Here is a 55517-nt window from a genome sequence, read left to right as displayed (position 1 = left end):
TGGAAGAGCTTGGCGTTCGGTGCCCCGGAACAACCTTCGGACAACCTTTTATAGAAGTCGATGGCGCCTTTCTCCAGGTGAATGGCATATGCCAGCGCCTCACGACCGTCGGAATCCGGACTCAACTCCTTTTTCGGCAGCACGTAGTCGAGGTTCATGGTCGGCACCGGTTGGGCCATCTCCTCGCCGCTTCCCATCTGCCCCAGAAGCAGGGCTTTTTCCAATTCCTGTTTATGGTTCAGTTCGTCCAGGGCCGAGTCCCGGAGGATCTCCTTCGCGCCCTTGTTTTTCAATATCCGAATGGAATTAAGGTAGTTTCTGAACCCCTCTTCTTCCATCTGTATCGCCATCTCGATTGCGGCTTCAAAGGTATAGCATACCTGATCGCTCATTAATTGCTCCTCCTGCCGGTAAAATTTAGAATTTTTTAGCACAATTGCCCCTGAAGCACAAGCATGATTGTATACATTGGCGCTTCGACTCGGGCGCAGGCTGGTCATAAAGGCAGGGTGCGATAAAATAACAGAATAGGAGTCAATCAAGGACGCGGGAGTCGATAATGAAGATATTCGTCGCCGGTGGGACAGGGTTCGTCGGTACGGTTCTGTGCGAAACTTTGCGCGAATCCGGCCATAGTGTAAGGCTGCTCGTACATCGGCGCCGTGACCATGGTCCGGACGGCATGGAGCAGGTGGAGGGGGATGCGGCCGATCTCGACAGCTTTTGCGGCAGCGTTGCGGGCTGCGACGCGGTGATCAACCTGATCGGCATTATCCGGGAGTTTGCCGGCCGCGGGGTAACGTTCGAGAAGCTGCATGTCGAAGCGACGCGGAACATGGTTGCCGCTGCCGAAAAGGTCGGCATAAGGCGTTATCTGCAGATGTCGGCGCTCGGGTCGCGGCCGAACGCGGTGTCGCAGTACCACCGGACCAAGTGGCGGGCCGAGGAACTGGTGCGCGGCTCCGGCCTGGAATGGACGATCTTCCGGCCTTCTCTGATCTTCGGCCCTGGCGATGCGTTCGTCAACATGGTTGCGGACCAGATCAGGAAGCTCCCGGTTGTGCCGGTCATCGGCGACGGTAAATACCGGTTGCAGCCGATATTTGTCAAGGATGTGGCCCGTTGTTTTGTCAAGGCCCTGGCAATGCCCGAAACCGTGGGGAATGCCTACGAATTGTGCGGGCCGGATCGGCTGACCTATCTTGAGCTGATCGACACGATCGCCACTGCTGTGGGGAGAAGCAGACCGGTAAAGATGAAAAACCCGTTGCTGTTGATGAAGCTGGCCACAGCGCTGCTGGAGCAGTTCCCGATCTATCCTGTAACCCTGGATCAGATCCAGATGCTCATCGAAGAGAGCATTTGCGACGGTTCCTGGCAGGAGACGTTCGGCTTTACGCCGACAAGGTTTGGGGAGGGTATCGCCTCATATCTGCAGGCGAATTGAGGCCTCTGCAGTTAATGCTTGTGGTGGTGGCTGTGATGATGGTCATGGGGGTGGTCGTGATGGTGGTGATGATCCGAGTCATCGGGCGTGAAGACCGGAACCCGGCCGGAACAGACGGGGCATCCCTGCATCGAGAGCGGTTTTTCCAGCCGGCATTCGGCCAGCAGTTCGTGATCTCCGAAAATGTCGCGTGACAGCCCGTCCGCCCTCACCTCGCCATCCTTCAGGACAATGACCCTGCTGCATAGCTCCACCACCATGTCGAGATCATGACTGGTGATGATCCTCGTATGCTGGAACTCCCGCATAAGTCCCATCAGCTGCCGCCGCGCAAACGGGTCCAGCCCGTTGGTCGGCTCGTCCATGACCAGGATGTCGGGTGACATCGACAGCACGGTGGCGATGGCGACCCGCTTCTTTTCCCCACCGGAGAGATGATACGGCGGCTTGTCCTTCAGGTGGGTCGCATCTACCCGTGCCAGCGCCGCCATCACGCACTGTTCGGCATCGCCGGCGGTGAAGCCGAGGTTGAGCGGGCCAAAGGCGACATCTTCGAATACCGTCGGCATGAACAGCTGATCGTCCGGGTCCTGAAACACCATCCCCACGGTCCGGCGGATTTCCGGGAGGGTCCCCTTGGTCAGCGGGAAGTCGCCGATTCTTATCGTGCCAGATGTCGGCGTCAGATAGCCGTTGAGATGGAGCAGCAGCGTGGATTTGCCGGCGCCGTTGGCGCCGATGATCCCGACCGATTCGCCGTGGGTGATACGGAAGGAGATGTCTTTTAGGGCAACGGTGCCGTCGGGGTAGGTGTGGCGGAGGTTTTTCACCTCAACGATATGATGGCTCATGAAAGAATCCCGGTAATTAAACCTCCGAGCAGTTGCGGGAGGTTGTAGAGTCTGAAGGTGACAAACAGGACACCCCAGCCGATCAGAAAGACGGCTTCAGCCATGCCGAAGCGGGCGAGCTGCCTGGTGTGAAACTCGCCGTCGAAACCGCGGGCAATCATCGCCATATGGACCCGCTCTGCCCGTTGCCAGGTCCTGAGCAGCAGGTGGCCGATCATCGAGCCGTAACTGGCAATGCCCAGCCCTTTTTTGCCGCAGGCCCGGAGCTGACGGGCACGGGACGTCCGTCCCGCCTCCTCGGTAAGCACGAAGATGTAACGGTAGAGAAACATCAGCTGGATGACGAACGCCTGCGGTGTTCCCATCTGTTCGAGCGCCCGGCAGATTGCGGGGAAGCCGGTGATCGCCACCAGGATGAGCGCAGCGGTGACGGTGAGCATCGCCTTTGCCATGATTGCGATCCAGGACACGATGCCGCCGGAGATGACCATTGTGCCGACCGTGACCAGCGGCGCCCGGTCCAGGACCGGATTGAACAACCCGACGACAAAGGCAAAGGGGAGCACCAGGATCGCCTTGCGGAGAATGAAACCGGCCGGCAGGTTTGCAATCCCGATCAGGACCGCAGGGAAGATGAAGAAGGAGAGCAGAGCGGATAGTTCGTATTTGCCGAACGACACCACCGAGATGATGAAAATCAAAGTTGCCAGAACCTTGGCGCGGGGATCAAGGCGGTGCAGGCTGCTGTCGCCGTTTGCCAGCAGGTCGAGCTGTTTGAAATCGAGGATGGCGCCGTCGATGGAGAGCATAAGCCTCTTAACTGAACAAGGGAGAGGTTTGAGCCTCTCCCCTTCCATTTCCGAAGTTGTCAGGTGTTGAGATCTTTACACGATATCCGGGCCTGGTTCAAGTCAGAACGTGACCTGGGACCTGATGCCGAGTACTGCGACATTGTCAGCTCCCCTGCTGCCGGCCGGCTGCATGATATACTGGAAAATCGGCACCATGTTGATCTTTTCGTGGAGCTTGATGCTGTAGTACGTTTCTACCAGTTTTTCCTGCGCGGACAGGAATCCGCCCGACCCGGCAATCTGGCCATAGGCGACGGCAAAAATGTCGTCACTGCGCCCCGGGATCGGTCCGGCATACTGAACCCCGGCGCTCCAGCTTCTGGAAGCCGTGTAGACATTCTTTTCCCGCTGCGCAAACCGTCCGAAAACAATGAGCTTTTCGGTCAGCTGCTGATCAATGCTGATGCCGGCGTTGTAGGCATTCCGGTTCTGCAATTTTAGGGTGTTGTCCGGTTTTGCCCCGTCCACTGCGCCGTAGACCCGGTAATTGCCCTGCAGTTCGCCGACTTTGATCTTGGCGTCAAGCTCGGCAATACCAAAACCGTTCGAGGTAATGTTGTCGCCAGTGGCGCTGCTGCTTGTGTAGCCGATTCCGAAGGTCAGGGTGTCTCCCAGCTTGGCGTGGATGCGGGCACCCGGGCCGTTATACGGGAAAGAGACAGCCGGGGCATTGATGAAAGGAGTGGCAAGGAACTGGCTGGTTTCGTCATTGGCGGCCGTGTTGTTGTCAAAGTAGTCGGTGATGGAAATCTTGCCGATGGTGGCGATCAGCCGGTCGTCAAACAGGGACTGCTCGACGAACGCCTTGTAGAACCGGACATTGTCGCCGTCAGCCGTGGCAATGCCGTTCAGTCCGCCAAGGTTGGCGATCCGTGAGTCGATCCCTTTGCCACCTTCGGCCCGGATGTTGATCACGGCAATAGTGCTGTCAGTGATCCTGAAATTGAATACCAGGTCCCCGCGGCCGACCGCGTCGCCGCCGTCCTTCTGCTGCCGGTTGCCGATCGTATTCTGGAATGCCCCCACCATAGAGCCGCTTATGGAGATATTTTTTGTCAACGGATAGAGTGCTGTGCCGAGCCCCTCGTTCCTGGCCTGGAAAGTGCGCGTACGCACCATCAGCATCTCGGTCCGAAGCTCGTCCTCGATCTCGGCCAAACTGGAGAGGTCGTCCCGGGAGACCGATTCGGCCCCTTCCTTCACAACCTTTTCAGCCAGTTTCTCCTCCATGAGATGCAGGGATGCCGCCAGATCCATCCGGACCAGGCAGAGTTTTCCCTCCTCGAACTCTTTTGAAAAGACCCCTTCAAGCTTGTATTTCTTGGCAATGTCGAGCATGACGCGACATGACTGGTGGGAGGAGTAAACCTTGTCGGGAATCTTGGCTGCGGGATGAAGAGCAAAGGCAGAGGGCGCGAGGACAAATATGAGCAGCACACAGACATGCAAAAACAGCATGCGGCACATTACGGATTTCATGGCGCCTCCATCGAGGAAATTAATCACATAAGTATATTTACACAGATGCAATGATTTGCAACAAATACTGCATATTTGCCGGCCATCCCGTTGTTGGCTCAGACCACCCGGGACCGCCGCTTCAGGAAATAACCGATGGCAAAAACGATCAACAGGGTGATCAGGCCGCCGGTGATCCCAGATAGACTGCTGGCGGGGTCGCTGCCATTTTCTCTATTTTCGCCGGTTGCCTCCGGGGCGGTTTTATTGGCTGCCGCATCGATTGTTGCCGCCTTGGCTTCTTTGTCATGTTTTTTGAAGGAGTAATCCGGCAGGAAGGCCAGTCGTTCCTGAAGCCGTGCCAGAGCCGCATGAACGCCGCCATTGCTCCCTTCGAGCTCTTCCTTGCCGGTAATCTTGGCGATCGACCATTCCAAGCCGTCCGGTTTTTCGGATGCAAACCGCGACACGATACCACCTGCCAGAATCGATATTGCCAGAAACGCAAAAACGATATGTTTCATTGCCATCCCCCTGGCCGGGGTATCATCCTGCGCACCCTGGATTATCTCGGGCCTGGCTCTGAATACGAACGATACCACTGCCGCGGTCACGACTCCTTCGACAATTCCGATTGCGAGGTGGATCGGCTGCATGAGAGCCACAAAGGTAGTGAACGGCAGGGAGGAGATGCCCGAGGCAACGGTTTCAAGGACGACGCCGAGCGCGCCGAGCTGGAGGCCGACAACGGCTGAAGCGATGGCCGCAACAGTTATCTTCCCCTGGGTAGCGTTGGTAGCGGCAATCTTTTTATAGATCAAAGGGTAGGCAATAAACGCCGGGAATATCCCGAGATTGAAAATGTTGCAGCCGAGCGCCAGCAGTCCGCCATCGGCAAAAAACAGCGCCTGAACCACCAGCACCGACGCAATGGTTAAGAAAGAGGCATAAGGCCCCAAAAGGATCGACAGTATCATGCCCCCGCCCAGATGGCCGCTGGAGCCAGTGGCAGGGATGGTGAAATTGATCATCTGGGCTGCAAAGATGAATGCCCCCAGAACCCCCATGAGCGGGACTTTGCCGCTATCCATCTCATTCTTCACCTTGGCTGAGCAGTAAACGATTGTCCCGGCGCTTGCCGCCCACATGACACCGCCTACAGCCGGTGAAATCAGCGCATCTGCCATGTGCATCTGAAAATCCCCCGAAAATGATCTGGCAGAAGGGTAGCACATTGCTGGAAATCGTGCTACACAAAATACACGATAAATGAATTCGTGTGCTGTTTGTCTTTGGCAGCATGGCCGTATTGGCATATTTCGTGATGTATACTAGCCAACAAATTCATTTTATCGGCTTTGAGCCATTCATTGTCAAACTAAGCGACAAAATCCGTTGTTTTCGCAATTTATGTTGCAGTCATTTATGGGTTCCCCGGCGGAAAACCATGCGCAATGTTCCCCGTACATACGCCGCAGCGTTGCTTATTATTGCATATGTGACACTGCTGCTCGGTCAGCTTGCCCCGATGGCCATGGGCTCGGCAATCATCACCCATGCAATAACCGGTGAGTGTTCCGGCGATTGCGACATTGACGGTTGCTCTCCCGCGAGCCGTGCGAACCATACCTGCTGTTGCGGGCAAAAGAAACAGCAGCGGGTTGCCATGATCCAACCGGCAATGAAAACCGCGGTAACTCAGGCCGGGAAGGCGTGCTGCTGCCCAACCAAGGTCCGGCAGTCATCCGTGCCGGTTTTCAGTTGCTGCAAGAATACTTCAGCTGATCATGCAGAAGCAGCCGCAACGGCTACGCAGGACTCGCTGCCGGTCTACAAGTGCGGGTGTCCCTGCAGTGACGGCAAGCAGCTTGCCTTGGAGGGAGCAGGGAAAATCGACTGGGTTCCCTTCCCGTTGTCTGTGGTCAAAGCCGTCAACTACGAAGTTCATAATCGTTCATTAGACCCCGCACGTCTGACCTCCCGTCATAGTGACCCGCCCGATCCGCCCCCGAAAATCGCCGCCTACGTATAATCTGAAACCTTGGTCACTGCGGCATTTCTAAAACTGACTACTGCCGCATGTTCCGTAAAGCTGCCATCAACGGGCGCTGGTTCAAGTGCGGCCCGTTTCGGGCAGCTAGGGGAAGTCTCTATCTTATTCCGGAGGAATTCATGAATATACTATCGATTACACGCCATATCGTTTTGCTGGTGATGGCTGCCATTCTGGCGGCCTGCGGCAGTTCAAGCAGTGGTACAGCCACTGCTGCAAATGAATCGGTTCAGACTGCCAGCTACAAGGTGGAATACATCCCGGTAACGACTGCAGCAGAGGGTAAATCCGCATTCAAGATCCGTCTGACTAACCGGACCACCGGTGCAATCGTGACCGGCAAAACCGTTACGCTCACCCCCAAGATGCAGATGACCGGCATGAGCCACGGTACCCCGGCCGGTGCGATCATGGACAATGGTGACGGCACCTATTCCGGCACCATCTACTATCTCATGGCATCGAACAGGGCCGATGGCACCTCAATGGGGACCTGGGAGCTGAAATTCGCCATCGACGGCGAAACCGCCACGTTCAACCCGGTAGTCGCCATGGGCATGGGGACGACTCCAAGGACCACCCTGAAAGGGATCACCGACACCATTTCCAGTGCGATGGGCAACCCGCCGGCCCAGCGCAGCTATTACCTGTTTAACGACGGCATATCCGGTAATACGGTAAAGCTGTATATTGCCGCCCTGGATGACGGGATGATGACGCAGTACCCCGCCATATCATCAGGGTCGACTCTTCATGACGCCATGAACGCTTCCTGGACCGCTAATCCGGTGACCGTTGCGCTCTCGACCGATGCGACGAATTGGGTTACCGCAACAGATGACGGCAGCGGCCACTGGTCCAATACAAATGTCACGCTTACTGCCGGAGGCAAGCTGTATGTCCGGCTATCGGTAAATGGCGAGCAGAAAACGGTTGACGGCCTTGCCGTTGCCGGTACGAATGGCTATGCAACCTTCTCCATCGCCTCCGGCATGTAGGCAATAGCCATGCTACGCTTTCAATTATTCATTGTTGCGGCAGTCCTGCTTGTCGGGGCTGCCACCCCTTTCACCCAATCTGCCCGGGCTGCCTCCTGTTGCGGCGGAGGCTCGGCCGCTTCCCTGAGTGTCCCGAAATACGCCCGGGCCGTTGCTGACCTTTCATTTGATGCCGAACAGTACGACGGGTTCTGGAACCAGGACGGCAGGCATATCCAAGATCCTCCTGGGTCGGACCTGGTGCAGTACCGGCTCAATATGGGGCTGGGGTATCGTATTGCCACCGATTGGCAGGCAGCTATAACGGTCCCCTATGTCTGGAACGACAACACCTACTCCGGAGTCACATCCCATACGGATGGCCTGGGTGATACCACCATCAGCCTGACTTACGAACTGTTGGATGACAACTCCATCTGGAAGGTGCGGGACCTGGCGGGATTGGTTCCCGGCGTATCTCTGGGGCTTGCGCTGCTGGTGCCGACCGGGATTTCGCCTTACGATGACGTCAAGAGCAGTTTTGATGTGACCGGGCGAGGCTTCTATCGCCTGGACGGGACGCTGTTGCTGGAAAAGACCATCCGGCCCTGGAATGTCGCGGTCAATCTGGCCTACGGTACTTACTTCGAACGGGACGTCAACCGGGAATACGGCAAATATGTCGAACCGTACCGCAAGCAGTTGGGGGACCGGGCATCGGCCTCTGTGGCAGCGGGATACACCTATGTACTCGGTACCGGTGGCAGCTCGGTCAACGGGTCGGTCAGTTACGCCTGGCTGAACGAAGAAGATGCCAGTTACAACGGCAACACCGACCATAACAGCGGTTTCCGCAAACAATCGATTGGCGGGACTCTCACCTATTCCAGCACCGACAGCAACTGGAGCCTCCGGGCCGGCTGGAATCATGCACTGCAGGAGGATGGCTGGGGCTGCAACTTCCCCACCACCGATATCTTCACTCTGGGGGTCCGTTATGTCTTTCTCTAGATTGTTCGGCCTGCTCTTGCTCTGCTGCCTGCTTTCCGCCTGTGGCGACAACCTGATCCCTTCCGGTGAGGACAAGCGCCCGACCGCGCAACCCGGAACTACCGGACCGGCGGTTGGACAGCTGGCCCCGGAATTCTCCGTTCCGGACATCAACGGCAGGACCGTTACCCTTGCCAACGCACTGGCAGATAAAAAAGGAATAGTCCTCTACTTCACCATGTGGTGTCCGATCTGCGACAGCCACATGAGTCACCTGCGCGCCGCAATTGCCCCCAATTTCCCCAATGTCGGCTTCTATGCCGTTGATTATGTCTCCGGATCGGTCGGCGATGCTGCCGCTGCCGCATCAGCCAACGGGTATGCGGGCGGCACATTGACCATTCTTGCGGATGTCGCCCACCAGCTGACGAACTCGTATCAGGGCACCATGGGAACGACCATAATCATCGACAGTTCCGGAGTTGTCCGCATGAATGAAGACTACCGGGACGGCTCGCGGCTGCAGGCTGGCCTGGCAGGTCTCCCCTAAGAAAGGAAGAGGTATATGAGCTGCAGAAACATTATCGGATGGATCGTCAGCGCCTCTCTGCTCCTGATGGCCGCTTTCCCGGTGCTTGCCCACGACGACATCGAGAAGCATCGCTCCTGCTCGCATTGTGGCATGGACCGCAAAGCCTACGGCTACAGCCGGATGCTGATAATTTATGCCGACGGGAGCCAGACCGGGATTTGCAGCCTGCATTGCGCGGTCACGGAACTGAAAACCTATCCTGACAAAAAGGCCGCATCGCTGTTGGTGGCCGACCGGAACAACCATGAATTACTGGATGCCACTAAGGCGTTCTGGGTCATGGGGGGGCGGAAACGTGGGGTGATGACCGCGAATCCCGCCTGGGCGTTTGCGTCGCAACAGGAAGCGCAAAGCTTTGTCCACGATTACGGCGGCAGGTTATCCAGTTGGGATGAGGTGTCGGCTGCAGCCATCAAAGAGTTGCCGCAGTAGATAATGAGTCCGCATCTGTCCTGGCGATGCGGACTTTTTGCATGAAACCCAACCGAATTAAGCGGTGCCGGATTGCTAAATTTCCTTTTTGTTTGTAGAGGGAAATCGGTTACTATCGCCCCACATGAATAAACTCCGGGGAGGTGTCCCAATATGGGAACCACGGTCAGATTCGGGATTTCACTGGATGAAAAGCTGCTGGAAAGCTTTGATGAGTTGATCGAGGAGAAGCGGTATATGAACCGTTCCGAGGCGATCCGTGATCTGATCCGCGCCTCGCTGGTGGAGAACCGGGTCGCTTCTGAGGATGCCGAGGTAGTGGGGACGGTAACGCTGGTCTACAACCATCATGTGCGCGATCTTTCCGACAAGCTGACCGAGCACCAGCATGCCCACCATGACCAGATCATTTCGGCGCTGCATATCCACCTGGATGCCCACAACTGCCTGGAGGTGCTGGTGGTGCGCGGGCCGACCCGGGACGTGAAGCGGATTGCCGATGAACTGATCGGGGTCAAGGGGGTGAAGCATGGGAAGCTGGTGATGACGACCACCGGGGAGGGATTGCACTGAGGTTATAGATAGCCTTTATCGGCAAGGCTGACATAGCTCCCGTCGCCGATAATGACGTGGTCCAGGACCCGGATCCCCATCACCTCTCCCGCTTCCCTGAGCCTGCGGGTCAGCTCCAGATCCTCACGGCTTGGCGAGGGGTCGCCGGTGGGGTGATTGTGAACCAGGATAATCGCCGCAGCAGAGTCGCGCACCGCAGGATTGAATACCTCCCGCGGGTGAACGATGCTCTGGTTTAGCGATCCTTCGGAAATCGGAACTTCCCGGATGACCCGGTTCTTGCCGTCAAGGAGCAGCGCCATGACATATTCCTTTTTCCGGTCGCGAAAGCGAAAGCGATAGTGCTCGTAAACCTGCAGGGATGAACTGTATCGTTCCTGGGCGGTGATGTCGTGGCTGTCGCAGCGGCCGGCAAGTTCAAGCGCAGCTTTTATGGATGCCGCTTTGGCCGGGCCTGCCCCTTTGACTCGGCAGATTTCGGCAACCGATGCCCTGGCAAGCCCCCGCAGGTCGCCGAACTCCCGCAAAAGCTCCCTGCCCAGATCAATGGCGCTGACCTTGGCGCTGAAGTCGCCGGTCCTGATAATCAGAGCCAGGAGCTCGGCATCAGAAAGCCCATCAGCTCCGGATCTGATCAATCTTTCTCTTGGCCGTTCCCCTTCGGGCCACTCTTTTATACCGCCCGCCACAGAGTTCTCCTAGCGTGCCGCAATCAGCCAGACAATGACGCCGGCACCGGCAATCAACCGATACCAGACAAACAGATATAATGAATTACGCTGGACGTATTTGAGGAGAAAGGCGACGCTGGCATAGCCGAAAATTGCCGATACCGCCACTCCGATCAGCAGCGGCCGGGTTTCGCCGGTAGGTATGCCGTGTTTGAACAGGTGGCCTAGTTTCAGGATGCCGGCGCCGGCTACAATCGGGAGCGAGAGCAGAAACGAGAATCGCGCCGAGGTCTCGCGGTTGTACCCGAGAAGCAGGGCGGCGGTAATGGTTATTCCGGAACGAGAAACACCGGGTATCAAGGCCAGGCACTGCGCCAAACCGACCATCAAGGCGCTGCCGAACGTGAGCCGCTCCAGTTTCCAGCGTTTGGCGCCCATGGTGTCGGCAAATGCCAGCAGGAGGCCGAAGCCGATGAGGAAACCGGCAATGAGCATCGGGCTCGTTCGGAAGACGTTTTCTATCGGCTCTTCGAACATTTTGCCGACAACTGCGGCAGGAATGGTACCGGCAATGATGTAGAAGGGGAGGCGTTGCTGGGGAGATCGTACTCCCTTTCCCGACAGGCCGGAGAAAAAATTCATGGTAAGTTCGACGATGTCGCGCCAGAAATAGGCGCAGAGCGCCAGCATGGTTCCGAGATGGAGGGCCACGTCAAAAGTGAGTCCCGATTCCGGCCAGCCAAGCAGCCGTGGGAGCAGGATCAGGTGGCCGGAACTGCTGATCGGCAGAACCTCGGTAAGGCCCTGGAGTGCTCCGAGCAGAAGAGCATGGTATTGGTCCATTTTTGCCTCTTTCCTCCTTGTCTGCAGCTGAACAAAGGTAGAACAGGGGGGGAAGAAATGCAAGGGATATTAGGATGTGCCACCTCCCTGATCCGTATGGTGATTGTCACATAGCTGTGGCATTAGTGATTGGATTGTGTTACATATAATCGGTTTGTTTGTGAATCTAAGTGCTGGTTAATTCAGGGGGTCTACATGTTCGGACTTATTCCCAAAGAGGAAAAGTTTTTTGCCATGTTCAAGGAGATGACGGTCACCATCATCGAAGGGGCAAATCTCCTGAAAGATCTGATGGATAATTTCGAAGACCCGGTTATGAGCCAGAAGAATATCAAGGAACTTGAACACCGGTGCGACCAGTTGACGCACGACATCATCAAGAAGCTGAACAAGAGCTTCATCACCCCCTTTGACCGGGAGGATATTTACGCGCTATCGGCTGCGCTTGACGATATCATGGATCTTATCGATGCATCGGCCCAGAGATTTATCATGTACAACGTGGAGAAGCCGACGACAGAGGCGAAGCAGCTCGCCTTTATCATACTCAAGTCCTGCCAGACCATTGATAAAGCGGTTGCCCTGCTTGGCGGCAAGCTGGAGCCGATCGCCGAATATTGCGTCGAGGTCAATGCCCTGGAGAACGAGGCTGACCGGGTTTGTCGCGAGGCGATCAGCAAGCTTTTCGACGAGGAGAAGGATGCGATTCAGCTGATCAAGTGGAAAGAGATCTACGAGACGCTGGAGCGAGCTACCGACAAGTGTGAAGATGCGGCCAACATCCTGGAAAGCGTGGTGGTCAAGAATGCTTGAGCCGGCATTCATCATGCTTTGCCTGGTTGTTCTGTTCGCGTTGTTGTTCGATTATATCAACGGTTTTCATGATACTGCCAATGCCATTGCCACCAGTGTTTCCACGAGGGCTCTATCTGTTAAAGGGGCAATCGTCCTGGCGGCAACGCTCAACTTCGTCGGGGCAATGACCTTTACCAAGGTGGCAAAGACCATCGGTACAGGGATAGTGGCCGCCAATCAGTTGACTCAGATGGTGGTTCTGGCCGGAGTAGTGGGGGCAATCATCTGGAATGTCATCACCTGGTACTTCGGATTGCCGTCCTCATCCTCCCATGCCATTGTCGGCGGCATCGTTGGTGCGGTCATCACCCATGTCGGCCCTTCCGCCCTCATCTGGGCAGGATTGAAAAAAACTAATCCTGGCACTCGTGATCTCCCCGGTTCTCGGGACCATAATGGGATTTTTTTTCGTAGTGCTGTTCAGCAACACTTTTAAACAGCACTCGCCTGCGGGGATCAACCGTAATTTCAGAAGAATGCAGGTGCTTTCGGCCTCTTTAATGGCTTTTTCACACGGCACCGCCGATGCCCAGAAATCCATGGGGGTCATAACCATGGCTCTTTTATCCTATGGCATGATACCGACCTTCGAGGTGCCGATGTGGGTAAAGATGGCCTGTGCAATTGCCATGGCCTGCGGCACTGCCGCCGGCGGATGGCGCATCATCAAGACTGTGGGCCGGGACTTTGTCAAGCTTCAGCCGATGACCGGCTTCTCGGTCGATTCGGCCGCAACATCGGTTATCTTCGGGGCCTCGCTCTTCGGGCTTCCGACCAGCACCACCCATGTGGTGACCTCTTCGATCCTTGGCGTTGGTCTTTCCAAGAGGCTGACCGCCGTAAACTGGAAGGTTGCCGGGAGGATACTTATTGCCTGGGTTCTTACCATCCCTGCCGCTGGAATCATGTCAGCGATGGTCTACCTTATTTTCAGCCCGTTTCTGGGGCAATAGCCCGAAGTTTACGGAAGTTTAAAGCAGCAATCATTCATCGAGTTCTTCGCCAACCTCCTCCATCTCTCTGGTTATCTCGGCCAGGGAGTCGTCCTTTTTCCTGAATCTGATCACCAGCCAGTAGCAGGCAGCGTATCCTACCAGGGCTGCGGCAAAGCCGAGCAGCGAGGAGCCCAGGATCAGCGAGGCTGCATGCTCTTTCAGATCGCTCCATTCCAGGCTGCTGAACGAGATTTCCATCGGTGGTAGCCCCAGCAGCATCTGACCGAGTTTGTGGCTCAGGATAAGTGCCGGTGCTACAGTCAGGGGCGTATTTACCCAGGCGCCGGTTATGCAGGTAAGCTTGTTGAGCCGGAACAAAAATGCCGCTGCTATTGCCATCGGGGTATGAACCCCGAAAAATGGGGTAAAGCTGATGAAGGTTCCCACTGCAAATCCTGCCGCAATATGGGCCGGATGGCTGTCCAGAGAAAGAATCTCCCGAAAACGCTTTTGCCACTTCTCCTTGTCGATCACGCCGAGTCCTTTACGGAAATTCCGGGCAGTCTAGTTCCCCCCGCTTTCTTTGTCAATCTCCTTGAGTTGTTGTAAAATTAACGTTTAGTAATTAGTTCTTAAATAGCCGGGGATTTTTTGTAGATTTGGATTGACAACATAATAGAGATAATATATATAGAAATTTGCATATATGCCGGTTTGCATGGAGGTGCGCATGCGCCTGAATAAATCACTGATGACAATAGCTTTTCTGTCCCTTGCCGGGACGTCTTCCGCCTCGGAAACGCTTGGCCTTAAAGAGGCGGTGACTCTTGCCCTGGAAAAGAACCATCTGATCAAGGCGGCAACGTCCGAGAGCGCTGCTGCCCGGGCCGGCTTGAACTCCAGCCGCGCTCGCTATCTGCCGCGCGTGACTTTCAAAGAAGAGGCGGTGCTGACCAACTCCGGAACCCGGGCATTCATGATGAAGCTTGATGAAGGCCGCTTCTCTCTGGCGGGAGACCTGAACCATCCGGCCACTACCGGGGATTTCCAGACCTCGTTCGGCATTGAACAGCCGATTGTAGACCTGAATCTGCTTCGGGCGGGTGATGTGGCCGGAGAAGAGTTGGCCGCGCGCGGTCATGCCCTGGAAAAGAGGCGACAGGAGATCGCCTTCCGTGTTTATGCCGCATACCTTGATGTCCAGAGGAGCAAGGCGCAGCTGTCGGTGGCGGAACAGGCCGTTAACGATGCCAGGGAGCATCGGAGAATTGCCGGCGTCCGGCGCGAGTCGGGAGTCGGGCTCAAGTTCGATGAGCTGCGGATCGGAACGTTTCTCGCGGAACTGGAACAGCAGCAGATAACTGCGGAAAATGAAGTGAATCTGGCGCGGTTGCGGTTGGGGCAGATTGCCGGGCTCCCTGCCGGCGCAGCTCCGGATATCAGCGAAATGATCTCGGCGCCGGGGTTGACCATGATGACGGAACGCCTCGAAAAAGAGGCGTTAGCCAACCGGGCGGATCTCAAGGAGTCGACGGCCGAAGTGGCCCGGGGTGATGCCGGGATTGCCGCCGTCAGAGGGAGCTACTGGCCGACCCTGTACGCATCGGGCAGATACCAGATGAATGACCGCGACCTGCCGGGAGGCCGTGACAACGACAGTTGGATGGTCGGAGCGACGCTTCGGTGGGAGATGTTCGATACAATCATCAGGAAGGGCGACCTGGAGAAGGCCAAGGCGCTGCGGGACGCCGGCGTATCCTACCAGAACGCGCTCCGGCAGGAAATCGGGCTGCAGATCCGGGAATCACTTTTGCGTCGTACCGAGGCTGCCAAGCGGCTTGAGGTGTCCAGGAGCGCCGTTCATGACGCCGTTGAGATGGTCCGGCTGGTAAACCGGCGCTTCGAGAGTGACCTGGCCACGGCAGTGGAACTGCTGGACGCCCAGACGGCGCTGAACCGCGCGCGGGGTGGGCTGGCGGACAACGAAGCGAACTTTGCCCTGGCAACGGCCAGGGTTTATCATAATGCAGGGCTGTTTCTGCAGGAGGTAGTGAAATGATGATGCGCGTGCTGCCGTTTATTGTCGCCACGGTTATGGCTATCTCCGGATGCAGCGGAGGCAGGCAGGAAGAGCTCCCCCGGACCGGCGCAACTGTTGCGGTCAAGGGGGTGAAGCTTGAGCAGGTTCTGCTGGGCGAAATCCCCGAACGCCTGGAAGCGGTCGGTACGGTTGTGGCCGTTAACAGTGCGGTTGTGGCTGTCCGCGTTGCCGGAACGATCACGGCGATGACCGTCAGGGAAGGGGACCGGGTTACTAAAGGGCAGGTTCTGGCGGTCCTGGAGGCGAACGAGGCGCTGGCCAATGCCTCGGCGGCCGCGGCCGGCGTCGAGGAGGCAGGGCGGGCGCTGGAAGAGGCAAAATCCAGGAAAAGACTGGCCGATGCCACGTTTCTTCGTTATCAGAAGCTTTATACCGAGCAGGCGGTTACCCGGCAGGAATACGATAACCGCAAGACGGAGCAGGAAGTTGCCGAGCAGGGGGTATTGCGGGCCGAATCAAGGCTTGTCCAGGCGCGGGAGAGTTCCAGGGGGGCAGCTGTCGTCTCTGGTTACACCCGGGTGACGGCCCCGATGAGCGGCGTTGTCACGGTGAAGTCGGTCGACCGGGGCACCACGGTATTTCCGGGTATGCCGATCGCGACGCTTGAGGCGGACTCCGGGTATCGCCTGCATGTCCAGGTTCCGGAAAGCCTGAAGGGCCGGGTGGCGTCCGGCCAGCAGGTTGAAATAGCACTCGACGGGCAACAGCCGAGGCTGGCGGCTGTCGCCGAGGTCGTTCCGGTTGTCGATCCGGCCAGCAGGACCTTTACCGCAAAAATTGCCGTGTCCGGGAACGGGCTTCGTTCCGGAATCTATGGCCGGGCGTATTTCCCGTTGGGAAAGACCGGCGGGATGCTGGTGCCTAAAATGGCGGTACTGGAAAGAGGAACACTAACCTCGGTCTGGGTGGTCGACAGCGGAAATATTGCCCGGATGAGACTGGTGAAACCGGGACGGGCAATCGGCGACAAGGTGGAGATCCTTTCCGGGCTTTCGGCTGGGGAACGGGTCGTGGTTGCAGGTACGGAGAAGGTAACCGACGGCGCGAAAGTGGAGTGAGTTGATGAGCAACCTCGGATTTGCCGGGAAGATCGCCCGGGCCTTCATAAATTCCAAGCTGACGCCGTTGATAGTTGTCGCAGCTCTGCTGCTCGGGCTGTTTGCGGTCAAGATGACCCCGCGCGAGGAAGAGCCGCAGATCGTGGTGCCGATGATCGATATCTTCCTGCCGATCCCAGGCGCATCGCCGGCAGAGGTCCAGGAGCGGGTGGTCAAGCCGCTGGAACGGAAGCTCTGGGAGATCAAGGGGGTTGAGTACCTCTACTCCATGAGCCGCCCCGGAATGGGGATTATAACGGTCCGTTACCTGGTGGGCGAGGACATGGAGAAGTCGCTCGTCAAGCTGTATAACAAGGTGATGAGCAACCGGAACCTGCTCCCGCCCGGTGCCGGTGAACCTCTCGTGGCGCCGAAATCGATCGACGACGTGCCGATCCTGACGCTGACCCTCTGGTCCGACCGTTACGATCACGCGATGCTCAGGTCCGTCGCCAAGGAGGTCTGCGACGAGCTGAAGAAGGGTGAAAACGTAGCTGAGGCCCTGGTTACCGGCGGCGTTACGAGGCAGGTCAGAATTGCCCTCGATGCCGGCCGGCTGGCATCACGGGGGATTTCTCCGCTCGAGGTTGCGGCTGCCCTGCAGAAAGGGAACTCCAGCCTGCCGGCAGGGGCGTTCAGCTCGGCAAACAGGGAGATGCTGGTGCAGACGGGCGAGTTTTTCGCCACTGTCCAAGCGGTGCAGCAGTTGGTCGTGGCGGTCAGGGACAACCGGCCGGTCTACCTCTCCGATGTGGCCACAGTAAAGGACGATGCCTCCGAACCGCAGGATTATGTCTTTTTCGGCTTCGGCCCAGCGGCCGCAAAGCAGATCCCGGCGGGAGCAACCGGAAAGAATTTTCCGGCAGTGACCATATCGGTTGCCAAGCGCACCGGTGCCAATGCCACCTGGGTGGCGGAAGACCTGATGAACAAGGTCGAATTCCTGAAGGGAAAGGTGATCCCTGCCGATGTCCAGGTAACCGTAACCCGCAACTACGGTGAAACCGCCCGGGAAAAGAACAATGAACTGCTGTTTCATATGTTCCTGGCCGCCATCTCGGTTACCATCCTGATCGCGCTGTTCATGGGGTGGCGTGCCGGAGCAGTGGCGGCAATCGCCATCCCGGTGACCCTGGCGCTGACCATCCTGATCTTCTACCTGATCGGCTACACCCTGAACCGGATCACGCTCTTTGCACTGATCTTTTCCATCGGCATCCTGGTGGATGATGCGATTGTGGTGGTGGAAAACATCCACCGCTACTTCACCACCACCCGGCTCAAGCCGCTGGAGGCAGCCATCCGCGCCGTGGACGAGATCGGCAACCCGACAGTCCTGGCCACGTTCGCCGTAATCTGCTCCATTCTGCCGATGGGGTTCGTCGGCGGGCTGATGGGGCCGTACATGCGGCCGATCCCGGTCGGCGCCAGCATGGCGATGCTCCTCTCCATGTTCATCGCCTTCATCGTAACACCGTACTTTGCCTTCCGGTTCATGAAGGGGGAATCGCACCATGGCGGCGGGGATGAGATCGATGACTCGAAACTGACCGCCTTCTACCGCCGGGCCATGGGTGCACTTATCCACAGGAAGCCGTTGCGCAACGGTTTCCTCGCCGGTGTGGTCGTGCTGCTGCTCCTGGCCTGCTCTTTGATCTATTTCAAGGCGGTAACGGTCAAGATGCTGCCATTCGACAACAAGAACGAGCTGCAGGTGATCATCGATGCCCCGGACGGCACGCCGCTGGAGCAGACCGCCCGGATCGCCGCGGAGATGGGAGATACGCTCAGGGCAGTCCCGGAGGTGGTCAATTTCCAGACTTACGTCGGTGTGAACTCGCCGTTCAATTTCAACGGGCTGGTAAGGCATTACTATCTGCGCAAGGGGTCTAATTTAGCTGATCTGCAGGTGAACCTGGCCCAGAAGGCCGACCGCAAGTTGCAGTCGCACGACATTGCCAAGAAGGTCAGGCCGCTGGTTAAGGCAGTGGCGGACAGGTACGGCGCCAGGGTCAAGGTAGCCGAGATCCCGCCCGGTCCGCCGGTCCTTTCCACTTTGGTTGCCGAGGTGTACGGCCCCGACGACGCCACCCGGGCCGATATTGCGCAGAAGGTCAAGGCGATCTTCACCAGGACCCCCGGCGTTGTCGATGTGGACTGGTATCGCGAGGACGACCGCCAGAAGGTGACATTTGCGGTGGATCGGGAAAAGGCCGCCCTCAACGGTATCGCCGCGGACGACGTAGCCAGGACGCTCAGGATAGCCCTTGGCGGCATGGATGCCGGGTTGCTGCATTTGCCGAAGGAGAAGGAACCGGTAACCCTTAATCTCCGGCTACCGGTAAGCGACCGGAGTTCACTCACAGCGCTTTCTTCGGTCTATCTCCCGGGCCAGAAGGGGAACGTTCCGCTTTCCCAACTGGTCAAGCCGGTGCCGGGGTTTGAGGAGAAGACGCTGTATCGCAAGAATCTGAAAAACGTGGTTTATGTCATCGGCGACGTGGCCGGGGCTGTCGAGGCGCCGGTGTACGCGATTCTCAAGATGCAGAAGGAGATTGACGCCATTGCGCTGCCGGGCGGGTACAAGATCGAGCAGCTCGCTTCCCGGCAACCCTGGAGCGAAGAAAAGCCCGGCCTCAAATGGGATGGCGAGTGGCACATCACCTACGAGGTGTTCCGCGATCTCGGTCTTGCCTTCGCTGCGGTGATGGTGCTGATCTACATCCTGGTGGTGGCCTGGTTCAAAGACTTCACCACCCCGCTGGTGATAATGGCGCCGATTCCGCTCACTCTTATCGGCATTCTGCCGGGACATGCCCTGTTCGGGGCGTTTTTCACCGCTACCTCCATGATCGGATTCATCGCCCTGGCCGGCATCATTGTCCGGAACTCCATCATCCTGATCGATTTTGCCGAGATTAAGCGACGCGAAGGCATGGCATTGGACGAAGCGATTATCGAGGCCGGCGCGGTAAGGTTCAGGCCGATGCTGCTGACTGCAGGCGCGGTGGTAGTCGGAAGCTTTGTCATTGTCTTTGATCCGATCTTTCAGGGGCTGGCGATTGCCATGATGTGCGGCGAGATCGCCTCGACAACCCTGTCCAGGGTGACCATACCGGTACTTTATTATCTTGTGCAGTCGTGGAAAGAGAGACATACGGCAACAGTTAACGGTGGCAAAGGCGACATCACGAATGACAATTGGGAAATCATCGATACCCATACTGAAGATTTCGATGATATATAACTCGCAAAGGAGTATTGACTGATGTGGTTCAAGAAGAAACAGCAGTCGCTCGAAGACATGGAGCTTGGCGAACTCTGCCGGGTTGAGGCCGAGGCGTTGTATCGCTCCGGGAAATATCACTGCGCCGAGGCGGTGCTGGAGGTGATCAGGAGACATTTCTCACCCGAGGCCCCAGAGGCACTGGTCCATACGGTCAGCGGTTTCGGGGGCGGTTCCGGTTCGGGATGCATCTGCGGGGCGGTTTCCGGAGGAACCGTTGCGCTTGGGCTGGTACTGGGTGACGACAAGAAACGGATCGCGCACCTGACCCGCGAACTGCATGTCTGGTTCAAAGAGAAATACGATTTTACCTGCTGCAAGATCATTCGTCAGAACCACAAAGGGGTCTGTCCGGTGTTGACCGGAGAGGTGGCGGGCAAAATAGCGGAACTGTTGTCTGCCCGGTAGGGGCAATTCGCGAATTGCCCTGATAGAAAAATAGGAGATATATCATGAAAGAAGAATTCTATATTGAACGTGTCGTCAGGATCGTGGCCGGGAGTTTTGTATTGATCTCGCTGCTGCTGGCCCAGTTTCACTCCCCCTACTGGCTCTGGTTTACCGGTTTTGTCGGGCTTAACCTGTTCCAGTCCGGGTTCACCCAGTTTTGCCCGCTATTCAACATCCTGGCCAAGCTCGGCGTACCGAAATTCCCCAAGGACTGTTGCCCAAAATGAAGTTCAGGGTCACTGTATTATGTGACAACTCTGTTGGGCTGGTCAGCGGCACGCTCGGGGAGCATGGTTTCAGCGCGCTGGTCGAATGGGATGGCGGCTCGCTTCTCTTCGACACCGGTGGCGGAGATACCCTGGTTCACAACGCGACCAGGCTGAACAGGGATCTGCGCAAGGTGTCGGGGGTTGCCCTTTCCCACGGGCATTACGATCATACCGGCGGGCTGCGGCAGTTTCTGCAGCTGGCCGGCCGCAAGGCTATCTATGCCCACCCGGCGCTTTTCACTCCGCGGTACCGGGTGAAAGATACCGGCGAGGCGCTGTCGATCGGCATCCCTTTCGGAGAGGCTTATCTGCGGGGGATCGGGGCCGAGTTCGATTTTTGCGAAGGTAGCCGGGAGATCGCACCGGCAATCTTCCTGACCGGGAATGTGCCGCGGCGGAACAGCTTCGAGACCGGCGACAGCGGCATGTTCTGCGACAGCAGCGGCTGTCATGCCGATCCTCTTGCCGACGATCAGTCGCTGGTGATTGTTGCTGAAAAGGGGCTGGTGCTGTTGCTCGGCTGCTGTCACGCCGGGGTGATCAATACCATTGAGGCGGCACGGGAGCTCACCGGAGTCGAGCGGGTGCAGGCGGTGATCGGCGGTACACATCTCGGTTTCTGTACGGCGCAGCAGCTGGCAGCGACCATGAATGCCCTGCGGAGCATGAGGGTCGGCAAGATCTATGGCGCCCATTGCACCGGATTCCACGCTGCAGCGAGAATGCAGCAGGAGCTGGCGGGGCAGTTTCACCCTGCCATGGTTGGAACGTCAGTCGAAATAAAATGAAACAAACAGGGAGGATTTAAATGTCCAGGATTGTCTCTTTGGTTTTCCTGCTCGGATTGATCGCGGTCACCGCCTTTTCCGCCGGGTACCGGAATATCTCCTCAACCGAGGCGAGAAAAATGATCGACCAGAAGAAAAATATCTATCTCCTCGATGTCAGGACTCACGAGGAGTATCGGCAGGCACGGCTGAAAGGGTCGATTCTGATCCCCATCAATGAGATTGAGCGGCGTCTGAACGAGGTCCCGAAAAACCGCCCGATCCTGGTCTATTGCGCCGTTGGCTCGCGCTCCAACCTGGTGGCCGGTTTTCTGGCCGGCAAAGGGTACGCCGAGGTTTACAATATGCAGGACGGTATTATGGGATGGTATCGCAACGGCTACCAGGTGCAACAATGACGGTTGAAATGCCAAACGAAGCCGTTTTCAGGCAACAGGCGCTCATTTTGAGGATTCTGGGGCATCCGGTCCGGTTGCGAATAGTGGCCGGTCTATCCGGGCGATGTTCATGCGTCAAGGAGATCTGGGAATGCCTGGGTTTGCCCCAGGCAGTGGTGTCTCAGCACCTGAAAGTCATGAAGGATAACGGTATACTTGAGGCCAGACGGGACGGGACAAGGGTCTGCTATTCCCTCAGAAATCCTCAGCTGGCAGAGATGGTGAAGCTTCTTCCTCTTGACCGCTGAACGGCAGGATTTCCTGTCGCAGCCTTTGCGTCCCCTTGGCAAGGATGTCGATCTGCGTAAAAATCTCCTTTGAGTTCCTCACGTTTTCCTGCGTCAGAACGCCCGATTCTTCAATACAGGTTTTCAGGTGGTTGCTGAGCTTCAACTGTTCCATGGCCTTCTTGCGCAGCTGTTTCATGCGATCGTTGTCTTCAATTACGCTTTGCAGGTAAACATGCGTCCCTTTGGTCTGTTCCTGCGTAGAGCTAATAACCTTGTGCGACAGGTCACGCATATCCTCAAGGGCCGAAACAACAAGGGTCGTACCCCGCTCCTGCTCCTTGATCGAACGGGTAACCTGCCTGACCCGCTCCAGGTTTTTTTCCGCTTCTTCGCCGATGACCCTGCTGCCGGAGGCCTGTTTGACGGTTGTCGCCGCGATCTTCTGGATCATCTGGGCAACCTCGGTCGAGGTGAGCTCGATTTTTGCCAGGGCATCGCTCGTCATGGCCGAGATCTTTACCCCGCTCTTGCCGCGGTCCTTGCCGATTGCGATTGCTCTTTGGACGGCCGCGGTTTCCTTTTGGATGTTCTTGACCAGCTCCTGGATCTCGCTTGCCGAGGAAGCGGTCCGATGGGCCAGCAACCGGACTTCATCGGCAACCACGGCGAACGCCCTGCCGCGGTTGCCAGCCTGAGCCGCGATTATGGAGGCATTCAGGGCGAGCAGGTTGGTTTGCTCGACGACCTCCTGAATCATCTTGACGAACTCACCGACCCGGGCCGAATAGACCGAAAGCCGGCCGATGGCATTGAATGAATCCTCGGTACTCTGTTCGATTTCATGCATTGCCTTCAGGGTTGCGGTCATTGCCCTCATTCCGTCCTGGGCAAGCATTCTTACGTTTACGGAACTCTCCACAGCTCTCTGGGTATTGTCCCGGACGTTGTTTATTGCCGTGGTAATCTGCTGGATCGAGCTGGAGGTCTGTTCCGTGGATGAGGACAGCGCTTCGATGTTCCCTGCGATCTCCTTCAGATTGGCGGCCATCTCTTCAATAGAGGCCGACGTGTTCAATACACTGTCGGAATAATTGCGGATTGTCTGGGCAATTGAATCGGTGGTGGAATTGATCTCGCCGGCAAAGGACGAATGTTCGTCGCTGCGGACGCTCAACTCTTCAATCTCGTGGACAAGTGCCCGGAAAAATTCGTTGACCTTGGCGACCGATTCCAGGGTCTCATATTCTTTCACGGAATGGGTTTCATTCCCTTCGACCATTTTGTGCGAGGTATCGGTGAGATCGTTGCACTTGGTAATATAGTCCCGCGAAATTTCGGCAACGTTATTGACCATAGAGACTACCCGGTCGAGAAAGCTTCTGTGGCAGGCCTGCAGGGATTCCAGCTCGTCTCCGGCCACTATGGGGTATTCGAGGGCGGTATTCTTTGAGATGCGCGCCAGGGCGTCGAACTGGTACTGTAGCTGGATTTGCAGCGCCTGCTTGATAATCGCCGAACAGAATGAACCCACAAGCAAACCGGCAATGATGCAGCCGATGACATAGAGAGGGGTAAAGGCCGCGCTCCCGAAAAATATTGCCGAGTAAAACGGGAAAATCACTCCCATTATTATGCCGAATGAAAGCATGAAAATTCTGATGCTTCTTAACGAGGTGAGATATGCTTTAAACATGAATTTCTCCGTACGAGCCGTTACAAGCCATTAGGATTCTTTACCATGCGAACTGCCTAGCGTCAAACCTGCCGGGTCCGGTTCCGGGAAATAAGGGGGCTGACAAGCAAAATGGGGTTGATGAAACCGGAAAGTTTTCCTCAAGTAGTATGACTCTGTTTCCGATAGGTAACTGTATGGAATCAACAGTAAATTCCCCACATGAAGCCGATTCTGCCGTAACCGGAAAGATTACGGGAGGCCCGGGACTGGCCGAGTCGCTGCTGGAAAATCTTTCCGTCGGTCTGGTCATGGTAGATAACGAAGGTACCATCTGCTACCTGAATCAGTCCGCGGAAAGGATCCTGCAGATTTCGCGGCATGAGGTCTTGGGAAAAAGGGTTTATATGCTCCCTTTGAGGACGGCCATCTACAAGCTCCTTGGGGAGAACTGCCGGGACTACCACGTGGAGATGAACTTACACGGCTTGGTGATACAGGCAAAGGCGACGTCGGTTATCTGTCGCGAAGGTTCATGCCTGGGGGACATGTACGAGCTTAGAGATATCAGTCAGGAAAGGCGCGAGCAGAGGCAGAGCGACGAGTTCGTGGCAACCATGACTCATGACCTCAAGTCGCCGTTGACCGTGATGCTGGGATATGTGGATGCCCTTTCCGGGGACCCGGATGTTTCACGCCGGGAGCGGGCAATATTATGTCTGGCCGAGATGAAGAGAAGCGGTCACAGGCTTCAAGGCATGATTGAGGATATCATCGATTCATACCGGCTGGATGCCGGCCTTGTGGAAATCCGGCGCGATTTCTGCGATGTCGGGAAAATTCTGAATGAATGCTGCACGGAATTGGCCCAGGATGCGGAAACTCATGGGATCGGGTTCAAGCTTTCGCTGGAGCCCGGGCTGCCCATCATCAAGGCTGACGCCAGGCAACTCGGCAGGGTTTTTTCCAACCTGATCGGGAATGCCATAAAGTTCACCCCCAAAGGGGGAGAGATAAGGGTCTCCGGGTTCGTCAGCGCTACGGACATTGTCGTGCAGGTTTCCGATACCGGTATCGGCATTCCGGTAAAGGACCAGGAGCGGATATTCAACAAGTATTATCGTTCGGAAAAGGTCAAGGGTTACAAGGGGACCGGCCTGGGGCTCACGATTTGCAAGGCCCTTGCCGAGGAGCATGGTGGAGGGATCGAAGTCGCCAGCAGTGAAGGTGAGGGGAGCTGTTTTACCGTAAAGATTCCGGCCGGGGATCGGTCAATCTAAAGATTTGGGCTTCGATGCCGAATACAGAAGTTAAAGTTACATTACATGTAAATCCTATGGGGATAATTTCTGTTTGCCCGTATGTGATGGGGTTGCGTAACGGATATAAGCGTGTAATGTTTAACCTGACCAATTTTGCATATAAAACAAGGAGGAGTTCCAAATGGCCAACGTACTGATCGTAGACGATTCATCAACAATGAGAAAAATCATATCCAGATCCCTGCGTCAGGCCGGTTTACCGGTAGACGACATCTTCGAGGCGGGCGACGGCATTGAAGGCCTTAACGCCCTGTCGGGCAACAAGGTTGATCTGATCCTGTCCGACATCAATATGCCCAACATGGACGGGCTGGAGTTCATCAAGGCGGTTCGCGCCAACGGCAACAAGGTTCCGATTGTCATGATCACCACCGAAGGTGGCGAGGATATTCTCAAGGAAGCCATGAACAGCGGCGCCAGCGACAGTATCAAGAAACCGTTTACCCCTGAACAGCTCAACGAAAGACTCGGAGGGCTGCTATGACACTTAATCTGAATGTTTCACAGGCAGCCCATCTGCAGGAAGACGATCTCAAGGGTTATGTGATTCACGCCACAAAGGAAGTGTTCAATACCATGGTAATGATGGACGTTGCCGATTCTCTCCCTCTGTCGGAGCCGGTGACCCATTTTCAGTGCAGCATAACCGGAATGGTCGGACTTGCCGGGAAATATACCGGGATACTCTCCATCCATTGCCCCAAGCCGTTTGCCATGAGAATTACCTCCAACATGCTGGGAATGGATGTTGACGAGGTCGGTGAAGATGTGAACGACGCGCTCGGGGAGATTGCCAACATGCTCGGGGGATATGTCAAGCAGATCCTTTCCAAGGGCGGGCTTGACATCAGTCTTTCGATCCCTACGGTTATCTCCGGCGAAGAATACACGATAAATGCCATGACTGACAGCGATTGTGTTATAATCCCGTTTACTTTTGAAGATGCGAGGTTCCTGGTCGGCCTCAAGTTGAGCAAGGAATCCTGAAAGCTGCAGAGTGCCCATGAGTCAAGTCAAACTAAAAGATATGATGGATGCTGCCCTTACCCAGACAGGGGAGGAGAGCAGCATGCTGCTTGGACAGCAGCTCACCATAGATGAAAGCGATAGTGTAACTACCAATAAAATAACCTATTTCTCCGATAGTGATGACGCCATCTTTGTTGCGAACGTAGAGGCTAGGGAAGAGTATTCCGGCCAGTTCTACATGATCTTTTCCCTCAGGGACGCAATTCTGCTCAGCGGTCTCCTGTTGGGGATCCCGCCCGCACGGGTCAACGAAAAACGCAGACTGGCCATAATGGAGCCGGATGATATCGATGCCTTCGGCGAAATAATGAACCAGATAATCGGCTCATTCAATTCCGTGCTCAAACCGTCACTGCCGAAGAAGATCCATCTCAAGCTGAATTCCCCGAAAAAATTCATCCCCGGTGTCGATGAGATGTCGGACGAAGAGCCGATCCCCACCGGAGAGTATGTACTTTTCCGTGCCCAGCTGAATATGGAAGGGCTGGAGATGGACCGGCTCAACATCCTGATGCCCGTTGAGCTTGCACACCAGATCGAGCCGCCCGCTGCCGAACCCGAACCTGTTGCTGCCGATGCCGGAGCCGCTGCCGCCGGAGCTGAAACAGCCAGTGCGCCCGCTGCCGGAGCTGTCCCCGAGGCAGAGGCAATCATACTGCTGCTGGAAGACGACGAGCAGGTTCGCGAGAATGTCAGGCAGTCGTTGTGTGCCGCCGGTATGAATGTGGTGGCTGCTTCGTTAAAGGCCGACATCAGGGAGATATGCGCTCAGAACAATGCCAGGGTTGCAGTTGTGGGGGTAGCCGATACCGAGGACCGCGAACTGGCGCTCTGTATCAAGATTAATGCCATGAACCAGGACGCTCCTCTCCCGATCATCATGTGCGCGCCGCAATGGACCCGCTCCGGAGTGTTAAAGGCACTCAAGTATGGGGCGCGGGATATTGTTCTCAAGCCTTATGATGCCGACGAACTGGTTACAAAAGTCAACAGGTTCCTGAAGGCTGCGTGATGGCGCGGCGGAGATTCATATTATCTCTTGCGGCGCTGGCGCTGACAGTCATCGGGAATCCCATCGTTTCCGCTGCTGAAACTCCTTCGCGTCTGCGCCGCATAGACATAAAGCCGCGACCGGACTACACCCGCCTCATATTCCAGCTGGACAGGGAAACTCCCCACTCTGTAACGGAACTCCCCGGAAACCGCCTGAAGCTTACATTCCCCCTTGCCGATGCCCCCATGCTGCGCCGTCTGAGGAACTATGCCGACCATCATGTCAAAGGGATCACGGTCGCGCAACGCGGAGAACGTCTTCAGGTTACCGTGGGGATGACCGGTCCAGGCGAGGGGTTGAGGCTGCTCGACAGCTGTTCGCAGACACTGACGCTGGATATCGGTCCGCGGTTCCGGAATGTTGTCACTGCTCCACCTATGCTTGCCGGCCGTGAACCTATCTGGGCCGGGACCGGGAAGTTTGTCCGTGAGTATGATCCGCCGATCAGGTCAGAGCTCCCTTTTGTGCCTACCGATCAGCAGTCGCTCCGGGCGCAGTTGAGCGAAGAAGAAACCCGGCAGTTCCTGATGGGTGAGGCCGCTATCTACAAGGGGCAATCTTCAGATGCCGTCGGTATATTCAATGCCTTTATGCAGAAGGATTCCGGGATAAGGGCTCTGGCTGCATACCGATGCGGCCAGGCATATTACTGCCTGCTCGAATACGAGCGCGCTCTTCAGCTCTTCAAGTACGCAGAAAGCATCTGGCCGCAGTTTCTTGACATGAGCGCCGATGTCAAGTTTGCCTACGCCGACTGTCTTGTCAGGGGGGGAGATCTCCCTGCGGGAAGGCGGCTCCTTTCCCGCCTGATAGCGAGCAAAGCCGAAAAGAAAACAGCTCCAATATTGCTGGTGCGTCTGGCGGATATCCTTTCCCGGCAGAAGCAGGAGACGGAATCCAGGGTGATCTATGGCAATGTCATCCGGTTTTTCCCGGATAACAAGGCGGCTGTATATGCCGCTCTCAAACTTGCCGACAGGCGTTTCCCGGAGATTGACAGTTACGGTTACCAGGGACTAAGGGATGAGTACCTGCGCATAGCAAGAGTTTCCGGCGATTTCATCGTGAGGGAAGAGGCGTTTTTCAAGGCAGCACTGCTTGAATCCCTTTTCGGCCGCGGCATTGATGCCCTGACAGTGGTTGCCGACTATGAAAAACGGTATCCGAGGGGGATTATGGCATCTCTGGCCCTCGCCATGCACCTTGACCTCATGCCGATAGTCTACTCGGAATTAAAGGCTTCCGGTGATGCCGAGCAGATGGTCAGGATTATGGACCGCCATGCCGACTATCTTGCCAAGTGCCTGTCCGAACCTGCTTTCGTTGTCGATCTGGATCAATCCTTCACCAAATTGGGGCTGAAACAGGATGAGAACCGGCTCTTCGGGCGCCTGGTGCGGCGTGATTGGGCGGTACAGCAGGCGCCGTTCCTTTACGGGAAAATGCTTGAGAACTCGATTGCGCTTTCGGACTGGGATGTTGCGGAATCGACCGGCCGGGAATTCGTGCGCAGATTCCCGCTATTTAATGACACTAAGAGTGTCAGGGAAGTGCTGGGCGACATCGGATACCGTAAGGGGGATATGAAATCGGTGAAGGCCGATCTCGCTTTCCTTCTGGATCCGAAGCAGAGGGCCGACAAGCCGGAAAGCTACTATTACCTCGGGAAATCCTTTGAAGCGGGGAAGGATGTCACGCAGGCCGGCAGGGCCATGGAGCTGTTCATTGCCGCGGTAAATGAACGGCGGATCGCTTCGCCATTACTGGCTGATGCCTATTTTGTCGCCGGTTCGTCCAGCCTGGCTTCCAGAAACAATTCCAAAGCAATGGCCTATTTTACTTCTGGCCTTGGGCAGGCACCTCAGGAAGGAAGAGACCGGTTCCTGTTCAGAATAGGCGAGTTGAGCAAAAAGCAGGGACAGACAACTGCCGCGAAAAAAAGCTGGCAAAAGATTGTTCAGGAAGGGAGCGACCCGGTCTGGCAGCGACTGGCTTCACAGGAACTGGCTGATCTGGAGTGGAAAGAGAGAATCGGCGCCGATATTTGAGGTGAGTCAAAAAAATGGCTTTTGTCAAAAATGATATTGGGGCGCCCATGCCGGGCGCCTTTTTTGTTTTGCAACTGACTGATATCGTTTAATAAATATGATGGTATATCTTTTGCTCAAAGGCATTGACACAAGGAGGGGGTACTATGCCGATTGAGGGGATATTTGCCAATACCATCGAGCTGCTTGGAAAAAGCATCGATCTGCGAGCGAAAAACCACAATCAGATTTCTGCCAATCTCGCCAATGTGGAAACACCGAATTTTGTTCCTGCGGCGCTTTCTTTTGAGGGTGAACTCAAGGATGCCTTGAAGTCGGCAAAATCTGCGGGTTCAACCGGTAAAGCAGTGACGCATCCCCGTCATATTCCGCTGAAGGGGCAGGCCGGTTCCATCGCTGCGGTTGAGGGGAGGGTAATCCAGACCCCTGCTCCGGGAGTCGGGCGTGACGGCAATGCGGTCGAACTTGAACAGGAGATGGGAAAGCTGGCGACAAACCAGATTCTGTATAATGCTTCGGTGCAGATGATCAGCAAAAAGTTCGAGGGGCTTAAAATTGCCATCAAGGGGCAGTAGGCCCTAATGGGATGCACCCGTAACGAGAGAGGTGAATATGGACTTCTTTACATCTATGGACATCAGTTCTTCCGCCCTTACTGCCGAGCGGACCCGCATGAACATCATTTCAGGCAACATTGCCAATGCCAATGCGACCAGGACCCCGGAGGGGGGGCCATACAAAAGGAAGGATGCGGTTTTTGCCACCTCCCCGCCTTCGACTTCATTTGGTTCCGCGCTGCAGAGTGCTGTCAAAAAAGGTTCCATGGGCGTCGAGGTAGTGGATATAGTTGAAGACCGGAATCCCCCCAGGATGCAGTATGATCCTTCGCATCCGGATGCCGATGCCCAGGGTTATGTCGCTTATCCCAACGTGAATGTCGTGGAGGAGATGGCGGACATGATTGCCGCCACCAGGGCCTATGAGGCCAATATCACTGCCTCCCAGGCTGCAAAGAGCATGGCGATGAAAACCCTGGAAATCGGGCGATAGTAATAAACAGTAATCAGGAGTAATCAATGGAAATCAAGGCTATTGAAAGCGGATTCGGGATCGGCAAAGCCTTTCCCTCTGCAGCTGTTTCGTCTCCGGCAGCTTCTCCGTCAGAGGGGTTCAGCAAGTTTCTCGGGGAGATGATGGAAAAGGTCAACAGTACGCAGGTCGAGTCTGACCAGGCGGTCCAGCAACTCGTAACCGGTGAGACGAAATCGTTGCACGAGGTCATGATTGCCATGGAGAAAGCAAGCATCTCCTTTCAGTTTATGACCCAGGTCAGGAACAAGGCCGTTGAGGCCTATCAGGAAATCATGCGGATGCCGGTCTGAATGGTAGCGCGAAGGTTGCTGCTCTCAACCTTTGGTAATGTCCCCGTGACTTTTTGCTTGTCTTGCGTCTAAAGCTTATTGCAGCGCTAGCGTTCGAGCGGCGTTAGAGAGCGAGGCTAATTCATTAACAGAGTAATCGATGCCAGATAATATCAAAAAATTTATTGAACCTTTTCTTGCCCTGCCGCCTGCCAAGCGCTGGCTCGTGGGCGGGATAGTCGGGCTCTCGATCGCTGCCTTTGCGGTATTGATAATCGTGGCCAACAGGACCGATTACAAGCCTCTTTTTGCCAATCTGACCACTGAGGATGCCGGCGAGATAGTCAAAAAATTGAAGGACCAGAAGGTGCCGTATCGCCTATCTGCGGACGGGAAGGCCATACTGGTCCCGGCCGAAAAGGTCTACGACCTGCGGCTCACGCTCGCCTCTGAAGGGCTTCCTCAGGGGGGCGGGGTCGGATACGAGATCTTTGACCGGAAAAACTTCGGGATGACCGAATTCGTGCAGAAGCTCAACTACCAGAGGGCACTGCAGGGAGAGCTTTCCCGGACCATATCGCAACTGGCCGGTGTCGAACAGGCCCGGGTGCACCTGGCAATTCCGGAAAAAAGCCTGTTCAAGGACGCCGAAAAACCCCCGACCGCTTCCGTGGTGCTTAAGATAAAGGGGGGACGGTCTCTTAAGGAAGCTGACGTGCAGGGGGTTGTGCATCTGGTTGCCGCGTCGGTGGAGGGGCTGGACACCGAACATGTGACTGTTCTTGACGGTAAGGGTAAGATCCTTTCCCGTGGCGGTCCGGGGGACGCCACGGCCAAGATGTCGGCGACAATGCAGGAGACCCAGAGGTCGTTTGAGAAGAGTACCGAAGACCGGTTGCAATCCCTGCTGGATAAGGTGGTCGGCTCCGGCAAGTCAGTGGCAAGGGTTTCGGCATCGTTCAACTTCAAGCAGGTGGAGAAATTCGAGGAGCGTTATGACCCCGAGTCTGCAGCGGTCAGAAGTGAGCAGCGGAGCGAGGAAAAGGGGGGGAGTGGCGCACTGACCGGTGTGCCGGGTGTGCAGACAAACCTGGGGAGGACCCCTGCTACCCAGCCCCAGGCAGCAGGGGGTAACTCCAAGAGCGATGAAACCCTCAACTACGAAGTCAGCCGTTCGACGGCGCGCACAATCGAACCGGTCGGCTCGCTGGCAAAGGTCTCTGTAGCGATTCTGGTTGACGGGAAGTATGATATCCCGGCTGCCGGTAAGGATGGGAAAACCGGCAAGCCCAAGTATACCCCCAGAACGCCGGATGAGCTGACGAAAATAGAGGCGCTGGTAAAGAGTGCGGTCGGCTTCAGTGCCGAGCGGGGCGATCAGGTTACGGTTGCCAATATACCTTTTCAGGATACCGAGGATGCTGCCGGCGGCGTTAAGGACGAATGGTGGAATGCCCCCCTGTTTCTTTCGATGCTGAAAAACGTATTGATTGCCATCGGTTTCTTTGCGTTGCTGTTCCTGGTCATCAGGCCGCTGTTGAAATCTTTGAAAGCAGGAATGCCCAGAACCACATTTGTCCCCGAGGAGAACGTTGAAGAAAAGGTTCGGGAGATGATCGCTTCGCAGCAGAAGCAGCTAGCGGTTCAGGGGGCAAGCCAGATGGAACTGATTGAGAAAGTAAAAACCGAATCATATCAGGCGTCTCAGGTGATAAAAAACTGGCTCGACAAAAAAGAGTCCTGAAGTTATTTGAAATGATGGGTTATTCCTTATGACAGGTGCTGAAAAGGCGGCAATACTTCTTCTATATGTGGGGAGCGAAGCAACCAGTAAGGTTTTTTCGCATCTGGAAGACAATGACATAAAAAAGATCAGCCAGAGTATGGCAAATCTGGGACATGTGCCGATGACGGTCATCCAGGACGTTGTCAACGAATTCAACGTGATAACTAGTCCAGATGCCGGCTTCTTTGCCCAGGGCGATGAATATGTGCGCAAAGTCCTTGAAAAGGCCCTTGGTCCGCAGAAAGCGGAGTTGTTGCTGCAAGAACTGCATACCGCAAATATCGGAGATATTGAAGATATTCTCGGGAGCATGGATGCCAAGACCATTGCCAACTTTCTGTCCCAGGAGCATCCGCAGACGATTGCCGTAATCGTTGCCAAGCTTCGCCCCAAACAGACGAGCGAGATCATAAGCCATCTCCCGGTTGACCTGCAGGCCGAGGTTGTGATCCGGATTGCCGATGTTGATCAGGTATCTCCTGAAGTCCTTAATGACATCGACGATGTCATTCGCCGGGAGCTGACGTCAATGGGTGGTGTCCAGAGATTCAAGGTCGGCGGCGTCGAGAAAGTCGTCGAGATGTTCAATCATCTGGAGAGAAGCAAGGAGAAGCATATCCTTGACAAACTGGATGTGATGAATCCGCCGCTGGCAGAGGTGATCAGAAAACACCTGTTCACGTTCGAAGATATCTTCAAGCTGGATGACCGCTCCATCCAGGCCATTATGCGGGAGATTTCAAACGATACCCTGACCCTTGCCATGAAGGCATCTACGGAAGAGGTCAAGGAAAAGGTGTTCAGAAACATTTCGAGCCGCGCCGCGGAAATGATAAAGGAAGACCTGGAGGTAATGGGTCCGGTCCGGCTTTCCGATGTCGAAAAGGCTCAGTCGGAAATCATCAAGATCGTCCGCAAGATGGAAGAGGATGGCAAGGTGGTAATTGCCGGACGTGGCGGGGATGACGTCCTTGTCTAGGGTGATCAAGAAGGGGAGCATCAAGGGGAGTTCCATATGCAACGTGAACTATGAGGCGTTGATTGGCGCCGGCATGGAGGAACAGGAATCTCCCCCGGTTTATCTGGAAGCAGATGGGTTTAAACCGCTTTTTTTCAACGAACATCTCGATGTCGCCGAGCATGATGAGGAAGACGCTGAAGCAACGGAAGGCGATGGCGCCACCGATGCCGGAATCTCGGTTGCCGCCGATATTCCGGACGGGATGCTGTACGTTGCCGAGGAAGATTTACAGACGCAGCTAACAGAGGCATATCAGCGCGGGGTTGAAGAAGGGCGGCAGGCTGCGGAGCGCGGACTGGCGCACGTTTTCCGGGCACTGAGGGACGGTGCGGACAGTCTTGTTTCCTTGCGGGAAAGGGTCTTGCGGGATAGCGAGAGTGATCTGCTGAAGCTCTCAAGCCTGGTGGCCAAGAAAATCATCCTGCAGGAGATCGCTCTGGACCCGGCAATATTGGGCAATATCATTGCAGCGACAGTAAGTTGTTGTTCGGAGCAGGACAGAATAACCATACGTCTGAGCCCGGACGATTACAGGGCGGTTATGGCCAATCGTCAGTCGTTTTCCGGGGTGCTGGCGGATGAGGGGCGGGTGACCTTGGCCCCCGACGATTCGATCATGCTTGGCGGCTGCCTGGTAGAAACCCCGACAGGCACTGTGGATGCCCGTATCGAGTCTCAGCTTGACGAAGTGTTCGCCAGATGCATGGAGCAGCGTGGCATACCTCAGGAGTCCTTGATCGTTAACAGCTCAGGGGAGCAGGGGCTATGAACGAACCGGCAATAGATTTTTCCAGATACCTGGCAGTTGTGGACGATATGCGGCTGATTCGTTTCAACGGCAAGGTGACGCAGGTCGTCGGTCTGGTAATCGAAGGGTACTGCCCGGATACCTCAGTCGGGAGCCTGTGCGAGGTCCATCCGGCTGACGGTCCCCCAATTCCGGCGGAAGTTGTTGGTTTCCGCGACAACAAGACACTGCTCATGCCGCTGGGAGAGTTGCGGGGAGTGGGATTAGGGAGTCTGATAACCGTTCTGCGGCAGAAGTCTTCGATGAAGGTAGGTCAGGGGCTCCTCGGCAGGGTTATCGACGGTCTCGGCGTGCCGATTGACGGCAAAGGGCCTGTTATCGCCGAAGAGGAGTGCCCGATTTACGCCACTCCGGTCAACCCGCTTGAACGGGAGCCGATCAGAAAGCCGCTGAACCTCGGCATCAGGGCAATAAACGGTCTTCTGACCTGCGGACAGGGGCAGCGGGTCGGTATCATGGCCGGCTCCGGGGTCGGCAAGTCGACCATGCTGGGGATGATAGCCCGGTATACCGAGGCCGACATCAATGTCATTGCACTGATCGGGGAGCGCGGACGGGAACTCCGGGAGTTCATAGAAAAGGATTTGCAGGCCGATGGGCTGCAGAAATCCGTCGTGGTTGTCGCCACATCGGATCAGCCGCCGCTGGTCCGGATGCGCGGGGCATATATTGCCACTACCATCGCGGAATATTTCCAGTCCAAAGGGAAGAAGGTTCTCCTGATGATGGACTCTGCGACCCGTTTTGCCATGGCCATGCGAGAAGTCGGTCTTGCCATTGGCGAACCACCTACAACGAAGGGGTACACGCCATCGGTGTTTGCCGCCCTGCCAAAACTGCTTGAACGGACCGGGAATTTCCGGAACGGGAACATAACCGGCCTGTATACCGTTCTGGTTGAAGGGGATGACTTTAACGAACCGATCTCCGATTCCATGCGCAGCATCCTGGATGGCCATATCACGCTTTCAAGAGAGCTGGCGGCGAGAAATATCTATCCGCCTATCGATATCCTGCACAGCGCCAGCAGGGTTATGAACGATGTTACGGACAGGGGGCATCAAAAGCTTGCCGGAAGATTCAAGGAGTTGCTGGCAACCTACCGGCAGTCCGAGGATCTGATCAACATCGGAGCCTATAAATCGGGGAGCAATCCGAAAATCGATGCTGCCATCGCCAAGATGAACGAGATGATCGCTTTCATCAAACAGGATATTTACGATGGCATCAGCATGGAACAGGCGCTGGCGGACCTGAATGCGATCTTCCCCCAGGGGAGTGAGACCGATTTCGTCTCATAGTCTCCTTGAGCCGGATCTGAGCGGATTCTTGGGAGATAATTCATGCACAAGCGAGGGTTCAAGCTCCAACAGGTATTGAATTTTCGAAAGGAAGTGGAAAAGGCGCGGTCCCTGGAGCTTGCCGAAGCCAAGAGGGAGCTGGACCATGCCGAAGAGCGGCTGAAGCGGGAGGAAGAACACGCGGCAAGAGTGTCAGAGGAGTTGGCGATCAAGCAGTCAGAGGGAATCAACGCCAGCGAATTACTGATGTATGTCAATTTTTTCCATCGGAAGGTCAAGGTGATAAAAGAGCAGCGTGAAGAGGTGGACACGCTTGACCTTAAGGTTGCCGAACGCCGGGAAACGTTGCTGATCGCTGCTAAGGAAAAAAAGGTGCTTGAGTCGTTCAAGGAGAAAAAGGTGGCTGCAGAGAAGGAGGCGCTGGCGATCAAGGAACGAGATTTCATTGATGAAATATCCGTCCAGAAAAAAGGCAGGTTCAAGCCATGACCAGGTTGGGCATGGCAGGTGCGGTATTTCTTCTGATCGTCATGGCCGCGGGAGGGATTAACTATCTGCGTCCTGCGGATGCAGCCGGGTCAGGAGCCTCGGCAAAACAGGAAACCCAGCCTAAAAGCACGGCAGAAGAGCTGCAGGGGCTGGAAAAACGGCGGCAGCAGTTGATGGAGAAAGAGGCTGCCCTGGCGGCAAAGGAACAGGAGCTGAACCGCCTCGCCGCAAGCCTTGAATCCAGGATCAAGGAACTGAATGCCGCGCAGAAGGCGCTGGAAACCACCCTCAATGAAAAGAAGAAGAGAGAGGCGGAACAGGCCAGCGCGAAATACATGAAGATGTTCAAGCTTCTGAAGGCGATGAGACCCGAAGAGGCGGCAAAGATAATGGACAAGCTTGATGAGCCGGTCGCCATCGGGTTACTGGAAAGATATGATCAGAAAACCGTGTTGAAGCTGGCCAAATACATCAGCCAGCCCAGACTGTTGAAGTGGATCAAGGAGAATCTTCAGACCGGCCCGAGAGCTATTAAATAATCAGATGGACTTGCTACGAGTCCTTTGACTGATAATGTATCTATGGCAAAGGAAGAAGCTCCAGTTGCAAGGCTTGCGAGGGGTGAGGAATGAGGCGTACCGGTACGGTACGTCGCAGTGACGAAGCCCGAGCGTAACGCAGCAGATGAACTTTTAACTTTGTCGTTATCCCACAACGAAAGGAGGTGAGACAGAATGGACGTTATGACATTGATGATGAGCAGTATGACGCAGTCACCCGTAATGCCGGCAACGGCAAACGGACCCTTCGGGCAGCTGGGACAGCCCGGACAGCCGGGCGATTCTTCCGGGAAATCTCTTCTTTTCGCAACACTTCTCGGGACCTCGCTTCAGGACCAACTCCCTGTTTTTACGCAACAGGCAGTTGCCGAAGGTGACCAAACGGCCAATATCAAGGCTTTGATGGCACTTTTGTCCGAATCCCCCGCAACTGGGACGGAAACCGCTGAATTTACCGCAACCGGAATGGCGGCTGGCCAGGAGGGGAAGGCTCTGTCAATAATGCAGTTGCTGACAGAGTTGAAGAGCCGGCTGGAAGGCTCTTCGGAAGCGCTGAATCAACAGCTGAAGGGTGGTCGTCCGGTTGCCGATGTTGAGCAACTGATTGCCCAGCTCCGGACCCTGATTGGTCAGGAAGGGACCGAGATCCCCGAACCGGCAGTTACCTTGCCGGAAGGCGCTGGTCAACAGGCATTGAAAAGTGAGTCACTGTTGGAACGGCTTACTCAAGAGGCCATTGATTCAAAGCCTGATGAGCAGGGCGCCGACGGCCAGAGAGCAGCACTGCTGGCCATAATTAACGGCATGCTGGCGCAGGTCCCCCGCCAGACCCCGGAACAGAAGCTCGAGAAGGGGGATGGGGAGGGCGAAACTCCGGTTGCGTTGCCGGTGATCGTTGCCAGGACGCAGGGGAACGAAAAGTCGCAGCTGCCGGAAAGTCTTGGCGCGGAGGATAAAGCCGGCCAGAGCCAGCCGGGAACATCTATGGAGTCCTTTGTCGTTCCTGAGACAAAGAACGTAGGTAACACAACTGAAGTTCATCCGAAATATGTTGAGGCGCAGAACGCTGCCGATACAGCAGTTAAGGAACTGCAGCCGAAGACCGTAATGGCGCAGAATGCTGCCGATACAGCAGTTCCGGAACAGCAGCCAAAGTATGTGAAGGCTCAGAATGCAGCGGTTCAGATTCACCCGGCTGCTGTACCGTCGCCGGTGGTTGAGGAGGCGCCCGCAGTGCAAGCGCAGAACCATTTGGACTCTGCGGCAATCGAAGTGGTAGTGCGGGAAGAGGCGTCGGTGCAGGAACTTGTAAAACCGGCAGTCGCCAAGCTGGAGCCGGAAACAGCGGCAAAACATGAACAGTCGAGAGCGGAGGCGATTTTTGTCTTAGCTGCGGATGGGAAGCAGCAGGCCTCGGCCGATAGTGCGGTAGCGGAAGATGCCCGCAAACCGGTATCATCTGAGCAGATTGTCAGCCAGGTACGGGAAAAACTGGCCGAGCACAGGGTGATGCAGGAGAATGGTCAGGTTACCATCAGGCTTAACCCGGCTGAACTGGGAGAGCTCAAGATCAGCGTAAGGATGGAAGACCAGCGTCTCCGTGTTGAAATCGTTGCAGAAAACAGGACAGTAAAAGACGCCTTGATGGAAAATCTCGGGAGCCTGAAAGAGTCGCTCGCCCGCCAGAACATCGAGATGAAGCAGTTCGATGTCTCCACGGGAAACAGGCAGTTCTTCAACCAGGGGTTCCGGGAAGGGCGGCAGCAGGAGCAGCAGTACGTTGCTCCCCGCCAGTCCGGCTGGCTGATGGGCCGGACCGCTGAACTGGACCAGTCCGGTCCGGTAGCTTGGCAGTCGCGAGGCGACGCCCTGCTCGACATGATGATGTAAAGGAGGTGAAGATATGGCGATCAATGCAACAACAGCAGCAACCGACTCGGCTTCAGGGGCGGCGGCAATGAAAAAGGCCACCGGCATGAACAAGGACGATTTCCTGAAGCTTTTCATAACACAGATGCAGAACCAGGACCCGCTCAACCCCATGGACAGTACCCAGTTTCTCGGGCAGCTGGCGCAGCTTACCCAGGTTGAGCAGGCCTACAACACCAACAGCAACCTGCAGAGTCTTATTAATGCCCAGAACAGCAGCAATAACCTCGGAGCAGTATCGTTCCTGGGTACCACCATACTGGCCCAAGGGGATCAGATCAGCCTGACGGCCGGTCAGCAGCCGACCATTGCCTATAATCTTCCTGCAGGGGCAAAAACGGTCCTGGTGGAGGTAACTGATGCTGCCGGCAAACTGGTGAAAACCTTTGCCAAGGGTGAATCTGCCGCAGGCGATGGCAGCCTTGTCTGGGATGGTAAGGGTGAAAAACGGGGAGACCCTTCTGCCTGGAATCTACTCCGTTTCGGTCACCGCAACGGATGCGAATGGGAAGCAGTTTTACGGTACCCCGATGATTCAGGGGCGTGTTGAAGGAGTCGCTCTTGACGGAACGACCCCTCTTCTTACAGTCAACGGTGTAAGCGTACCGTTGAGCAGTGTGATTAAAGTGAAAGGAGCTTGACGTGGTGGACAGGATCTTTATTCCGAGTCCGATCCAGGTTCCAACCCAGAAACCGGCTTCGGCGCCTAAGCCTGCGGGGACTATCGATGGCAGTAACAAGTTTGCCAAAGTCCTTGAAGAAAAACTCCCTTCTCAGGGTGTTCGCTTCTCGCAGCATGCGCAAGACCGCTTGAAGGCAAGGGGGATAAGTTTCTCCGACAACGACCTGCAAAAACTCGAAGGAGCGGTCGATACCGTTGCCCGCAAAGGTGGGCGCGAATCGCTGGTCATGCTTGGGGATGCCGCCTTGGTGGTGAGCGTGAAGAACCGGACTGTGGTGACTGCCGTGGATCGGGAATCTATGAAAGGAAATGTTTTCACCAACATCGATTCAGCTGTAGTGCTATGACGACTCAGCGAATGGAATAAACAAAACAACCAATGGGCTGGCCCTCCTGGAGGAAGCCCGACCGAAACGCCGACCGACTGACGCGTTTCACACAAAAGGAGGCAATAATGAGTATTACATCCGCAATGTATACCGGTATCAGCGGTCTCAATGCCAACGGCGAGGCCATATCCGTTCTCGGCAACAACATCTCCAACGTCAATACCATCGGCTTCAAGAACGGCCGGATGCTCTTCTCGGACGTCCTCTCCTCAAGCATCGGCAACAACTCGCAGATTGGCCGCGGGGTCCAGATCCAGGCGGTCCAGAATAACTTCAGCCAGGGCTCATTTGAGAACACGGAAAACGTCACCGACCTGGCGATTCAGGGCGAATCCTTTTTCATAGTGAAGAACCCCGGCGAGGCTCAACGTTACACCCGCGCCGGCGCATTCAATTTCGACAAAAACAAGATCCTGGTCAATCCCGATGGCCTGCAGCTTCAGGGGTATGGGATCAATCAGACAACAGGGCTGAACAACGGATCTCTCGGTGCGATAGACCTGACCAACTTTTCCACCCTGCCGCCGAAAATGACGACTACCCTGACTACGCGCGTGAATCTGGACTCGACCCAGACGATCCCGGGGGGGATTGCCAATACACTGACCATTGGCGGCAACCTTAATTCGACCACAGGGACGAATACGGTCAACACCACCATGGTGGATAATAGCGGCACCAGCAGGGCAGTAACGCTTACATTCACGCAGACAGCCGCAAACGCCTGGAGTTGGTCGGCTGATATTGCGGGAGCAACGCCGGCCACAGCCTCTGCTACCGGCGCGTTCACGATACCGGCCACCACCATTGCTACGAGCGCCACCATAAACGGCAATGCCCAGGCGCTCACCATCGACCTGACCGGCGTAACCGAGGCCGCTGCCGGCGTTGCCACTGTGGCAACGGCAAATGCCGCTACCACTGCGTTTTCAACAACAGACCCGGTCGGGACATCGAACTTTTCCAACAGCATGACTGTTTACGACTCCCAGGGGAACCCGCACTCGGTAACGACTTACTACCGCAAGACCGGGGTAAACTCCTGGGACTGGCATGCCAATGTCCAAGACGGAACACCGGCCTGGGTTGACGGAACAATGACTTTTAATACCGCGGGAATTCTGACCGCTCAGACCCCTGCAGCTACCGCAGCCCAGAACATCACCTTTTCCGGTGTGACCGCTCCCCAGCCACTCCTGTTCGATTTCGGCGTGAATGCTTCGACGCAGTTCGCCAGCGCCTCGATCGTAAATTCCCAGAACCAGGACGGTTACTACCAGGGGAGTCTGTCTAAGGTCCAGGTGGATGAAAAAGGCTATGTGATCGGTGTTTACTCCAACGGTCAGTCGCAAAAACTGGCCCAAGTGGCTCTGGCCCGTTTTGCTTCCACCAACGGTCTTTCCAAGGTCGGCAGCACACTTTTCGAGGAGACGCTGGCGTCCGGACAGGCTTTGATATCCGATGCCAGCACTCCGGGAGTGGGAAAAATCCTTTCCAACTCCCTGGAGCAGAGCAACGTCGACATGGCGGCCCAGTTCGTGAAGCTGATCCAGGCCCAGCGGGCATTTTCCGCAAACTCGAAGACCATTACCACTGCCGATGAAATGACGCAGGAACTTCTAAACCTTAAGCGGTAGTCAACTCATGTCAGAGACCTGGCAGGTTTTAATGGCCTGCCGGGTCTCTGGTGTCAAATTACTGACTAAGTCCATTCAAAATTCCTGGGAATTATTTCTCACCCCTTTTTTGTCCCCCCGGCTCAATCCGTTGCTGTGCAGGGAGTTACAGCGTCGCGGCCAAATTCTTCGGCCAATTATCTGACTTGCGGAATTAAATTCTCTCTGGCACCCCAGTTGCAATGGGGAACGGATGTGAAGAAACTTGCAATGTCGAGAGGGAGGGCCGTAAATGGCAGCCAAGGACGAACAGGCAAAGGAAGAGAAGGCTCCTGGCGGTAAAAAGAAGCTATTCATTATTATCGGTGCTGCGGTTGCGGCAGTTGTAGTTATTGTTGTGGTGCTCATGTTGACAATGGGCGGGAGTAAAAAAGAGGGCGGCGCCGACAAAAAGGCCGAGGCCAAGAGTGCCGGCGGCCACGGAGGCGGCGCCGAGGCCGGCAAGGGAGGGGGCGGAACGGTGTTCCCCCTGGAGCCGTTTATCGTGAACATCTATGATGGCCAGGAGGTGCGCTACCTCAAGGTCAAGGTGGAATTCGAGATGGCAACCCCTGAAGTCAAGGCAGAAGTCGAAGCAAGGCAGGCGCCGCTTCGGGATGCAATCCTGGTGCTTTTGACCACCAAGACGCTGCAGGAGATTCAGGATCTGCAGGGCAAGAACCAACTTCGTGAAGAAATATTGACAGCAGTGAACAAGATCCTGCCACCCGGAAAAGTCACCAAAGTATACTTCACGGATTTCGTGGTTCAGTAGGATAAGAGCTGACCTATGGAGAATATCCTCACCAAGGAAGAGATTGAAGCCCTACTTTCGGCGGTCTTCGAAGGGAAGATCGACCCTGAAAAGGAGCTGGCAAAGGAGAGCGGCGGGGTAAGCAACTATAACCTCTTCAGTTCTGACTCTTCCAAAGGGTTCATTCCGAACCTGGACATCATATACGATAACTTTATCCGTTATTACCGGGCAAACCTGTCCAACAGATTGCGGAAACAGATCGAAATCAAAAAGGGTGGCGCCAGGGCATTCAAATTCGACGATTTCATGCAGACCCTGCCGTCGCCGGTCTGCATGGCGATATACAAGATTGAGCCCCTGAAGGGGGCTGCCATAATCGCCTTTGATGCCACCATGGTCTTTGCAGTGGTTGACGCCATCCTCGGCGGCACCGGAACGCCCAAGATCCCGGAAAACAACCGGACGTTCACCTCCATTGAGTTGCGCCTCGTCGAAAAAATCATAAAGGATATGCTCGCGGAGATGGAAAAGGCCTGGGCGCCGCTCCATACCACCAGTATGAGCCTGATCAAGATCGAGTCCAACCCGCGCATGGTTAGCATTGTGCCACCGGAATACATGGTCATAACCATGAATCTGCAGGTCCAGATCGAAGAAACTGTCGGGAACCTGATCTTTGCCGTTCCGTACATGACGATTGACCCGATCCGTGAAAAGCTCAAGGCCGGCGCCCAGTTCACCATGATGGCTGCTGACCCGCACTGGTCAACTCGTCTGTCGCAGGAGCTGATGCAGGCTCCTCTCGAAGTCTCGGTACAGATGGGGACCGCCAGCATCACACTCTCGGATCTGCTGGGGATGAAATCGGGCGATACAGTGATGATGGACGATTCCCGATACGGAAGCGAAGTGCAGGTCAGCATCGGCGGGATTCCGAAATTCCTGGGCATGCCCGGTGTTCGCGGCGGCAACAAGGCCGTACAGGTTACCAACTTGAAACCAAGAGGGGGATAGCGTGCCGGATAACGTGGAAAACGAAGAACTGAAAAGCGCGGTCCAGGAAAAAAAGAGTCTGGATTTTATCCTCGACATACCGCTGCAGTTGACCGTTGAGCTGGGGAGGACAAAGCTGCTGGTCAAGGACGTGCTTGAGCTCAACCAGGGATCGGTGGTAGAGCTCGGCAAACTCGCCGGCGAACCTTTGGATGTGTTTGTCAACTCCAAACTGGTTGCGCGCGGCGAGGCTGTGGTTATAAACGAGAAGTTCGGGATCCGGCTTGTTGACATAGTCAGCCCCAATGAGAGGGTGGAGAAGGTGCTGTGAGGTTGATCTCCATTGCTCCCATCATGCCTGTTTTCGCAGGCGAGGCGCTGGCCCAGGGGCAATCTCCGCTGGAGGGGCCATCCCTGCTCTGGAGCATGTTGCAGACAATAGCCGCGCTTGCAGTGGTGGTGGGTTTGATACTGCTGTTTTATTATGTCAGCAATCGCTGGTTGCGGGCGGGATTGGCGACCGGCAACCAGCAAAAATACATACGAGTCATAGAGACCCGTTTTCTGGCGCCGAAAAAATCTCTCGTCCTGGTGGAGGTCGGGGGGGAATACCTCCTGCTCTCCAGCTCCGGTGACGGGTTGCAGTTCATAAAGCAGGTAGATATGCTTGAAGAGATCGAGGTCATCGATTCGCCGATGCTGGGCAAGCTGGTTCCGGAGAATCTCCAGAACAAGATCATCGACCTGATGGCGAGACGCCCGAGAAAAAACACAGCTGAAGCGCCCATGCGGACGGCCGGTGGTAGCAGATCGTGAAGTTGCGGTTACTGGTAATTTTATTGCTGTGCCTGGGAGTTGCCGGTTCTGCATTGTGCGCCCCAGAACCTCTGGCACTGCCCACGGTCAGCGTCGGGGTGGGAAAGGCAACCAAGCCCGGAGACGTAGCCGTCGTACTGCAGATATTCTTCCTGATGACGGTTCTGTCGCTCGCTCCGGGAATCCTCATCATGACAACATCATTTACCCGGATTGTCGTGGTGCTTTCCTTTCTGCGCAACGCCCTGGGCACCCAGCAGGCGCCATCCAACCAAATCATCATCGGCCTCGCCCTGTTTCTGACCTTTTTTGTCATGTCGCCGGTCTGGCAGCAGATAAATCGTGATGCGCTGCAGCCATACAAGGCCCAGACCATTTCCCAGGAGGAGGCGCTGAAACGGGCCGTGGCGCCGGTCAGAAAGTTCATGCTCTCCCAGGCAAGGGAGAAGGATATTGCCCTTTTTGTCAATATCTCAAAGATGCCCAGGCCGAAGAATGCCGACGATATCCCGACCCTGACGCTCATCCCGGCTTTTATGATTTCCGAACTAAGGACCGCTTTCCAGATCGGATTTCTGATCTACATCCCTTTTCTTGTCGTTGACATGGTCGTGGCATCGGTGCTCATGTCCATGGGTATGATGATGCTGCCGCCGGTCATGATTTCGCTGCCGTTCAAGATCCTGCTGTTCGTGCTTGTCGATGGCTGGAGCCTTGTCGTCGGTTCTCTAGTAAAGAGTTTCGGATAGGAGAAAAAGTAATGACGCCGGAACTTGTAGTTCAGCTCGCCAGACGGGCCTTTGAGACGACCCTGCTGCTTTCAGCCCCGCTGCTGATCTTCAGCCTGGTGGTAGGCCTCATAATAAGCATATTTCAAGCGGTGACCTCCATCAATGAAGTCACCCTCACCTTTGTCCCGAAGATCGTAGCCGTCATGATCGCGATGATCATATTCTTCCCCTGGATGATGAGTTACCTTTCCGATTTTACCAGAGAGATCTATTCCCTGATCGCCACCATGAGACACTGATCGTGCTGTCACCGGGTCCCTTTGCAACCCTGGGAGAGTTCTCCTTTTTCACACTGGTGATGGGGCGGGTTGCCGGCATATTTGCCGCCACGCCGATGTTTGGCGGCAAAGCGGTGCCGATGCGGGTCAAGGCCGGGCTCTCTTTTGTCATGACCTTGGTGTTGTTCCCGGTCATAAGGACCAACCTGCCGGAACTGCCGACCGACTCCGTTTCCCTTTTCATCCTCGTGGTGCGGGAAACGCTGATCGGGATCACCCTCGGGCTCCTCTCCCAGGCAATCTTCGCTGCAGTCGAGTTCTGCGGTCAGCTTCTCGGCATCCAGATCGGATTTTCCATGGTCAACCTCTTCGACCCGACCATGGGCGGGCAGATCTCCATTATCTCGGTCTTTCAGACCCTGCTTGCCACCCTGCTGTTCATGGCGCTCGGAGTGCACCAGTTTTTTCATCCGGTCGATCGTGGAGAGCTACCAGCTGCTTCCGCTGGGAGGGTGGCACATGGACGGGCCGGTCCTGCAGTTTGTAACCGGCATTGTCACAGGGATGTTCGTGCTGGCGATAAAGCTTGCCGCACCGGTCATGGTGGCGCTGATGGCGGCCACCGTGGTCCTGGGGATCATGGCCCGGATCTTCCCGCAGATGAACGTCTTCATAATAAGCATGCCCCTTAATATCGGGGTCGGATTCCTTATTCTCGGCAGTTCTCTCCTGGTTTTCATGCATACGCTGGAAGGGGCCTTCGGCCAGCTCACCCGGCAAATAAAGGTGCTTTTCAAGGTTCTCGGTTAGGCGGCGCGCATGTCGGATCAGGACAAACATTCCAAAACCGAAGAACCTACCAGTAAGCGGCTTGCCGAAGCCAGGGAAAAGGGGAACATCCCCCGCAGCCGGGAACTGGCATCGTCGCTGACCCTCCTGACGGCAATTATCACCCTTTATCTCACCAGCGGGTTGATGCTCGGAACCCTGAAGGGGCTAACCGCGGACGTGCTCGGCGAAATGGGCACATATCAGGTCACTCAGGCCGGAATCCAGGCGCTCCTGATCAAGATGTCGGGTGGTGCTCTCCTGTCGATGCTCCCATTTTTCATCATCATGGTCTTGGTCGGCGTGGCGGTAAACTATGGTCAGGGTGGTGTAGTCTTCACGCTCGACAAGCTTGAGTTCAACCTCGACAAGCTGAACCCGTTGAAAGGGATAGAGAGGATCTTTAACAAGGATGGGGCATTCGAGGGGGCAAAATCCCTGGTAAAGATCTTCATCGCCGGGTATGTCGGCTTCAAGATCCTGAGGGACGAGGTGGATGCCATCTCATATCTCGTGGAAAAGGACATCCCTGGGATCATGGAGTTTGTCGGGCGGCTCTCGCTCAAGCTGGTGCTGCATATCTCCGGGATCATGCTGATCCTCGGTATTCTCGATCTCCTGTTCGTCAAGTGGCGGCATATTGAAAACCTGAGAATGACGAAGCAGGAGGTGAAGGACGAGCACAAAAATACTGAAGGCGACCCGCATATCAAGGCAAAGATCCGCCAGCAGAGAATGGCCATGTACCGGCAGAGGCTGCGCAGTACGATCCCGAAAGCCGATGTCGTCGTTACCAACCCGACCCATTACGCAGTCGCTCTCAAGTATGACCGGAGCGAGATGTCGGCACCGGTAGTTCTGGCTAAAGGGGTGGATTACCTGGCCCTGAGGATCAAGGAGATTGCCAGGGAAAACAGGGTGATGCTCGTTGAAAACCGCTTTCTCGCCCGGGAACTGTACGCCCAGGTCAAGGAAGGCGAGGAGATCCCGGAAGCCCTTTACGCAGCGGTTGCCGAAGTTCTGGCTTACGTCTACAGCATAAAAGGAAAGATCTAGCAGGCTGCTCATAAACAGCCATCTCGCCGCCGTCCTCGCTCGCTTCCTTGTGCGGCGTAGCGCTGCTACGCCTCCGCGGAGCTTTCTGCGGGTGCGACGACCTGACCATTTCTAAGCATCCTGAGGTGGGATATCGGTAGTCAAAACATTGACCCCGCCTCATTCAAAATGCCGTCGCCACTCTCACTACCTGTGCCGGACAGCAGGCACAAAGATCTGAGCATTATCCCTAGAACGTCGCTCCTATTGCCCTCATGGCAGAAAAAACTTTGATGCAAAGAGTCGGAAGTCGCTGGCACACCGGTTGCACCTAGTCAGTCTGCATCTCTATATCTTTAGTATTATGGGATTTTTTTCAATGGCCCAAACGTCTGCACCCGCTGTTGAGCTTTCGGCGCTAAAATCCAACTCAGACGTCTATCTGGCTCTGGCGGTCATAGGTGTTTTGGCGCTTATGATTATCCCCCTGCCGCCATTCATGCTTGATATTTTCCTGGCCGCTAATATCACTGCAGCGCTCGCCATACTCCTGGTTTCGCTCTATATCCAGCAACCGCTCGATTTTTCGGTCTTCCCGTCCCTGCTGCTTATTACGACACTTTTCCGCCTTTCTCTCAATATCGCATCAACACGCCTTATCCTGCTTCACGGCAGCGAGGGGGCCGAGTCGGCAGGCGCCGTCATCAAGGCTTTCGGCCAGTTCGTCGTCGGCGGCAACTATGTGGTCGGCGCCGTAATCTTCCTGATACTCGTCATCATCAACTTTGTCGTCATTACCAAGGGCGCCGGCAGGGTTGCCGAAGTTGCGGCCCGTTTTACCCTCGACGCCATGCCGGGAAAGCAGATGGCTATTGACGCGGACCTCGGCAGCGGACTGATCAACGAGCAGGATGCAAAAGCCCGCCGGGTCAAGCTGGGACGAGAGGCCGATTTCTACGGTTCCATGGACGGCGCCAGCAAGTTTGTCAGAGGGGATGCCGTTGCCGGCGTTCTCATTATACTGGTTAACATAATCGGTGGTTTCATCATCGGTGTCTGGCAGCAGGGGATGGCGCTTAGCGATGCGCTCTCGAACTATACCCTGCTCACCATCGGTGAAGGGTTGGTTGCCCAGATACCGGCTCTGGTCATCTCGACTGCGGCCGCCATGATCGTGACCCGCTCGGCCGACGAGAAAAACTTCGGCCATGAAATGACCGGCCAGCTGATGCTTTACCCCAAGGCGTTTTATATAACGTCCGGGGTCATGTTCGGGCTGGCGCTGGTTCCGGGGCTCCCGCATTTTGCGTTTTTACTTCTGTCCGGTATTGCCTACCTGGCAGCCAAGCTTGCGAGTAGCAAGGAAGAGGTGGTTGCTGAGACCGAGCTGGCGGATATCCGTACTCCCGAGGAGGTCGTGGAGCAGAGCGGCGCCATCAGGCCTCTCGACATGCTGGAGCTGGAAGTCGGTTACAGCCTGGTCCCGCTGGTTGACGCGGCCCAGGAGGGTGAGCTTCTCGAAAGGATTCGCTCCATACGCAAACAATTTGCCCAGAAGATGGGATTTGTGGTTCCTCCGATACATATCCACGACAACCTGCAGCTGAGACCCAATGAATACGCGATCCTGATCAGAGGGGCAAAGGTGGGTGGCGGCGAGCTTGCCGGACAGTTCCTGGCCATGGATACCGGCGGGTCTACCGGTGGGGTGGAGGGTATCCGGACCACCGAACCGGTATTCGGCCTGCCATCGGTATGGATCAAGGGCTCCGAGCGGGAGCGCGCCCAGCAGCAGGGTTACACGGTCGTGGACAATACCACTATCATTGCAACCCATATCAGCGAAATCATCAAGAAGCATTCCAGCGAACTGGTCGGCCGCCAGGAGCTGCAGCAGCTCCTCGACAATCTTGCCGGCAGCTTTCCGAAGGTGGTCGAAGAGCTTGTTCCCAACCTGCTCAACCTGGGCACGGTACTGCGGGTAATGAAGAACCTTCTCAAGGAGAGCGTTTCGGTGAGGGATCTCAGGACAATCCTGGAGACCCTGGCCGATTATGCCTCGGTGACCAAGGACCCGGACATCCTGACCGAGTTCGTCAGGCAGGGGCTGGGACGGTACATTGTTGAGCAGTACAAGCGGGAAGACGACGTGCTTTTCCTGATTACGCTGGACCGGACTGTGGAAGAGATTATCGGGGAATCGGTGCAGGTCACCGAGCAGGGGAGTTATCTGGCAATCGAGCCCGGAATGGCCCAGAGGATAATTAACAGCATCCGTAATCTTATGGAAAAATTCGAACAGTCGGGTACGGCGCCGGTGCTCATTGCTTCACCAAACATCCGGCGGCATGTAAAGTTCTTGACGGAGCGGTTCGTTCCGAACCTTGCCGTGCTTTCCCATAACGAGATTCCGCCCCATATTAAAATTCAATCTTTTGGAGTGGTGAGCATCGATGCTAGTTAAAACGTTCAAGGCAACCGATATGTCCGAAGCCCTGAGGATGGTCAAGGCCGAAATGGGTTCCGACGCAATGATCCTCTCTTCTCGCAAGGAAAGAAGAAAGGGGATTCTGGGGATTTTTTCCAAGCCGTTCTTCGAGGTTACCGCGGCGATTGATCCCCGGCCGGCGCCTAAGCCGGTTCCGCCCCCGCCACAGAGGGAAGAGCGGGAGCTGACGACGAAAGAGGAGTTCCAGAAGTCGATGCTCGGCCCGCTGGCGCGCGAACTCCGCGAACTCCGGGAGAAGGTGGAAAAGCTGGCGACCAGAGAGGTGCCGCCGCCACAACCGGCTGCTTTCAAGGCTGAACCGCCCGAAAGCAAAGCTGGCGCCAACAACGGTAATGGCGGTATTGCCAGGGCGATCCCCAAGGAGGATATGGAGGAACTCAAGCAGTACCTCCTGAATGCCATCAAGGTGAAGGAAAAGCCCGAAGCTGTGCCGGTAGCTTTTCCCGCCCATCGCGCCGAGCCGGAAGATGTCAAGATTCTTGAATCGGAACTGCAGGGAGTCGAGAAGGTCCTGGCCAATCTTGCCACCGAACTTCATGACGCCGGCATAGAGAAAGATGCTGTCGGCCCCTTGCTGGAATGCGTTCGGCCGATGGCCGAAACCACCGCTGACCAGAGGGAGTTGCGGCTTTCCCTTATCGATGCCTTTTCCAGCGTCGTCAAGACTGCGGGCCCGCTCCGGATGAAAAAGAACGGCCCCCGGATCATCGCACTCGTCGGCCCCACCGGGGTCGGCAAGACCACGACCACGGCAAAACTGGCCGCAATGTATGCCATGCACAAGGGGGCTAAGGTTGCCCTTGTCACCACCGACAACTTCAGGGTCGGGGCCTTTGAGCAGCTCAAGACCTACTCCAAGATCATGGGTGTGCCGCTGGAGATAGCAGTAACTTCGCAAGATCTGGCAAAAGCGACGGAAACGCATGCCGACAAGGATCTGATCATAATCGATACTGCCGGCAGAAGCCCCAAGGACCATGGCCGCCTGGATGAATTGAAGGCGCTGCTCGATTCCGGGCTGGACATTGAAATGCATCTCTGCCTCTCCGCTACCACCAGAGACAAGGAGCTGGCCGACGCCATAACCAACTTCAGCGTCCTGCCTATTTCAAGCCTGCTGTTCACCAAGCTGGATGAAGCGGAAAACCTGGGGAGCATAGTCAACACGCATCACAGGAGCAAGCTTCCGCTTTCATACTTCACTAACGGCCAGATGGTGCCTGAAGATATCGTGGTGGCAACCCCGCGAAAGCTGGCAAATCTCGTCATGAAGGAGAACGTATAAGATGAACATGATGAGTGGCCGTCAAGATCAGGCAGATTCGCTGCGGCAGCTGGTGAGGTCCATGGACAGCTCCAAGCGGGTGCAGCACCAGGTAAAGGTCGAAGGTTCGGGCCGGGGGGTGAGGGTAATCTCGGTTACCAGCGGCAAGGGGGGGGTTGGCAAAAGCAACGTAGTCGCCAATCTTGCCATCGCGCTTTCCCAGCAGGGGAAACGGGTCCTGATTATCGATGCCGACCTCGGAGTCGGCAACATCGATGTTCTTCTGGGGCTGTCTCCTCACTATACGCTGAACCATGTATTGTCTGGCGAGAAGCGGCTCAAAGAGATCATCATGACCGGCCCGTCGGGCGTTAAGCTCGTGCCGGCAGGGTCCGGGGTTCAGGAGTACACAAGTCTCGGCTATTGCGAACGGATGCGAATTTTAGAGGAACTGGACGAACTGGAAGAGGAGTTCGATGTCGTCATAATCGATACCGAGGCCGGCATTTCCGAAAACGTCACCTACTTCAATACCGCTGCCCAGGAGATTGTGGTGGTGGTATCGCCGGAGCCCACTTCCATCACCGATGTCTATGCCTTGATCAAGCTGCTTGCGACGCGGTACGACGAGCGCAGGTTCAAGGTGCTGGTCAACATGGTGCGGGACACGAGGGATGCCCTGCTGGTCTTTTCCCGGTTGTCGCATGTGACGAGCCGTTTCCTGGATATTTCGCTCGATTACATCGGTTGCATTCTATGGGACGACCGGCTGGTTGATTCGGTCCGGAGCCAGAGGGCGGTTATCGATCTTTATCCGGAATCCAAATCGGCCCGATGCTTTTCCAAACTTGCCAAGCATATGAACGAGCATGTGACTGCGGCGCGGATGAAGGGGAATATCCAGTTCCTGTTCCGGCGCAACTTTGCCCAGCCCTATGCCATGGATACCGTATGAACTGCCTGCTCAAGGCATATGAGGAGGAGGCGCAGCGGGCGGCCATTCCCAACCGGGATGAGCTGATCGTTGCTCATCTCCCCCTGGTAAAATTTCTGGTCGGCAAGATTGCAGCCCAGTTACCGCATCATCTCGATCGTGAAGACCTGATGAGCGCGGCCGTTATCGGGTTGATCACTGCTGCGGAACGGTTTGACCCGACTCGCGGTGTCCAGTTCAAGACATTCGTTGAACAGCGGATCCGCGGGACCATCATGGACGAACTCCGCTCGCAGGACTGGCTTACCAGGTCATTGCGGGAAAAGTTCAAACGGCTCGAACGTGAATTTGCCGTCCTGGAGCAGAAGCTGGGGCGGAACCCCACCAGTGAAGAAGTCGCTGCTGCCATGGAAATGGATCTTCAGGAGTATTACCAGCTCCTGGAAGAGGTGCATTTCCTTTCGGTGGTCAGCCTCGATGACTCCTGGGAGGACGAGGAGGGGAGCCCGTTCGGGCTTCTCGACGTGCTTGAGGACGATCGGGTTGTCAGCCCGCAGAACCAGTTGATGGCGAGGCAGATGGTGGACGGCCTGTCCGAGGCGATCGAGGGTCTGCCCGAGAAGGAACGGATCGTTGTTACCCTCTATTACTACGAAGAACTGAACCTCAAAGAGATCGGCGCCGTGCTGAGCCTCACCGAGTCCCGCATCTGCCAGTTGCACAGCCAGGCGATCATGCGGCTGCGGACCAAGATGAAGATGTACCGGTAACCAGTGAAAGGGATCTTATGAACAGCGGAATGTATGCAGCCCTCACCGGGAATATCAATGCAATGAAAAGAATGGATATCATTTCCAACAACCTTGCCAACGCGAACACCTCTGGATTCAAGCGAGACCGGCTCTCCTTTGAAACCCAGCTGAGCCAGGCAACCGGGAATGCCGCTACCCCACCGGCATTGGGGGATACTGTCCCGATATTCTCGGGCGATCGTTATTTTACCGACTATTCTCCGGGACCGATGCAACAGACCGGCAACACGCTTGATCTCGCCATAGAGGGCGACGGTTTCTTTACCGTTACCACTCCCAATGGTGTTGCCTACACCCGGCAGGGGAATTTCCAGATGGACATGACCGGGCGGATCGTCACCAGCGACGGCAATCCTCTGTCGCCGGAAATAACGATACCCAATAACGCTACCCAGATTACGGTGGGGAACGATGGCACGGTATCGGCGTATCTCCCGGGCGAGACCTCGCCGGTTACTGTCGGAACCTTGCAGATAGTGGATTTCCCCAAGCCGTATGCCTTGCAGAAGGTCGGCAGCGCTCTCTTTGTGCCGGCCGATCCGCAGGTTTTGCCAGAGCCGACTACCAGCGCGGCTATCAGCCAGGGCGCGATAGAAGGGGCGAATGTCAGTACCATCTCTGAAATGGTGATGCTGATAGAGAACACGCGGTATTTCGAGGCCTGCACCAAGGTGGTGAAGAGCTTTGACGATATGGCCGCCAAAGCGGCCAATGACCTAGGAAAAGTATAAGGAGACTTTATGATACGCGCACTCTGGACAGCAGCTTCGGGGATGCAGGCCCAGCAGACTAATATTGACGTTGTCGCCAACAACCTGGCCAACGTGAACACATCAGGGTTCAAAAAGAGCCGGGCCGATTTCCAGGATCTGATTTATCAGAATGTCAAGACCACCGGTGCCCCGTCGACCAATACCACTCAAATACCCTCAGGGATACAGATCGGTCTGGGAACCAAGGTCGCTGCGGTAACGAAACTATTTACCTCCGGCAATATCAACCAGACCGGCAATGAACTCGATATCGCCATTGAGGGCGAAGGGTTTTTCCAGGTGCAGATGCCTGACGGCACCACCGCGTACACAAGGTCCGGAACCTGGAAGAAAGACAGCCAGGGGCGGGTGGTCACCTCGGACGGTTATCCGATGACTCCGGAAATTGTTGTCCCCAACAATGCGACGCAGATAACGATCGGTAACGACGGCACAGTGTCGGTTCTGCAGTCCGGCCAGACCGCGCCGACCAATGTCGGCACGATTCAGCTGGCAACGTTCTCAAATCAGACCGGGCTTTCGAGTATCGGCAAAAACCTCTTCATGAACACCGACTCCTCCGGAGCCGCCACCACCGGCACGCCGGGGCAGAATGGCGTCGGCACCCTTGCCCAGGGTTTCCTGGAAATGAGCAATGTCAGCGTCATGGAGGAGATGGTGCAGATGATCATCGGCCAGCGCGCTTACGAGATCAACTCCAAAGCGGTTCAGACTGCCGATGAGATGCTGCAGCAGGCCAACAACCTGAAGCGATAAGGCGATCCGGATGCGTAAACTACTCCTCTTGATGGTATTGGCTGTATTCGCATTTGCGGCGCAGTGGAACTGCTGTGCCGCGGCTGTGGAAGGCCAGCACGTGGGGGAACAGGAGATCCGCAGGGTCATCGAGGAGTTTGTCCGGAACAAGACGGAGAATCTCAACGTAGAAGCCAAGCTGAAGAAGATCGGCTACAAGGGCGACCTCGCGCTGCCACTAGGCCAGGTTGAGTACGAGGTCAAGGCCCCCCAGCAGTGGGAAGGATGGGGGAATGTAAACCTTGCGGTAATTGTCCGGGTAGACAACCGGGTGATGAAAAATATCCCGGTGCGGGTCGATGTTGAGGCCATGACCGACATGGTTGTCACAACCCGGCAGATGGAGAAGGGGGAGATAATCGGGGCCGGCGACGTGGTCATCCAAAAACGGGATCTTGCCTCTTCCGGCAACAAGATCTGCCGTAACGTCAACGATGTTGTGGGGAAGCGCCTCAAGAGTTCGCTGCGCGGGAACGTTGCCTTAAAAAGCGACCAACTGGAGAAACTGCCTCTGGTCAAATCAGGCCAGCTGGTGACGATACTTCTGGAGAATGAGCTGATTCGGGTTACCGCCACCGGCCGCTCCAAGGGGCCCGGCGCCGCCGGTGACTTGGTTATGGTTCAAAACCTGGCATCCCAGAAGGATATCCAGGCCCGGGTAGTTGACTCGTCTACTGTAAGGGTGGAATTTTAGCATGTTATGCCGAGGATCTGTCTGATGAAATGGTTGTATGTTTCTCTCGTGGTGCTGTTGTCGGCATGCACTCACCAGTCGGCCGGGATCAAAACCCCTGCATTTGACGAGCAGTTGGCCCAGCCGGTGCCGAACTACAGCAACGGATCGATCTGGCAGGCCTCTTCCGGCGGATTTGCCGAAGATATCAAGGCCCGGCGAAAGGGAGACACGTTAACGATCCTGATCACCGAGCAGGCCAGCGCCAGCAAGGAGGCGAGCACCGGTACCAGCAGAGGGTCGAGCATCTCGGCCGGCATACCGAACATGCTCGGTCTGGAAACTAACATGACCGGGATCAACAAGTGGATGGACCTGGCCAACCTGATCAATGCCAGCGCCAGCTCCAAGTTCGATGGCGCCGGATCAACGACCAGGAAGGAAAACCTTACTGCAACCATCACAGCCAAGGTGGTCGAACTGCTCCCGAACGGCAATCTACAGATCGAGGGGCGGCGTAACGTCAAGGTGAACAGCGAGGACCAGGTCATCCTGGTTGAAGGGACTGTAAGACCGCGTGACATAAGCGCGGATAATGTCATCAACTCGAGTTACATTGCCGATGCCCGGATTACATACGGCGGCAAAGGTATAATCAGCGATCGCCAGAGCCCGGGATGGCTGATGAACTTCATCGATAAGGTCTGGCCGTTTTGAAACCAGTGAGAAGTGACGCGTGAGAATAGAAAAATACATCAGATCATATGTAACGGCAGCAACGCTCTTTATCTGCGTGGTACTTTTCGCCCAGACTGCCCATGCCGTCAGGATCAAAGATATTGCGGCGTTTGACGGCGTCCGTGACAACCAGTTGATCGGTTACGGTCTGGTGGTCGGGCTGAACGGGACCGGCGACGGCAACCAGACCAAGTTCCAGGTGCAGTCGCTGGTAAACATGCTGGAAAAAATGGGTGTGACCATTAACAGGGCGGATGTAACGGTGAAAAACGTGGCAGCGGTCATGGTC

General features: G+C 55.8%; 61 protein-coding genes and 2 pseudogenes (2 of these 63 cut by a window edge). 54 read left to right on the top strand and 9 right to left on the bottom strand.

Features of this window, described 5'->3' with window-relative positions:
- Nucleotides 1-392, bottom strand: partial view of a ferritin family protein gene (locus OR1_RS09830; RefSeq protein WP_041971578.1) — the 5' portion only. Its footprint begins 79 nt before the window's first position; only the first 392 of its 471 coding nucleotides appear in the window; the start codon lies at nt 390-392; its stop codon lies beyond the left edge, outside the window.
- 167 nt (nt 393-559) lie between these two features.
- On the opposite strand from OR1_RS09830, the gene OR1_RS09825 reads away from it, so the two are divergent.
- Complete coding sequence (locus OR1_RS09825) at nt 560-1447, top strand: complex I NDUFA9 subunit family protein (RefSeq protein WP_041971576.1); 888 nt, start codon at nt 560-562, stop codon at nt 1445-1447.
- Nucleotides 1448-1458: 11 nt separating this feature from the next.
- On the opposite strand, the gene OR1_RS09820 is transcribed toward OR1_RS09825, so the two are convergent.
- The 4 genes from OR1_RS09820 to OR1_RS09805 all read right to left on the bottom strand — a co-directional run bounded on the left by OR1_RS09820 (nt 1459) and on the right by OR1_RS09805 (nt 5800).
- On the bottom strand, nt 1459-2298 hold the full coding sequence (locus OR1_RS09820) for an energy-coupling factor ABC transporter ATP-binding protein (protein WP_082002894.1): 840 nt from the start codon (nt 2296-2298) through the stop codon (nt 1459-1461).
- Complete coding sequence (gene cbiQ, locus OR1_RS09815; protein WP_041971575.1) at nt 2295-3107, bottom strand: cobalt ECF transporter T component CbiQ; 813 nt, start codon at nt 3105-3107, stop codon at nt 2295-2297. Before cbiQ ends, OR1_RS09820 begins: the two co-directional genes overlap by 4 nt.
- A gap of 102 nt (nt 3108-3209) precedes the next feature.
- Nucleotides 3210-4628 (bottom strand): carbohydrate porin, encoded by a 1419-nt coding sequence (locus OR1_RS09810; protein WP_041971574.1) that lies wholly within the window; start codon nt 4626-4628, stop codon nt 3210-3212.
- Between the two features lie 98 nt (nt 4629-4726).
- Entirely contained in the window at nt 4727-5800 is a 1074-nt protein-coding gene (locus tag OR1_RS09805; RefSeq protein ID WP_041971572.1) for an energy-coupling factor ABC transporter permease, read from the bottom strand.
- A gap of 254 nt (nt 5801-6054) precedes the next feature.
- On the opposite strand from OR1_RS09805, the gene OR1_RS09800 reads away from it, so the two are divergent.
- The 6 genes from OR1_RS09800 (at nt 6055) to nikR (ending at nt 10224) form a co-directional block, all read left to right on the top strand.
- The gene (locus OR1_RS09800; protein WP_041971571.1) at nt 6055-6639 is read left to right on the top strand and encodes a hypothetical protein; all 585 of its coding nucleotides are present in this window, start codon (nt 6055-6057) and stop codon (nt 6637-6639) included.
- A gap of 140 nt (nt 6640-6779) precedes the next feature.
- Nucleotides 6780-7658 carry a hypothetical protein gene (locus tag OR1_RS09795; RefSeq protein ID WP_041971570.1) on the top strand — a complete coding sequence of 293 codons (879 nt, stop codon included), beginning with the start codon at nt 6780-6782 and terminating at the stop codon, nt 7656-7658.
- A gap of 9 nt (nt 7659-7667) precedes the next feature.
- Nucleotides 7668-8648, top strand: a complete 981-nt coding sequence (locus OR1_RS22290) for a transporter (protein ID WP_041971569.1) — start codon at nt 7668-7670, stop codon at nt 8646-8648.
- Complete coding sequence (locus OR1_RS09785; RefSeq protein ID WP_160295237.1) at nt 8635-9177, top strand: redoxin domain-containing protein; 543 nt, start codon at nt 8635-8637, stop codon at nt 9175-9177. Before OR1_RS22290 ends, OR1_RS09785 begins: the two co-directional genes overlap by 14 nt.
- Before the next feature lie 15 nt (nt 9178-9192).
- Nucleotides 9193-9651, top strand: coding sequence for a nitrous oxide reductase accessory protein NosL (locus OR1_RS09780; protein ID WP_041971567.1), 459 nt, complete (start codon nt 9193-9195; stop codon nt 9649-9651).
- 153 nt (nt 9652-9804) lie between these two features.
- Nucleotides 9805-10224, top strand: a complete 420-nt coding sequence (gene nikR, locus OR1_RS09775; RefSeq protein WP_041971566.1) for a nickel-responsive transcriptional regulator NikR — start codon at nt 9805-9807, stop codon at nt 10222-10224.
- A gap of 2 nt (nt 10225-10226) precedes the next feature.
- On the opposite strand, the gene radC is transcribed toward nikR, so the two are convergent.
- Nucleotides 10227-10913 (bottom strand): DNA repair protein RadC, encoded by a 687-nt coding sequence (radC, locus tag OR1_RS09770; RefSeq protein WP_041971565.1) that lies wholly within the window; start codon nt 10911-10913, stop codon nt 10227-10229.
- Between the two features lie 9 nt (nt 10914-10922).
- Nucleotides 10923-11738: an undecaprenyl-diphosphatase UppP gene (gene uppP, locus OR1_RS09765; RefSeq protein ID WP_041971564.1), complete on the bottom strand. Its 816-nt coding sequence runs from the start codon at nt 11736-11738 to the stop codon at nt 10923-10925.
- Between the two features lie 195 nt (nt 11739-11933).
- Between uppP and OR1_RS09760 the strand changes: the two genes are divergently transcribed.
- On the top strand, nt 11934-12551 hold the full coding sequence (locus OR1_RS09760) for a DUF47 domain-containing protein (RefSeq protein WP_041971562.1): 618 nt from the start codon (nt 11934-11936) through the stop codon (nt 12549-12551).
- A pseudogene (locus OR1_RS23270) lies at nt 12544-13546 on the top strand (anion permease). Before OR1_RS09760 ends, OR1_RS23270 begins: the two are co-directional and overlap by 8 nt.
- 30 nt (nt 13547-13576) lie before the next feature.
- On the opposite strand, the gene OR1_RS09750 reads toward OR1_RS23270, so the two are convergent.
- Nucleotides 13577-14062: a DUF2062 domain-containing protein gene (locus tag OR1_RS09750; protein WP_041971561.1), complete on the bottom strand. Its 486-nt coding sequence runs from the start codon at nt 14060-14062 to the stop codon at nt 13577-13579.
- Nucleotides 14063-14258: 196 nt separating this feature from the next.
- On the opposite strand from OR1_RS09750, the gene OR1_RS09745 reads away from it, so the two are divergent.
- Genes OR1_RS09745 through OR1_RS21555 form a run of 8 tightly spaced genes read left to right on the top strand, consistent with a single transcriptional unit; the run spans nt 14259 to nt 22204 of the window.
- Complete coding sequence (locus OR1_RS09745; RefSeq protein WP_041971560.1) at nt 14259-15587, top strand: TolC family protein; 1329 nt, start codon at nt 14259-14261, stop codon at nt 15585-15587.
- Nucleotides 15584-16687, top strand: coding sequence for an efflux RND transporter periplasmic adaptor subunit (locus tag OR1_RS09740; protein WP_041971558.1), 1104 nt, complete (start codon nt 15584-15586; stop codon nt 16685-16687). The genes OR1_RS09745 and OR1_RS09740 overlap by 4 nt, the downstream gene beginning before the upstream one ends.
- A gap of 4 nt (nt 16688-16691) precedes the next feature.
- Nucleotides 16692-19973 carry an efflux RND transporter permease subunit gene (locus OR1_RS09735; RefSeq protein ID WP_041971557.1) on the top strand — a complete coding sequence of 1094 codons (3282 nt, stop codon included), beginning with the start codon at nt 16692-16694 and terminating at the stop codon, nt 19971-19973.
- Nucleotides 19974-19994: 21 nt separating this feature from the next.
- On the top strand, nt 19995-20420 hold the full coding sequence (locus OR1_RS09730; protein ID WP_041971556.1) for a C-GCAxxG-C-C family protein: 426 nt from the start codon (nt 19995-19997) through the stop codon (nt 20418-20420).
- Nucleotides 20421-20464: 44 nt separating this feature from the next.
- Nucleotides 20465-20689 (top strand): DUF2892 domain-containing protein, encoded by a 225-nt coding sequence (locus OR1_RS09725; protein WP_041971555.1) that lies wholly within the window; start codon nt 20465-20467, stop codon nt 20687-20689.
- A complete protein-coding gene (locus OR1_RS09720; RefSeq protein WP_041971554.1) occupies nt 20686-21519 on the top strand; it encodes an MBL fold metallo-hydrolase in 834 nt (277 codons plus the stop codon). Before OR1_RS09725 ends, OR1_RS09720 begins: the two co-directional genes overlap by 4 nt.
- Before the next feature lie 20 nt (nt 21520-21539).
- Nucleotides 21540-21917 (top strand): rhodanese-like domain-containing protein, encoded by a 378-nt coding sequence (locus tag OR1_RS09715; RefSeq protein WP_041971553.1) that lies wholly within the window; start codon nt 21540-21542, stop codon nt 21915-21917.
- The gene (locus tag OR1_RS21555) at nt 21914-22204 is read left to right on the top strand and encodes a helix-turn-helix transcriptional regulator (protein WP_082002891.1); all 291 of its coding nucleotides are present in this window, start codon (nt 21914-21916) and stop codon (nt 22202-22204) included. Before OR1_RS09715 ends, OR1_RS21555 begins: the two co-directional genes overlap by 4 nt.
- Here OR1_RS21555 and OR1_RS09710 read toward each other — a convergent pair.
- On the bottom strand, nt 22152-23879 hold the full coding sequence (locus tag OR1_RS09710; protein WP_041971552.1) for a methyl-accepting chemotaxis protein: 1728 nt from the start codon (nt 23877-23879) through the stop codon (nt 22152-22154). The genes OR1_RS21555 and OR1_RS09710 overlap by 53 nt on opposite strands.
- Before the next feature lie 176 nt (nt 23880-24055).
- On the opposite strand from OR1_RS09710, the gene OR1_RS09705 reads away from it, so the two are divergent.
- The 37 genes and pseudogenes from OR1_RS09705 to OR1_RS09535 form a co-directional block, all read left to right on the top strand.
- A complete protein-coding gene (locus OR1_RS09705; RefSeq protein WP_160295236.1) occupies nt 24056-25138 on the top strand; it encodes an ATP-binding protein in 1083 nt (360 codons plus the stop codon).
- Between the two features lie 163 nt (nt 25139-25301).
- Nucleotides 25302-25664: a response regulator gene (locus OR1_RS09700; RefSeq protein ID WP_041971551.1), complete on the top strand. Its 363-nt coding sequence runs from the start codon at nt 25302-25304 to the stop codon at nt 25662-25664.
- Nucleotides 25661-26167 carry a chemotaxis protein CheX gene (locus tag OR1_RS09695; RefSeq protein WP_041971550.1) on the top strand — a complete coding sequence of 169 codons (507 nt, stop codon included), beginning with the start codon at nt 25661-25663 and terminating at the stop codon, nt 26165-26167. Before OR1_RS09700 ends, OR1_RS09695 begins: the two co-directional genes overlap by 4 nt.
- Nucleotides 26168-26183: 16 nt before the next feature.
- Nucleotides 26184-27221, top strand: a complete 1038-nt coding sequence (locus OR1_RS09690; protein ID WP_041971549.1) for a response regulator — start codon at nt 26184-26186, stop codon at nt 27219-27221.
- Complete coding sequence (locus OR1_RS09685; RefSeq protein WP_041971548.1) at nt 27221-29311, top strand: tetratricopeptide repeat protein; 2091 nt, start codon at nt 27221-27223, stop codon at nt 29309-29311. The genes OR1_RS09690 and OR1_RS09685 overlap by 1 nt, the downstream gene beginning before the upstream one ends.
- A 146-nt stretch (nt 29312-29457) precedes the next feature.
- A complete protein-coding gene (flgB, locus tag OR1_RS09680) occupies nt 29458-29886 on the top strand; it encodes a flagellar basal body rod protein FlgB (protein WP_041971547.1) in 429 nt (142 codons plus the stop codon).
- A 37-nt stretch (nt 29887-29923) separates the two neighbouring features.
- Nucleotides 29924-30361, top strand: a complete 438-nt coding sequence (gene flgC, locus OR1_RS09675) for a flagellar basal body rod protein FlgC (RefSeq protein ID WP_041971546.1) — start codon at nt 29924-29926, stop codon at nt 30359-30361.
- 26 nt (nt 30362-30387) lie between these two features.
- Nucleotides 30388-30693 (top strand): flagellar hook-basal body complex protein FliE, encoded by a 306-nt coding sequence (gene fliE, locus OR1_RS09670; RefSeq protein WP_041971545.1) that lies wholly within the window; start codon nt 30388-30390, stop codon nt 30691-30693.
- A 139-nt stretch (nt 30694-30832) separates the two neighbouring features.
- On the top strand, nt 30833-32416 hold the full coding sequence (gene fliF / locus OR1_RS09665) for a flagellar basal-body MS-ring/collar protein FliF (RefSeq protein WP_041971544.1): 1584 nt from the start codon (nt 30833-30835) through the stop codon (nt 32414-32416).
- Between the two features lie 28 nt (nt 32417-32444).
- Nucleotides 32445-33437 (top strand): flagellar motor switch protein FliG, encoded by a 993-nt coding sequence (gene fliG, locus OR1_RS09660; RefSeq protein WP_041971542.1) that lies wholly within the window; start codon nt 32445-32447, stop codon nt 33435-33437.
- Entirely contained in the window at nt 33421-34248 is an 828-nt protein-coding gene (locus tag OR1_RS09655) for a FliH/SctL family protein (RefSeq protein WP_082002890.1), read from the top strand. The genes fliG and OR1_RS09655 overlap by 17 nt, the downstream gene beginning before the upstream one ends.
- Nucleotides 34245-35588 (top strand): FliI/YscN family ATPase, encoded by a 1344-nt coding sequence (locus OR1_RS09650; protein ID WP_041971541.1) that lies wholly within the window; start codon nt 34245-34247, stop codon nt 35586-35588. Before OR1_RS09655 ends, OR1_RS09650 begins: the two co-directional genes overlap by 4 nt.
- A gap of 42 nt (nt 35589-35630) precedes the next feature.
- Nucleotides 35631-36077 (top strand): flagellar export protein FliJ, encoded by a 447-nt coding sequence (gene fliJ / locus OR1_RS09645; RefSeq protein ID WP_041971539.1) that lies wholly within the window; start codon nt 35631-35633, stop codon nt 36075-36077.
- A complete protein-coding gene (locus OR1_RS09640) occupies nt 36074-36616 on the top strand; it encodes a MotE family protein (protein ID WP_041971538.1) in 543 nt (180 codons plus the stop codon). Before fliJ ends, OR1_RS09640 begins: the two co-directional genes overlap by 4 nt.
- Before the next feature lie 195 nt (nt 36617-36811).
- Nucleotides 36812-38527: a flagellar hook-length control protein FliK gene (locus OR1_RS09635; protein WP_041971537.1), complete on the top strand. Its 1716-nt coding sequence runs from the start codon at nt 36812-36814 to the stop codon at nt 38525-38527.
- Between the two features lie 13 nt (nt 38528-38540).
- Nucleotides 38541-39116: a flagellar hook assembly protein FlgD gene (locus tag OR1_RS09630; protein ID WP_237754268.1), complete on the top strand. Its 576-nt coding sequence runs from the start codon at nt 38541-38543 to the stop codon at nt 39114-39116.
- Nucleotides 39097-39207, top strand: a complete 111-nt coding sequence (locus OR1_RS23265) for a hypothetical protein (protein ID WP_370543346.1) — start codon at nt 39097-39099, stop codon at nt 39205-39207. Before OR1_RS09630 ends, OR1_RS23265 begins: the two co-directional genes overlap by 20 nt.
- 1 nt (nt 39208) lies before the next feature.
- Nucleotides 39209-39595 carry a TIGR02530 family flagellar biosynthesis protein gene (locus OR1_RS09625; RefSeq protein ID WP_041971536.1) on the top strand — a complete coding sequence of 129 codons (387 nt, stop codon included), beginning with the start codon at nt 39209-39211 and terminating at the stop codon, nt 39593-39595.
- 107 nt (nt 39596-39702) lie between these two features.
- Nucleotides 39703-41274: a flagellar hook protein FlgE gene (locus OR1_RS09620; protein ID WP_052440367.1), complete on the top strand. Its 1572-nt coding sequence runs from the start codon at nt 39703-39705 to the stop codon at nt 41272-41274.
- Nucleotides 41275-41545: 271 nt separating this feature from the next.
- A complete protein-coding gene (fliL, locus tag OR1_RS09615) occupies nt 41546-42067 on the top strand; it encodes a flagellar basal body-associated protein FliL (RefSeq protein WP_041971535.1) in 522 nt (173 codons plus the stop codon).
- Nucleotides 42068-42082: 15 nt separating this feature from the next.
- Nucleotides 42083-43063, top strand: coding sequence for a flagellar motor switch protein FliM (gene fliM / locus OR1_RS09610; RefSeq protein ID WP_041971534.1), 981 nt, complete (start codon nt 42083-42085; stop codon nt 43061-43063).
- A gap of 1 nt (nt 43064) precedes the next feature.
- Complete coding sequence (gene fliN, locus OR1_RS09605; protein ID WP_041971532.1) at nt 43065-43373, top strand: flagellar motor switch protein FliN; 309 nt, start codon at nt 43065-43067, stop codon at nt 43371-43373.
- Nucleotides 43370-43858, top strand: a complete 489-nt coding sequence (gene fliO / locus OR1_RS09600) for a flagellar biosynthetic protein FliO (protein ID WP_237754267.1) — start codon at nt 43370-43372, stop codon at nt 43856-43858. The genes fliN and fliO overlap by 4 nt, the downstream gene beginning before the upstream one ends.
- Nucleotides 43859-43860: 2 nt before the next feature.
- Nucleotides 43861-44607: a flagellar type III secretion system pore protein FliP gene (gene fliP, locus OR1_RS09595; RefSeq protein WP_370543347.1), complete on the top strand. Its 747-nt coding sequence runs from the start codon at nt 43861-43863 to the stop codon at nt 44605-44607.
- Nucleotides 44608-44618: 11 nt separating this feature from the next.
- Nucleotides 44619-44888, top strand: a complete 270-nt coding sequence (gene fliQ / locus OR1_RS09590; protein WP_041971529.1) for a flagellar biosynthesis protein FliQ — start codon at nt 44619-44621, stop codon at nt 44886-44888.
- Between the two features lie 59 nt (nt 44889-44947).
- Nucleotides 44948-45274 (top strand): annotated as a pseudogene (locus OR1_RS23260) (flagellar biosynthetic protein FliR); the annotation flags it as partial.
- A 112-nt stretch (nt 45275-45386) separates the two neighbouring features.
- Nucleotides 45387-45677 carry a flagellar biosynthetic protein FliR gene (locus tag OR1_RS23255; RefSeq protein WP_370543345.1) on the top strand — a complete coding sequence of 97 codons (291 nt, stop codon included), beginning with the start codon at nt 45387-45389 and terminating at the stop codon, nt 45675-45677.
- A gap of 9 nt (nt 45678-45686) precedes the next feature.
- Nucleotides 45687-46751: a flagellar biosynthesis protein FlhB gene (gene flhB / locus OR1_RS09580; RefSeq protein ID WP_041971528.1), complete on the top strand. Its 1065-nt coding sequence runs from the start codon at nt 45687-45689 to the stop codon at nt 46749-46751.
- A 358-nt stretch (nt 46752-47109) separates the two neighbouring features.
- Entirely contained in the window at nt 47110-49194 is a 2085-nt protein-coding gene (flhA, locus tag OR1_RS09575) for a flagellar biosynthesis protein FlhA (RefSeq protein WP_041971526.1), read from the top strand.
- Nucleotides 49184-50524, top strand: a complete 1341-nt coding sequence (gene flhF / locus OR1_RS09570; RefSeq protein ID WP_041971525.1) for a flagellar biosynthesis protein FlhF — start codon at nt 49184-49186, stop codon at nt 50522-50524. Before flhA ends, flhF begins: the two co-directional genes overlap by 11 nt.
- A 1-nt stretch (nt 50525) precedes the next feature.
- Complete coding sequence (locus OR1_RS09565) at nt 50526-51458, top strand: MinD/ParA family protein (protein ID WP_041971524.1); 933 nt, start codon at nt 50526-50528, stop codon at nt 51456-51458.
- A complete protein-coding gene (locus tag OR1_RS09560) occupies nt 51455-52207 on the top strand; it encodes a FliA/WhiG family RNA polymerase sigma factor (protein WP_041971523.1) in 753 nt (250 codons plus the stop codon). Before OR1_RS09565 ends, OR1_RS09560 begins: the two co-directional genes overlap by 4 nt.
- A gap of 17 nt (nt 52208-52224) precedes the next feature.
- Complete coding sequence (flgF, locus tag OR1_RS09555; protein WP_041971522.1) at nt 52225-52980, top strand: flagellar basal-body rod protein FlgF; 756 nt, start codon at nt 52225-52227, stop codon at nt 52978-52980.
- Between the two features lie 9 nt (nt 52981-52989).
- Entirely contained in the window at nt 52990-53778 is a 789-nt protein-coding gene (flgG, locus tag OR1_RS09550) for a flagellar basal-body rod protein FlgG (RefSeq protein ID WP_041971521.1), read from the top strand.
- A gap of 10 nt (nt 53779-53788) precedes the next feature.
- Nucleotides 53789-54511 (top strand): flagellar basal body P-ring formation chaperone FlgA, encoded by a 723-nt coding sequence (flgA, locus tag OR1_RS09545; protein ID WP_237754266.1) that lies wholly within the window; start codon nt 53789-53791, stop codon nt 54509-54511.
- 24 nt (nt 54512-54535) lie between these two features.
- A complete protein-coding gene (locus tag OR1_RS09540; RefSeq protein ID WP_041971519.1) occupies nt 54536-55207 on the top strand; it encodes a flagellar basal body L-ring protein FlgH in 672 nt (223 codons plus the stop codon).
- 37 nt (nt 55208-55244) lie between these two features.
- A protein-coding gene (locus OR1_RS09535; protein WP_041971635.1) for a flagellar basal body P-ring protein FlgI crosses the window boundary here: on the top strand, nt 55245-55517 show its beginning. Its footprint extends 828 nt past the window's final position; only the first 273 of its 1101 coding nucleotides appear in the window; it begins with the start codon at nt 55245-55247; its stop codon lies beyond the right edge, outside the window.

It is taken from the genome of Geobacter sp. OR-1 (assembly GCF_000813145.1).
In the GTDB taxonomy this organism is placed as follows: Bacteria; Desulfobacterota; Desulfuromonadia; order Geobacterales; family DSM-12255; genus Geoanaerobacter.
This window is presented reverse-complemented; position numbering and strand designations above follow the sequence as displayed.

Excerpts from the sequence above, each read along its gene's own strand:
- OR1_RS09735 (WP_041971557.1), top strand. The coding sequence starts at position 16,692 with ATGAGCAACCTCGGATTTGCCGGGAAGATCGCCCGGGCCTTCATAAAT.
- OR1_RS23255 (WP_370543345.1), top strand. The coding sequence starts at position 45,387 with ATGGACGGGCCGGTCCTGCAGTTTGTAACCGGCATTGTCACAGGGATG.
- flgF (WP_041971522.1), top strand. The coding sequence starts at position 52,225 with ATGAACAGCGGAATGTATGCAGCCCTCACCGGGAATATCAATGCAATG.
- cbiQ (WP_041971575.1), bottom strand. The coding sequence starts at position 3,107 with ATGCTCTCCATCGACGGCGCCATCCTCGATTTCAAACAGCTCGACCTG.
- fliQ (WP_041971529.1), top strand. The coding sequence starts at position 44,619 with ATGACGCCGGAACTTGTAGTTCAGCTCGCCAGACGGGCCTTTGAGACG.
- fliM (WP_041971534.1), top strand. The coding sequence starts at position 42,083 with ATGGAGAATATCCTCACCAAGGAAGAGATTGAAGCCCTACTTTCGGCG.
- uppP (WP_041971564.1), bottom strand. The coding sequence starts at position 11,738 with ATGGACCAATACCATGCTCTTCTGCTCGGAGCACTCCAGGGCCTTACC.
- OR1_RS09565 (WP_041971524.1), top strand. The coding sequence starts at position 50,526 with ATGAACATGATGAGTGGCCGTCAAGATCAGGCAGATTCGCTGCGGCAG.
- OR1_RS23265 (WP_370543346.1), top strand. The coding sequence starts at position 39,097 with ATGATTCAGGGGCGTGTTGAAGGAGTCGCTCTTGACGGAACGACCCCT.
- OR1_RS22290 (WP_041971569.1), top strand. The coding sequence starts at position 7,668 with ATGCTACGCTTTCAATTATTCATTGTTGCGGCAGTCCTGCTTGTCGGG.
- nikR (WP_041971566.1), top strand. The coding sequence starts at position 9,805 with ATGGGAACCACGGTCAGATTCGGGATTTCACTGGATGAAAAGCTGCTG.
- OR1_RS09725 (WP_041971555.1), top strand. The coding sequence starts at position 20,465 with ATGAAAGAAGAATTCTATATTGAACGTGTCGTCAGGATCGTGGCCGGG.
- OR1_RS09720 (WP_041971554.1), top strand. The coding sequence starts at position 20,686 with ATGAAGTTCAGGGTCACTGTATTATGTGACAACTCTGTTGGGCTGGTC.
- fliF (WP_041971544.1), top strand. The coding sequence starts at position 30,833 with ATGCCAGATAATATCAAAAAATTTATTGAACCTTTTCTTGCCCTGCCG.
- OR1_RS09715 (WP_041971553.1), top strand. The coding sequence starts at position 21,540 with ATGTCCAGGATTGTCTCTTTGGTTTTCCTGCTCGGATTGATCGCGGTC.
- OR1_RS09630 (WP_237754268.1), top strand. The coding sequence starts at position 38,541 with ATGGCGATCAATGCAACAACAGCAGCAACCGACTCGGCTTCAGGGGCG.
- flhB (WP_041971528.1), top strand. The coding sequence starts at position 45,687 with ATGTCGGATCAGGACAAACATTCCAAAACCGAAGAACCTACCAGTAAG.
- OR1_RS09650 (WP_041971541.1), top strand. The coding sequence starts at position 34,245 with ATGAACGAACCGGCAATAGATTTTTCCAGATACCTGGCAGTTGTGGAC.
- OR1_RS09705 (WP_160295236.1), top strand. The coding sequence starts at position 24,056 with ATGGAATCAACAGTAAATTCCCCACATGAAGCCGATTCTGCCGTAACC.
- OR1_RS09740 (WP_041971558.1), top strand. The coding sequence starts at position 15,584 with ATGATGATGCGCGTGCTGCCGTTTATTGTCGCCACGGTTATGGCTATC.
- OR1_RS09635 (WP_041971537.1), top strand. The coding sequence starts at position 36,812 with ATGGACGTTATGACATTGATGATGAGCAGTATGACGCAGTCACCCGTA.
- OR1_RS09620 (WP_052440367.1), top strand. The coding sequence starts at position 39,703 with ATGAGTATTACATCCGCAATGTATACCGGTATCAGCGGTCTCAATGCC.
- flhF (WP_041971525.1), top strand. The coding sequence starts at position 49,184 with ATGCTAGTTAAAACGTTCAAGGCAACCGATATGTCCGAAGCCCTGAGG.
- OR1_RS09795 (WP_041971570.1), top strand. The coding sequence starts at position 6,780 with ATGAATATACTATCGATTACACGCCATATCGTTTTGCTGGTGATGGCT.
- OR1_RS09820 (WP_082002894.1), bottom strand. The coding sequence starts at position 2,298 with ATGAGCCATCATATCGTTGAGGTGAAAAACCTCCGCCACACCTACCCC.
- OR1_RS09825 (WP_041971576.1), top strand. The coding sequence starts at position 560 with ATGAAGATATTCGTCGCCGGTGGGACAGGGTTCGTCGGTACGGTTCTG.
- fliG (WP_041971542.1), top strand. The coding sequence starts at position 32,445 with ATGACAGGTGCTGAAAAGGCGGCAATACTTCTTCTATATGTGGGGAGC.
- flgG (WP_041971521.1), top strand. The coding sequence starts at position 52,990 with ATGATACGCGCACTCTGGACAGCAGCTTCGGGGATGCAGGCCCAGCAG.
- flgB (WP_041971547.1), top strand. The coding sequence starts at position 29,458 with ATGCCGATTGAGGGGATATTTGCCAATACCATCGAGCTGCTTGGAAAA.
- OR1_RS09640 (WP_041971538.1), top strand. The coding sequence starts at position 36,074 with ATGACCAGGTTGGGCATGGCAGGTGCGGTATTTCTTCTGATCGTCATG.
- OR1_RS09800 (WP_041971571.1), top strand. The coding sequence starts at position 6,055 with ATGCGCAATGTTCCCCGTACATACGCCGCAGCGTTGCTTATTATTGCA.
- OR1_RS09710 (WP_041971552.1), bottom strand. The coding sequence starts at position 23,879 with ATGTTTAAAGCATATCTCACCTCGTTAAGAAGCATCAGAATTTTCATG.
- flgC (WP_041971546.1), top strand. The coding sequence starts at position 29,924 with ATGGACTTCTTTACATCTATGGACATCAGTTCTTCCGCCCTTACTGCC.
- OR1_RS21555 (WP_082002891.1), top strand. The coding sequence starts at position 21,914 with ATGACGGTTGAAATGCCAAACGAAGCCGTTTTCAGGCAACAGGCGCTC.
- OR1_RS09760 (WP_041971562.1), top strand. The coding sequence starts at position 11,934 with ATGTTCGGACTTATTCCCAAAGAGGAAAAGTTTTTTGCCATGTTCAAG.
- OR1_RS09780 (WP_041971567.1), top strand. The coding sequence starts at position 9,193 with ATGAGCTGCAGAAACATTATCGGATGGATCGTCAGCGCCTCTCTGCTC.
- OR1_RS09690 (WP_041971549.1), top strand. The coding sequence starts at position 26,184 with ATGAGTCAAGTCAAACTAAAAGATATGATGGATGCTGCCCTTACCCAG.
- OR1_RS09745 (WP_041971560.1), top strand. The coding sequence starts at position 14,259 with ATGCGCCTGAATAAATCACTGATGACAATAGCTTTTCTGTCCCTTGCC.
- OR1_RS09785 (WP_160295237.1), top strand. The coding sequence starts at position 8,635 with ATGTCTTTCTCTAGATTGTTCGGCCTGCTCTTGCTCTGCTGCCTGCTT.
- flhA (WP_041971526.1), top strand. The coding sequence starts at position 47,110 with ATGGCCCAAACGTCTGCACCCGCTGTTGAGCTTTCGGCGCTAAAATCC.
- OR1_RS09560 (WP_041971523.1), top strand. The coding sequence starts at position 51,455 with ATGAACTGCCTGCTCAAGGCATATGAGGAGGAGGCGCAGCGGGCGGCC.
- OR1_RS09540 (WP_041971519.1), top strand. The coding sequence starts at position 54,536 with ATGAAATGGTTGTATGTTTCTCTCGTGGTGCTGTTGTCGGCATGCACT.
- fliL (WP_041971535.1), top strand. The coding sequence starts at position 41,546 with ATGGCAGCCAAGGACGAACAGGCAAAGGAAGAGAAGGCTCCTGGCGGT.
- fliJ (WP_041971539.1), top strand. The coding sequence starts at position 35,631 with ATGCACAAGCGAGGGTTCAAGCTCCAACAGGTATTGAATTTTCGAAAG.
- OR1_RS09805 (WP_041971572.1), bottom strand. The coding sequence starts at position 5,800 with ATGCACATGGCAGATGCGCTGATTTCACCGGCTGTAGGCGGTGTCATG.
- OR1_RS09695 (WP_041971550.1), top strand. The coding sequence starts at position 25,661 with ATGACACTTAATCTGAATGTTTCACAGGCAGCCCATCTGCAGGAAGAC.
- OR1_RS09730 (WP_041971556.1), top strand. The coding sequence starts at position 19,995 with ATGTGGTTCAAGAAGAAACAGCAGTCGCTCGAAGACATGGAGCTTGGC.
- OR1_RS09655 (WP_082002890.1), top strand. The coding sequence starts at position 33,421 with ATGACGTCCTTGTCTAGGGTGATCAAGAAGGGGAGCATCAAGGGGAGT.
- flgA (WP_237754266.1), top strand. The coding sequence starts at position 53,789 with ATGCGTAAACTACTCCTCTTGATGGTATTGGCTGTATTCGCATTTGCG.
- fliE (WP_041971545.1), top strand. The coding sequence starts at position 30,388 with ATGGAAATCAAGGCTATTGAAAGCGGATTCGGGATCGGCAAAGCCTTT.
- OR1_RS09700 (WP_041971551.1), top strand. The coding sequence starts at position 25,302 with ATGGCCAACGTACTGATCGTAGACGATTCATCAACAATGAGAAAAATC.
- OR1_RS09810 (WP_041971574.1), bottom strand. The coding sequence starts at position 4,628 with ATGAAATCCGTAATGTGCCGCATGCTGTTTTTGCATGTCTGTGTGCTG.
- OR1_RS09685 (WP_041971548.1), top strand. The coding sequence starts at position 27,221 with ATGGCGCGGCGGAGATTCATATTATCTCTTGCGGCGCTGGCGCTGACA.